Raw genomic sequence first — 57,259 nt, 5'->3', positions numbered from 1 at the left:
CGAAGGCGACGGTGCCGGCGGGAACGGGCCTGGACAGAGCGGACGAGACCAGGGCGGCGGCGACCGCGAGGTCTGCCGCCGGTTCGGTCACGCGCAGTCCGCCGGCGACGTTCAGGTAGACATCGCGCATGCCGAGTTCCAGCCCGCAGCGCGACTCCAGCACCGCCATCACCATGGCGAGCCGGGAGGAGTCCCAGCCGACCACGGCGCGCCGCGGCGTCGCCAGCGACGACGGCGCCACCAGCGCCTGGATCTCGACCAGCAGCGGGCGCGTGCCCTCCATGCCGGCGAGCACCGACGAACCGCTGACCGGGTTCGCCTCGTCGCGGTCGCCGAGGAACAGCGCCGACGGGTTCGTGACCTCGGCGAGGCCGGCGCCGGTCATCTCGAACACGCCGATCTCGTCGGTGGCGCCGAACCGGTTCTTCACGCCGCGCAGGATGCGGAATTCGTGGCCGCGGTCGCCTTCGAAATAGAGGACCGCGTCGACCATGTGCTCCAGCACGCGCGGCCCGGCGATCGTGCCTTCCTTGGTCACGTGGCCGACGAGCAGCAGCGTGATGCCCAGGCGCTTGGTGAAGCGGATCAGCTCCTGGGCGCTGGCGCGCACCTGGGCGACCGTGCCGGGGGCCGAGTCGAACGTGTCGACGTACATCGTCTGGATCGAATCGATCACCAGCACGTCGGGCGGCGGTCCCGCCTCCAGCGTCGTGACGATGTCGCGCACGTCGGTGGCCGCGGCGAGGTCGATCGGCGCCTTGTCCAGCCCCATGCGGCCGGCGCGCAGGCGCACCTGGTCGACCGCCTCCTCGCCGGAGATGTAGACGCAGCGCGCGCCGCCCATCGCCAGCGACGCCACCGCCTGGAGCAGCAGGGTCGACTTGCCGATGCCGGGGTCGCCGCCGATCAGCACGCAGGAGCCGGGGACGAGGCCGCCGCCGGCCACCCGGTCCAGTTCGCCGATGCCTGTGGAACGGCGCGGCGGCGGCTCCGCCGCGCCATGCAGCGCCACCAGCTCGATGCGCCGGCCGGAGCCCTTGCCGAGGCCGCGCGGTGCCGCCTCGCGCGGCGTCTCCTCGACGATGCTGTTCCACTGGCCGCAGGCTTCGCATCGACCCGCCCACTTTCCGTAGACGGAGCCGCAGCTCTGACAGACGTAGCGGGCTGCGGCGCGCGCCATCAGTGCGGTCGCCCCCTCGTGGCCGGTTCGGTCCACGGCCTAGTCACGCCGCACCTGCATCTGGATGGGGCCTTCGGCGCGGCCGTGGATGAACTGGTCGACATAGGGGTCGCCGCTGGCGTCGATGTCGGCGACCGGGCCGGCCCAGACGATGCGGCCCTGGTGCAGCATGGCGATGCGATGCGCGATCTTGCGGGCGCTGGCCATGTCGTGGGTGATCGACAGCGCCGTGGCGCCCAGCTCGTGCACGCAGGCGACGATCAGGTCGTTGATGACGTCGCTCATGATCGGGTCGAGGCCGGTCGTCGGCTCGTCGAAGAAGATGATCTCCGGCCGGGTCGCGATGGCGCGGGCCAGCGACACGCGCTTCTGCATGCCGCCGGACAGTTCGGCGGGCGACAGGTCGGCGACCTCCGGTCCCAGGCCGACCGCGGCGAGATTCTCGATCGCCGCCTCGCGCGCCTGGCGGCGCGGCATCCGCTTGGCCTGGATCAGGCCGAAGGCGACGTTCTCCCAGACCGGCAGGCTGTCGAACAGGGCGCCGCCCTGGAACAGCATGCCGAACTTGGCGGCGATGGCCTCGCGGTCGCGGTGGCGCATGCCGACGACCTCGACGCCGTCGATCTTGATGCTGCCCCGGTCGGGCGTGAGGATGCCCAGGATGCACTTCAGCAGCACCGACTTGCCGGTACCTGAGCCGCCGATCACGACGACGGACTCGCCATCGGCGACGTCCAGGTCGACGCCGCGCAGCACCTGTTTCGCGCCGAACGCCTTGTGGAGGTCGCGCACGGCGATCTTCGGCGTTCCGCCCTGCGCGACGGGCATCGACGACATGATCGCGTCGTCCGGATCGTCCTGGGGGGGCGCAGGGGTGCGGCTGTTGGGGGCCGAGGGCGCGTCGGTCATCGGGCGAAGAACAGTTCGGTGATGATGTAGTTGGTCACCAGGATCAGGATCGCCGCCGAGACGACCGCGTTGGTCGTCGCGACGCCGACGCCCTGGGCGCCGCCGCGCGAATTGTAGCCGTGGTAGCAGCCCATCAGGGTGACGATGAAGCCGAAGGCCGCCGCCTTCACCAGCCCGGAGAAGACGTCGTTGAACTCGACGAATTCCAGCGTCTGGCGGACGTAGTTGTCCGGGTTGAAGCCCAGCTTGTAGACCGACACCAGATAGCCGCCGAGTACGCCGATGATGTCGCCGACGAACACCAGCACCGGCAGCATCGTGATGCCCGCCAGGATGCGCGGCGCCACCAGATACTTCATCGGGTTGGTGGAGAGGGTCGTGAGCGCGTCGATCTGCTCGGTCACCCGCATGGTGCCGATCTCAGCCGCCATCGAGGCGCCGATGCGGCCGGCGACCATCAGCCCCGCCAGCACCGGTGCCAACTCGCGGGTCATCGACAGGACGACGACGTTGGCGACGGCGCTCTCGGCCGAGAAGCGGGCGAAGCCGGTATAGCTCTGCAGCGCCAGCACCATGCCGCTGAACAGCGTCGTCAGCGCCACGACAGGCAGGGAGTAATAGCCGATGTCGACCAGCTGCCGCAGGATCAGGCGCGGGTACCAGGGCGGCCGGACGATGTGGCTGACGGCGTTCAGCGCGAACAGCGAGAGCCGCCCCGCCGCCTCCAGGAATGCCAGGAAGACGCTGCCGATCTGGGCGACGACGTTCATGCGCTCGGGGCCCCGCCGGTTCCGGTGTAGGTGCGGGCATAGCGGGCGCCCAGCGACGTGAGGATCTCGTATCCGATCGTGCCGGTGTCCGCCGCGACGGCGTCGATGTCGCGGTCCGGCCCGATCAGGGTCACCATGTCGCCCGGCGCCGCACCGCCCGGCACCTTCGTCACGTCGATCACGATCAGGTCCATGGATACGCGTCCCACCAGCGGTGCCGGGGTTCCGGAGACGTGGGCGACACCGCGCCCGCCGATCGAACGCAGCCAGCCGTCGGCGTAGCCCACGGCGACCGTGGCGAGCCGGCTGCCCGGTTCGACCGTGGCGGTCGCCCCGTAACCGACGCTCTCGCGCCTGTCAATGTCGCGGACCTGCAGGATGCGCCCATCGAGCCGCACGACGGGCCGCATCGGGTTCGGCAGGCCGGGCGTCGGGTTGCCGCCATAGAGGGCGTAGCCCGGCCGGCCCAGGTCGAAATGCCAGTCCGCGCCCAGGAATATGCCGGACGAGTTGGCGAAGGTGACCGGCGCGCCGGCGAAGGGTGCCGGCAGGCGCGGCAAAGCGGCGCGCATGCGGCGCAGCTGCTCCGCGTTCTGCGGATGCTCCGGTTCGTCGGCACAGGCGAGGTGGCTCATCACCCAGGCCGGCGCGATGCCGTTCAGGGCGGCGGGATGCGCCGCCAGGGCATCGACCTCGGCCGGCGACAGGCCCAGTCGGCACATACCGGTGTCGAGCTGCAGGATCGCCCGGGGCAGGTCCGCGCCGGCGCCGCCGCGGTTCTCCCGCGTGAAGGCGCCCCAGGCGTCGATGTCGTGCCCGCTGTTCAGCACCGGCATCAGGCGGTGGCGCGCATAGACCGCCTCGCAGGGGTGAACCGGTGCCGCGAGCACGCCGATCGCCGCCTGCGGCAGCAGGACCCGCAGCGCGATCGCCTCCTCCAGCTGCGCCACGAAGAAAGTGTCGCAGCCGGCCGCCGCCAGCGCCGGCGCCACGCGCATCATGCCCAGCCCATAGGCGTCGGCCTTGACCACCGCAGCGCAGGCGGCGGTCCCCATGCGGGCGCGCAGCAGCCGCCAGTTGGCGCCGATGGCGTCGAGGTCGATGGTGAGGACGGCGCCGGGACAGGTCACGGACGCGGTACCCGCAACCACGGCACGGAAGGGGCATGCGGGCGGGACGCCCGCGCTCCGAGGGCGTCAGAAGGGGACATCGCCGCCCATGCCCGTCGGTGCGAGGTTGCCGAAGCGGGTGAGCTCGGCTTCGAACAGCAGGCGCACCTTGTCGGTCGGGCCGTGACGCTGCTTGGCGACGATGACCTCCGCCATGTTGTGCACCTTGTCCATCTCGGCCTGCCACTCGGCGTGTTCGGCGGTGCCCTCGGCAGGCTCCTTGCGGCCCAGATAATACTCCTCGCGATAGACGAACATCACGACGTCGGCATCCTGCTCGATCGAGCCCGATTCGCGCAGGTCGGAGAGCTGCGGCCGCTTGTCCTCGCGCTGCTCGACGGCGCGGCTCAGCTGCGAGAGGGCCAGCACGGGCACGTCCAGTTCCTTGGCCAGGCCCTTCAGGCCGCGGGTGATCTCGGAGATTTCCTGCACCCGGTTCTCCGGCCGGCCGTTCGGCGAGCCGCGCATCAGCTGGATATAGTCGACGACGATCATGTCGAGCCGCCCTTGCGTGCGCAGCAGCCGCCGGCACCGGGTGCGCAGCGCCGACACCGACAGGGCCGGCGTGTCGTCGATGAAGATGCGCGACTTGGAGATTTCCTGCGAGGCGACGAAGACCTTCTGGAACTCGTCGTTGGTGATGGCGCCGCGCCGCACCCGGTCCGAGGACACGCCGGAATGCTCGGCGAGGATACGCAGGACGAGCTGCTCGGCCGACATTTCCAGCGAGAAGAGCGCCACGACGTGGCCGTCGACCCGCGTCCGCGTGCCGTTCTCGGCCAGTTCCTCGAACGAGGCGCGGGCCGCGTTGAAGGCGATGTTGGTGGCCAGCGCCGTCTTGCCCATGCCCGGCCGGCCGGCGAGGATCAGCAGGTCGGAGCGCTGCAGGCCGCCCAGCAGCTTGTCGAGCCCCTCCAGGCCGGTCGTCACGCCGGTCAGCATGCCCTCGCGGCGGAAGGCCGACTCGGCCATCTGCAGCGCCTTGACCAGCGTCCGATCGAAGGCTTGGAAGCCGCCCTCGATCTGGCCGGTCGAGGCCAGTTCGAACAGGCGGTGCTCCGCCTTCTCGATCTGCTGGACGGCGTTGATGTCCAGGTCGGCGCCGTAGGCCTCGTTGACCACGTCCTCGCCCAGTTCGATCAGGCTGCGGCGCAGGTGCAGGTCGTACAGCGTGCGGCCGTAGTCCTCGGCGTCGATGATGTTGAAGGCGCTGGCCGCCATCTCGGCCAGGTACCGCGCGCCGCCGACATCGGCCAGGTCGGCGTCGTTCTCGAAATAGCGCCGCAGGGTGGCCGGCGTCGCCTGCTGGCCGCGTTCGATCAGCTTGCCGCAGGCCTCGAAGATGCGGCCGTGCACGCCGTCGGCGAAATGCTCCGGCAGCAGGAATTCCGACACCTTCTCGTAGGCGCGGTTGTTGACCAGGATCGCGCCCAGCAGCGCGATCTCGATCTCGATGTTGGCGGGCGGCGAGCGGTAGGACGGCTCGCCGCCGCTCCGCTCGGTGAGGGAGGTGACGGTGGCGGGGCTGCTGTTCATCGCCGGACCTTACAGCAAACGCGGCGTCTGCGGTGGGGCGCGGTGGCCCCGACCTGTGACGGGGTTATCCCCAGGTCGGGACAACCGCCCCTGCGCCTTGCGGGCGGCGGGGGAAGCCTGTGGACAAACCTGTGCCCGCCTCTACGCCGCCATCCGCTCGCGCTCCCGGTCGACCATGTAGTCGCGGGTCAGCGGCACGGCGTTCAGCTTCTTCGAGAGCTGCAGCTGAAAGACCATCTGGCGCCAGTAGAGGAACGAGGATTCGCAGGCGAGCAGGTAGAATTCCCACATGCGCACGAAGCGCTCGTCGTAGAGGCGCAGGATCTCCTCGCGATTCTGGTCGAAGCGGCGCTTCCACTCGGCCAGGGTCTTGGCGTAGTGCAGCCGCAGGATCTCCATGTCGGTCACCCACAGGCCGGTGCGCTCGACGGCGGCGAGGGTTTCCGACAAGGCGGGGCTGTAGCCGCCGGGGAAGATGTACTTGCGGATCCAGGCGTTCGTGCTGCCCGGCGGCTCCATGCGGCCGATCGAGTGGAGCAGGGCGACGCCGTCGTCGGCCAGCAGCTCCTTCACCTTGGCGAAGAACTGCCGGTGGTGGAGCGCGCCGACATGCTCGAACATGCCGACCGAGACGATGCGGTCGTAGCGCTCGGTCTCCTCGCGATAGTCGCGCAGGTGGAAGCGCACGCGGTGCGACAGCCCGGCCTCCTCGGCGCGCCGCGTCGCCACGGCGTGCTGGCGCTCCGACAGGGTGATGCCGGTGACGTCGCAGTCGGCCTCCTTCGCCAGGTGCAGCGCCATGCCGCCCCAGCCGCAGCCGATGTCGAGCACGCGCTGGCCGGGTTCCAGCAGCAGCTTGGCGGCGATGTGCCGTTTCTTGTTCTCCTGCGCAACCTCCAGACTCTCGTTGTCGCTGCGGAAATAGGCGCAAGAATATTGCTGGTCCTTGTCGAGGAAGAGCTCGTAGAGCCTGTCCGACAGGTCGTAGTGGTGCGCGACGTTGCGGCGGGAGCGGGGCAGCGGATTGAACTGCTGCAGCGGCCGGCCGAGCTGGACCATGCGGTCGAAGAAGGCCTGCCACGGACTGCCCTCGAAGGCCTCGGCATTGACGCCGACCAGGTCGAAGAAATCTCGCAGCGTCCCTTCCTCGATGGTCAGGGTGCCGTCCATGTAGGCTTCGCCGATATAGAGGCGGGGGTTCAGGGCGAGCCGGCTGTGCAGGCGGCGGTCGTGCAGCCGGATGGCGCTGACCGGCCCGGGTTCGACCCCGCCAAACCGGTGCACGTGCCCGTCGGCGTCGGTCAGGCGCAGGGCGCCCTTGCGGATGATCCGCTTCAAGAGCTTGGCGAAGAGCATGGTCCCCGATCCCCCCTGAGGTTGCGGAACGATCTCGACGTGGCCGAAGTCTAGCCAGCGATACTGCGGGTGGGTACCCCCAAAACGAAGGACGGGGCGGATCGAAAGATCCGCCCCGTCAAACATTTGGCTACCCGCCGCGGCCGCCGTGCGGCCATGTCGCCCCGTGCGGGCGACCGCGCCGGTCAGGCGTTGTCGTCGTCGCGCTCGGGCGCACCGCCGAGGAACTCCTCGAGGCCGGCGCCGAGCTCGAAGTCGCGCTCTTCCTCGACCGGGGCGTTCACGTTCTCGCCGCGCGCCTGGCGTGCCGCCTCGTCCTCGGTCCGCGCCACGTTGGCGACGACGCTGATCGCGACTTCCGGGTGCAGGTTCACGGTGACCGTGTGCAGCCCCAGCATCTTGATCGGCTGGCCGAGCTGGACCTGACGGCGGTCGACCGACACGCCGCCCGCCTGCATCGCCTCGGCGAGATCGCGTACCGAGACCGAGCCGTAGAGCTGGCCGCTGTCGCCGGCCTGACGGATCAGAGTGACGGTCATGCCGTCGATCTTGCTCGCGACCGATTCGGCCTCGCGGCGACGCTCGAGGTTCATCGCCTCCAGCTGCGCGCGCTGCTTCTCGAACTGGGCGAGATTGGCCTTGTTGGCGCGAAGGGCCTTCTTCTGCGGCAGAAGGTAGTTCCGGGCATAGCCCGGCTTCACCTTCACCACGTCCCCCATCTGCCCCAGGCTCGGGACACGCTCCAGAAGGACGATGTCCATCAACATGCTCATTCCTCCTCGGGTCCCCGCGGCCGCCCGTAGCGGAGCCGCAGTTTTGCGAACGGCTCCAACAGGCCAGCCACGGTAACGACCAGGGCCGGCCACCCGGAAACGATCAGGACCAGGTAAAAAATCGACAGCGACAGTGTCCGGGCCGAAACACGGTTCGCCAGGGCATGGACGACGCCCAGGCCCTGTAAGAAGAACGGCACGGCGAACACGATCGCCAGATTGCCCGCGATATAGCCCACCGTGCCGCTCGCCACAATGGCAAAGAGCAGGCAGGCACCGAGGGCGTAGTACGGCCATACAGGCAGGACGAGTTCCGCGAGCGGCGGCGAGGGGCGGATGTTGCGGCCGAAGCCGGACAGCACGCCCTGGGCGAGGCTGCCGTTCACCGTCATCATCACGATCCAGGAAACGCCGATGGCTCCCGGGAAAAAGCCGGCCAGGCTGTCGGCGAAGGCGCGGCGCTCGGCCTCGTCCATGCCGGCCTGCATCATCCCCTGAAGCGCACTGTCCAGCGTGTCGCGCACGCCGGCGCGCAGCCCATCCTCGCCGCCGCCGAAAGCGAGCGCTGCAGCCAGGATGCCGGCCGCCGCCATGCCGGAGAGCAGGGCGATCAGATGACCTGGCGGATACCAGACGATGGTGCCGTCGGGTGCCGGCCGGTTGAGCAGCGCCTGACGCACGATCACGAGCAGCGGCGCCACGCTGGTGGCGACGAACAGCAGGCCGGCATAGACGCTGCCGGCCGCCGCCACGACGACGGTCGCGAGCACGCCCGCGGTGACCGCGGGCGATAGGCCGAGGCCGAAGCCGATGAGGAAGAGCGGGACCTGGGACAGATAGGCGAAGAGCGTGCCCCCCATCGTCCCCGTCATGAGGGCGAGGTAGAGGAGGCCGCTCGCTGCCCCGCCTGCCAGGGCGAGAAGGACCGATCTCGGCATCCCGTCTGCTCCGCTCGCGGTCCCGGCCGCCGCCCCCGAAAGAAAGAACGGGGGGAGGCCGCCGTCAGCCGTTACTGGAGGATGTAGGGCAGAAGGCCGAGGAAGCGGGCGCGCTTGATCGCCTGGGCGAGTTCGCGCTGCTTCTTCGCGGACACCGCGGTGATGCGGCTCGGCACGATCTTGCCGCGCTCCGAGACGAAGCGCTGCAGGAGCCGGATGTCCTTATAATCGATGGTCGGCGCGTTCGGCCCGGCGAACGGGCAGGACTTGCGGCGGCGGAAGAAGGGGCGGCGCGGACCGCCGCCACCGCCACCGGAGCGCTGTGCGGAAGCGTTCATTCCGATGCTCCTTCGCTGGTGGTTTCGTTACGGTCGCTCCGCTCCGGGCGGTCGCCGCGGTCACGGTCGCCGCGCTCCGGTCGGTCGCCACGCTCGGGCCGGTCGCCGCGCTCGCCACGGCGGCGATCGTCGCGGGACGACCGCGCCTGCATCATCGCCGACGGGCCTTCCTCGATCGCATCGATGCGGATCGTCACGTAGCGCAGCACGTCCTCGCTGAGGCGCATCTGCCGCTCCATCTCCTGGATGGCGTCGGACGGGGCGTCCAGGTCGAACATCACATAGTGCCCCTTCCGGTTCTTCTTCATCCGGAAGGCCAGGTTCTTCAGGCCCCAGTGCTCGCGCTTGGCGATCGAGCCGCCGCGCTCCTCGACGACGGCAGCCAACTGATCGGCCAGCGCCTCGACCTGGGTCCCCGACATGTCCTGGCGGGCGATGATCACGCTCTCGTAATAAGGCATAGGTTCCTTGATCTCCCGCGTCAGGCCGGTCCCGTATCGCCGACCGACCTGCATTGAACCCGCGTCAGATAGTACTTAAAGCGGGCCTGCAAACCCTTGCATTCCGCCCATGACGAATTCTCCGCAAAAACCGAGTGGTTCTGCGGCGGCTCCGTCCGGAAAGAGCCGCGCTTATACACGATTCCCGGGACCGTGCAAGCAGAGGCGGCACGACGCCGCAACATAACCGACACGCGGCTTGACAGGGCCGCACGGCGCCCTTCATTGAACCGCAACTTGCAGGGAGGAAGAGAGAATATGGAGCGCGCCTTCGTCTTTCCGGGGCAGGGGTCCCAGGCCGTGGGGATGGGCAAGGCCCTGGCCGAGGCCTATCCCGCCGCGCGCGAGGTGTTCCAGGAGATCGACGACGCGCTGTCGCAGCGCCTGTCGAAGCTGATGTTCGAGGGGCCGGCGGAGGAGCTGACCCTGACCGAGAACGCGCAGCCGGCGCTGATGGCGGTCAGCATGGCGCTGGTCCGCGTCCTCCAGGCCGAGGCGGGCGTCAACCTGCAGCGCAGGGGCCGCTTCGTCGCCGGCCACTCGCTGGGCGAATATTCGGCGCTGGCCGCGGCCGGTGCCCTGCCGGTGGCCGAGGCGGCGCGGCTGCTGAAGCGGCGCGGGCAGGCGATGCAGGGCGCCGTGCCGGTCGGCGTCGGCGCCATGGCGGCGATCCTCGGCCTCGAACTCGACGCGGTGCGCGCCGTCGCCGACGAGGCGGCCGAGGGGGAGGTCTGCGGCCTCGCCAACGACAACGCCCCCGGCCAGATCGTGCTGAGCGGCGACAAGGCCGCCGTCGAGCGCGCCGTGGCGCTGGCCAAGGGGCGCGGCGGCAAGGCGATCATGCTGCCCGTCAGCGCGCCGTTCCACTGCACCTTGCTGCAGCCGGCCGCCGACGCGATGGCCGCGGCGCTCGCCGGCGCCTCGCTCGCCGAGCCGCACCTGCCGCTCGTCTCCAACGTGACCGCCGCGGCCGTCACCGACCCCGGCGACATCCGCGACCTGCTGGTCCGGCAGGTGACGGCGATGGTGCGCTGGCGCGAGAGCGTGCTCTACATGAAGGCGGAGGGGGTCGAGCAGCTGGTCGAACTCGGCGCCGGCAAGGTGCTGACCGGCATGGTGCGCCGCATCGATCCCGACTTGACCGGCCTGTCGGTGCAGACCCCGGCCGACCTGGACGGGTTCGTGAAGCAGCTCTGACCCCGGCTCCGGCCGACCGCACGACTGGCCGACACTCACTATATGAGAGGACTGATGTTCGATCTGACCGGCCGCAAGGCGCTCGTCACCGGGGCATCCGGCGGCATCGGCGGCGCCATCGCCCGCGCGCTGCACGCCCGGGGCGCCACCGTGGCGCTGTCGGGCACCCGGCTCGAGCCACTCGAGGCGCTCGCCGCCGAACTGGGCGAGCGCACCCACGTCCTGCCCTGCGACCTGCGCGACGCCGCGGCGACCGACGCGCTCGTCGGCCAGGCCGAGGCGGCGATGGGCCAGCTCGACATCCTGGTCAACAATGCCGGCCTCACCCGCGACGGCCTCGCCATGCGCATGCGCGACGAGGACTGGCAGGCGGTGCTGGACGTCAACCTGACGTCGGCCTTCCGCCTGTCGCGCGCCGCGCTGAAGGGCATGATGAAGCGCCGCCACGGCCGCATCGTCGGCATCACCTCGGTGGTGGGCGTCACCGGCAACCCCGGCCAAGCGAACTATGCGGCGTCGAAGGCGGGCATGATCGGCATGACCAAGTCGCTGGCGGCCGAGGTCGGCAGCCGCGGCATCACCGTGAACTGCGTCGCCCCCGGCTTCATCGCGACCGCGATGACCGACGTGCTGAAGGACGAGCAGCGCACGGCCCTGCTGGGCCGTATTCCGGCCGGGCGCCTGGGCGACGTGGCCGACATCGGCGCCTCGGTGGTGTATCTCGCGAGCGACGAGGCGTCTTATGTGACGGGCCAGACCTTGCACGTAAATGGCGGCATGGCCATGATTTGACGGCATCACCGCTTGGGTTTGACCGCCGGGGCGGGCACGTGCATAACGTCCTGCGGAACGCTGGCCACGCTGCGGCTTTCATGTTAGGTACCCGGCCCTTGCCGCCGGTTTTCGGGATCGGCCTGCGGCAATCGCCTCATCCGATCAAGCACACTAGAGAAATTCTCGAGGTAGCCTCTCCATGAGCGACATTGCCGAGCGCGTTAAGAAGATCGTTGTGGAGCACCTTGGCGTCGATGAGGCCAAGGTCACCGAAGGCGCCAGCTTCATCGACGATCTCGGGGCCGACAGCCTCGACACCGTCGAGTTGGTGATGGCCTTCGAGGAAGAGTTCGGGGTCGAGATCCCGGACGACGCGGCGGAAAAGATCATCACGGTCAAGGACGCCGTCGACTTCATCAAGGAACACGCTGCCTGACTTGCCTGCGGGCATTGGAGCGCATGGACGCGGCGCCGGGCCAATACCGGGGCCGCGTCGCGCGACTAGGCCGGAGACAGAGATGAGACGCGTTGTGGTGACCGGCATGGGCGTCGTCTCGCCGCTCGGATGCGGTGCGGATGCCTGTTGGAACCGGCTCGTCGAGGGTGAATCGGGCATAACTGCCATTCAGTCCTTCGACGTGTCCGATCTTCCGGCGAAGATCGCGGGACAGGTGCCGCGGGGGGAGACCGCCGAAGGTCGTTGGAATCCCGACGACTGGATGGAGCCGCGCGAGCAGCGGAAGGTCGACCGTTTCATCGTGTACGGCGTCGGTGCCGCGGCGATGGCGATCGAGGATTCCGGCTGGAAGCCGACCGACGAGGAGTCGTGCGAGCGCACCGGCGTCATGATCGGCTCCGGCATCGGCGGCCTGCAGGCGATCGAGGAAGCCGCCGTCCTGCTGAAGGACCGCGGGCCGCGCCGCATCAGCCCGTTCTTCATTCCCTCCGCGCTGATCAACCTCGCCTCCGGGCACGTGTCGATCAAGCACGGGTTCAAGGGACCGAACCACTCGGTCGTGACCGCCTGTGCCACGGGTGCGCACGCCATCGGCGATGCCGCCCGGCTGATCGCCTTCGACGACGCCGACGTCATGGTGGCCGGTGGCGCCGAGGCCGCGGTCTGCCGCCTCGGCATCGCGGGCTTCTCCGCCTCGCGTGCCCTGTCGACCCACTTCAACGACACGCCGGAGCGCGCATCGCGTCCCTGGGACCGTGAACGCGACGGCTTCGTCATGGGCGAAGGCGCCGGCATCGTCGTGCTCGAGGAGTACGAGCACGCGAAAAAGCGCGGCGCCAAGATCTATGCCGAGGTCGTCGGCTACGGCATGTCGGGCGACGCCCACCACATCACGGCCCCCGCCGAGGACGGCAGCGGCGGCTTCCGCGCGATGCGCATGGCGCTGAAGCGGGCCGGGCTCAACCCCGAGGACATCGACTACGTCAACGCGCACGGCACCTCGACGCCGCTCGGCGACGAGATCGAACTGGGTGCGGTGAAGCGCCTGTTCGGCGACCACGCCTACAAGATCTCGATGTCGTCGACGAAGTCGGCCGTCGGGCATCTGCTGGGCGCCGCCGGCAGCGTCGAGGCGATCTTCTCGATCCTGGCGATGCGCGACGGCGTGGTCCCGCCGACGCTGAACCTCGACAATCCGTCCGAGGGCTGCGACATCGACCTGGTGCCGAAACAGGCGAAGCAGCGCAAGGTGCGGCACGCCCTCTCCAACTCCTTCGGCTTCGGCGGGACCAACGCCTCGCTGATCTTCGCGCCGGCGCCCTGACCCCCGGGTCGTGACTTCCGGGGCCCGCTTCACCGCCGTCTCGTCCGCCCCCGTGGCGACCGCCGTCGTCGCGACCGCCGTCGTCGCGATATCCGGGCCGTGAAACGGCTTCTCCTCGTCCTCTTCGTGCTCCTGGCCGGCGCCGGCGTCGGTGCCGGCATCTGGGGCTGGCGCGAATACACCGCTCCGGGTCCCCTGCCGACCGAGCGGCACATCGTCGTCGAGCGGGGCGAGGGGACGCGGTCGATCGCGCGCGACCTCGTCGATGCGGGCGTCATCCGCCATGACTGGACCTTCCTCGCGGCGCTGCGCCTGCGCGACGTGCACGGCCAGCTGAAGGCCGGCGAGTACGCCTTCCCCCCCGGCATCAGCCTGCGCGGCGCGATCGACAAGATGATCGCGGGCGACACGGTCGTGCGGCGCATCACGCTGGCCGAAGGGCTGACCGTGGCCGAGGTACTGCGGCGGGTCGGCGAGGCTGAAGGCCTGACCGGCGACCCGCCGGCCGTCGCCGAGGGCCGCCTCCTGCCCGACACCTATCACTATGTCTGGGGCGAGAGCCGCGCCGCCGTGGTCGAACGGATGCGCAAGGCGATGGATACGGCGCTCGCCACGGTCTGGGAGAGCCGGCCCGAGGACACGCCGCTGGCGACCCCGGACGAACTGCTCACCCTCGCTTCCATCGTCGAGAAGGAGACCGGTGTCGCGTCGGAGCGGCCGCGCGTCGCCGCCGTCTTCCTCAACCGCCTGCGCCGCGGCATGAAGCTGCAGTCGGATCCCACCGTCATCTACGCGCAGACCCGCGGCGAGCGCCCGCAGGACGGGCCGATCACCCGCAGCGACCTGCAGGCGGAAGACCCCTACAACACCTATCACGTCGCGGGCCTTCCCCCGGGGCCGATCGCCAATCCCGGACTCGCGTCGCTGCAGGCGGTGGTGGCGCCGGCCGAGACGGACGATCTCTATTTCGTCGCCGACGGCACCGGTGGGCACGCCTTCGCCCGCACCCTGGCCGAGCACAACCGCAACGTCGTGCGCTGGCGCCGGCTGCAGCGCGCCGAGCGGGAGAAGACGAAGGACGCGTCGAACTAGCGACCTTCCGCGCCGTTGGACGTTGGTCGGCACAGGGCTTCCGCCCTGCCGCCTCGTCGAACCGCCTCCGGGAGTCCGCATGTCGCGTCGCACCGTCTCGCTCGTCGTCGTGGCGTTCCTGCTCGTCCTGCTCGTCCTCATCGCCCCGGACGTGCTGCTGCTCGTGTTCGCCGGCGTGCTGTTCGGCGTCATGCTGCAGGGCGGCGGCAGCTGGATCGCCGCCAAGACCGGGATCCACTATCGGTTCGGGCTGGCGATATTCGTGGTGCTGCTGGTGGGCACCGCGGTGGTGGCGGCGACCAGTGCGGCGCCGGCGCTCATCGATCAGTTCAACGAACTCTGGCGGCAGGTGCCCGACGCGGCGGGGAAGCTCGCGGCGCGGCTGGACGACTATTCCTGGGGCAAGTCCCTCCTCGATGCGATCCGGCCGCGCGAGCTGCTCTCCGCCCGGAGCGGCGGCATGGCCGCCTCGGCCCTGTTCTCGACCTTCGGCGCGCTCGGCAGCTTCGTCCTGATCCTGTTCATCGGCATCTATCTGGCCGTCGCTCCCGGCCTCTACGCCCAGGGCGCCACGGCGCTGTTCGCGCCCTCGGTGCGGCCGCGGGCTCACAAGGCCCTGCGGCTCGGCGTGCACACGCTGCGGCACTGGATCGGCGCGCAGCTGATCTCGATGACGGTGGTCGGCGTGCTGACCGGGCTGGGGCTGTGGCTGCTCGGCATCCCGCTCGCCTTCATCCTCGGCGCGCTGGCCGCGCTGCTCGCCTTCATCCCGAACATCGGGCCGATCCTGGCCGCCGTGCCGGCCGTGCTCCTCGCCTTCGCCGACGGCCCGACGACGGTGCTCTGGGTCGTCGGCATCTATGTCGCCGTTCAGACGGTGGAGAGCTACCTGATCACCCCGGTCGTCCAGCAGGAGAGCGTGTCGCTGCCGCCGGTGCTGACGATCTCGGTGCAGCTTTTGCTCGGCTCGCTCTACGGCATCCTCGGGCTCGCACTGGCGACGCCGCTCGCCGCCCTCGGGCTCGCCCTGATCGGCAGCTTCTATGTGGGCGACTATCTGAACGACGAGCCGGTCGCGGCGCCGGCACCGAATGAGACTGGCACCGACTGAGAGACGCCATGCCTCCCGACCATCGCGACCCTTCGCAGGCCCTTCTCGTCCCGGGCGGCAACTGCTGGCGGATCGAGCGGGCCGACCGCTTCGCGCTGATCGTCGACGCCGCCGACTATTTCAAGACGGTCAAGGCGGCGATCCTCAACGCACGTCATTCGGTCATGCTGATCGGCTGGGACTTCGACACCCGGATCCGCCTGGAGCCGGGTGTCGACGACCAGACGGGGCCGGAAAAACTGGGCCGCTTCCTGAACTGGGTCGCGAAGCGGCGGCCGGAGCTGAAGATCCGGATCCTCAAATGGCGGCTCGGCACACTCCAGTCGCTCGGCCGTGGCGCCACGCCGCTGTTCATCCTGAACTGGATCACCCTGCGCCGCATCCGGCTCAAGCTGGACGGCGTGCATCCGCCGGGTGCCGCGCACCATCAGAAGCTGGTGGTGATCGACGACGCCCTCGCCTTCTGCGGCGGCATCGACATGACGACCGACCGATGGGACACCCGCGCCCACCCCGACCACGACCCTCTCCGCACCAACCCCGGCGGCCACGAGCACGCGCCCTGGCACGACGCCACCACGGCGGTCGACGGCGCCCTGGCGCGGGCGCTGGGCGACCTCGCGCGCATGCGCTGGGAGTGGGCGACGGGTGAGCGGCTGGAGCCGCCGTCGCCCGATGCCGACCCGTGGCCGGACCGGCTGGAGCCGACCCTGACCGACGTCGATGTCGGCATCGCCCGGACGCTTCCGGCGATCGACGGACGCGAGCAGGTGGCCGAGATCGAGCGGCTCTATCTCGACGCCATCGCCGCGGCGAAGCGGTCGATCTACGTCGAGAGCCAGTATTTCGCCTCGCGCATGCTGGCCGAGGCGCTGATCGCCCGGTTGAGGGAGCCGGACGGGCCGGAGATCCTGCTGGTCAATCCGGAGTCGGCCGACGGCTGGCTGGAACAGACGGCGATGGATTCGGCCCGGTCGCGCCTGCTGCACCTGATCGCGCGGAACGACCCGCACGGCCGCTTCGCCATCTTCCACCCCGTGACCGAGGGCGGCCGGCCGATCTACGTCCACGCCAAGGTGATGGTCGTCGACGACCGGCTGCTGAAGGTCGGCTCCTCAAACCTGAACAACCGGTCCCAGGGGTTCGACAGCGAGTGCGACCTGGTGGTCGAGGCGGCGCCCGGCAGCCTCGCCGAGGCCGGCCTGCGCGCCCGCATCGCCGGCGTTCGGGATGACCTGCTCGCCGAACATCTCGGCACGACGCCCGCGGCGGTCGCGGCGGCGGTGGCCGAGCATCACGGCTCGCTGCTCGGTGCCGTGGCGGCACTCAACCCGAAGACCGGCCGCCGCCTGGCCCCGCTGCGCCCGCGGCCGCTGACCGCGGTCGAGGAGGCGGTCGCCGAGACAGACCTCGTCGACCCCGAGCCGCCGAAAGGCCCCTGGCGCCGCTTCCGCCGCAGGCTGCGCCGCCGCTGAATTGTTGTACCGATCACGTACGGTTCAGGCATGCGCACGACATCGTACAGCGACCTGCGCCGCAATCTCGCGGCGATGCTCGCCAGCGTGTTGGACGACCACACGCCGGTGATCATCACCCGCGACCGCGGCAATCCGGCGGCGGTTCTGATCTCGCTCGGGATTTCGCCTCCTAGGAGGAGACGCTGCATCTCCTGCGCAGTCCGCGCAATGCCGACCGCCCGCTCGAAGCGGTGGAAGCGCTGGAGGGCGGCGGCGGGACCGAGCGCGAGATCGACCCGTGCGGGCCGATCCCTGAGGGCCGGTCGTTGAAGATCGTCCTCCACGAAAAGGCGTGGGAAGACGAGCTGCACTGGCAGGCGAGCGATGCGAAGCTCCTCCTGCGGCTGAACGGCCTGATCCGCGAATGCTGCCGCACGCCGTTCGCCGGTACCGGCAAACCGGAGCCGCTGCGCGGTCCGCTCTCCGGCTGGTGGTCGCGCCGGCTGACCAAGGAGCATCGTCTGGTCTATCGGCCGAGCGAGGACGCACTGCCCATCGTGCAGTGCCGGTATCGCTACTGATCCTCTCAGTCGAAATGCCTCTCCGCCCGGATTCCTTGACGGTCCCGCGGCCCGCCCCTAGGTTCCGCGGCTTCGGAGGGTCTCCAGACATGAGTCGCGACTACAAGTCGACCGTATTCCTGCCGCGCACCGACTTTCCCATGCGCGGCAACCTGCCGGTGCGGGAGCCGGACCTGCTGGCGCGGTGGGCGCGCGACGATCTCTATCGTCTGCAGCGCGAGGCGTCGAAGGGCCGCGAGAAGTTCGTCCTGCACGACGGGCCGCCCTATGCGAATGGCCACCTGCACATCGGCCATGCCCTCAACAAGATCCTGAAGGACGTGATCAACCGCGCCCAGCAGATGCTGGGCAAGGACGCGAACTACGTCCCCGGCTGGGACTGCCACGGCCTGCCGATCGAGTGGAAGGTCGAGGAGGAGTATCGCGCCGCCGGCAAGAACAAGGACGAGGTGCCGATCCTGGAGTTCCGGCAGGAGTGCCGCGACTTCGCCGCCAAGTGGATCGCCATCCAGTCGGAGGAGTTCCAGCGCCTGGGCGTGATCGGCGACTGGAAGGACCCCTACAAGACCATGGCGCTGAAGGCCGAGGCGCAGATCGCGCGCGAGATCGGCAAGTTCGCCATGAACGGCAGCCTGTATCGCGGCGCCCGGCCCGTGCTGTGGTCGGTGGTCGAGAAGACGGCACTCGCCGACGCCGAGGTGGAGTATCACGACCACACCTCGCACACGATCCACGTCGCATTTCCGGTCGTCTCCGGCAAGGGCGTGCCCGAGGGCGCGTCGGTCGTCATCTGGACGACGACGCCCTGGACCATCCCCGGCAACCGCGCCATCGCGGTGGCGGCCGAGGAGCCGTACGTCGCGCTGCGCGTGACCGAGGCGGGCGAGGGGTCGATGGTGGCCGTCGGCGCCGTCTATCTGGTCGCCGAACCGCTGATCGAGAATTTCTGCCGCGACGCGAAGATCGCCGCCCACGAGGTGGTCGCGACTTTCCGCGGTGAGGACTTGGTGGGCACGGTCTGCCGGCATCCGCTGCACGGCCAGGGCTACGATTTCGAGGTTCGCGTCTTCGCCGGCGAGTTCGTGACGATGGACGCGGGCACGGGCTTCGTGCACATCGCACCGGGCCACGGCGCCGACGACTTCGTGCTGGGCAAGGCGAACGGTGTCGAGGTGCCGGAGACGGTCGGGCCGGACGGCGCCTATTTCCGCCACGTGCCGCTGTTCGCCGGAAAGCGGGTCTATTCCGACCAGGGCAAGGAAGGCGACGCCAACAAGGCCGTCATCGCCGCGCTGCGCGATGCCGGGCGGCTGCTGTCGGCCGGCCGCATCCGCCATTCCTACCCGCATTCCTGGCGCTCGAAGGCGCCGCTGATCTTCCGCAACACGGCCCAGTGGTTCATCTCGATGGACGACACGGGGCTGCGCGACAAGGCGCTCGCCGCCATCGACGCGACGCGCTTCGTGCCGCAGGCGGGGCGCAACCGGCTCTATTCGATGATCGAGGGCCGGCCCGACTGGTGCATCTCGCGCCAGCGGGCCTGGGGCGTGCCAATCCCGGTCTTCGTGCATCGTGAGACCGGCAAGATCCTGTGCGACCAGGCGGTGTTCGACCGGGTCGGGCAGGCGTTCGAGGAGGAGGGCGGCGACGCCTGGTTCTCGTCCGACCCGTCGCGCTTCCTCGGCAACGCCTACGACCCCGAGGATTACGAGCAGGTCCGCGACATCGTCGAGGTCTGGTTCGAATCCGGCTCGACCCACGCCTTCGTGCTGGAGCAGCGCCCCGACCTGCAATGGCCGGCCTCGCTCTACCTGGAAGGCTCGGACCAGCATCGCGGCTGGTTCCATTCCTCGCTGCTGGAATCCTGCGGCACGCGCGGCCGCGCGCCCTACGACGCGGTGCTGACCCACGGCTTCGTCCTCGACCAGAACGGCGAGAAGATGTCGAAGTCGAAGGGCAACGTGACGGCGCCGCAGGAGGTCGTCGGCCAGTACGGCGCCGACATCCTGCGCATCTGGGTGGTCGGCTCGGACTATTCCGAGGACCTGCGCATCGGCCCGGCGATCCTGAAGCACCAGGCCGATCTCTACCGCCGGGTGCGCAACACGCTGCGCTATCTGCTGGGCGCCCTCGACGGCTTCACGCCCGCCGAGACGCTGCCGGTCGCCCAGATGCCCGAGCTGGAGCGCTGGGCGCTGCACCGGCTGTGGGAGATGGATCGGCTCGTGCGGCGCTGCATCGCCGACTACGACTTCCATACGCTGTGGACGGCGCTGCACACCTTCTGCGCGGTCGACCTGTCGGCCTTCTATCTCGATATCCGCAAGGATTCGCTCTACTGCGACCGGCCGGACAGCGTCCGCCGGCGCGCCTGCCGCACCGTGCTCGACAGGCTGTTCGAATGCCTGACGATCTGGCTGGGACCGATCGTCTGCTTCACGGCGGAGGAGGCGTGGCTGGCGCGCACCGGCGACGCGCCCGGCAACAGCGTCCACCTTCAGACTTGCCCGGAGATCCCCGAAGCGTGGCGCGACGATGCGCTCGCCGAGCGCTGGGCCAAGGTGCGGGCGGTGCGGCGCGTCGTCACCGGCGCGCTGGAGCTGGAGCGGGCCGAGAAGCGGATGGGATCGAGCCTGCAGGGCGCGCCGCTGATCTGGGCGTCGCCCGCGCACGTCGCGGCCCTCGAGGGGCTCGACCTCGCCGAACTGGCGATCACGTCCCAGGCGGAGTTGCAGACCGGCGTGCCGCCCGAGGGCAGCTTCACCCTGCCCGACGTGCCGGGCGTCGGCGTCCAGGCGCGCCTGTCGCCGCACGCGCGCTGCGAGCGCTGCTGGCAGCACCTGCCGGACGTGGGCGCCGTGGCGGCCCATCCCGACCTGTGCGGGCGCTGCGCCGACGCGGTGATCGCGATCGACGCGGCGGCGGCGGAATAGCATGCGCCTGGGCATCGGACTCGCCGCGGCCATCCTGGTCCTCGACCAGGTCACGAAGTGGCTGGTGCTCTACTGGGTCATGGACCCGCCGCGGGTCATCCCGCTGCTGCCCTTCTTCAACCTCGTCGTCGTCTGGAACGAGGGCGTCAGTTTCGGCATGTTCGGCGGCGGTACGGTGCCGCCGGCGGTGTTCGTCGGCCTGTCGGCCGCCATCTCCGTGGCGATGCTGATCTGGCTGCGCCGCGCCGACAGCCTCTGGACGCAGCTCGCCATCGGCCTCGTCGTCGGTGGCGCGATCGGCAATGCCCTGGACCGGCTCGTCTTCGGTGCGGTTTTCGACTTTCTCGACGTGCATGTCGCCGGCTGGCACTGGCCCGCCTTCAACGTGGCGGACTCCGCCATCTGCATCGGCGTCGTGCTCCTTCTCGTGGAATCCTTGCTTCCGGAGCGCAAGGCTTCCACATAGCGCCGGAAAAGCGGGAGGTCTGAAACGTGTCTGCTCTGCGCATATCCGTTCCGGTGGCGATCGCTGCGGCCGTGCTGGTCGCGGGCTGCGGCGGCAACGTCAAGCAGCAGCTCGGCATCGCCAAGCGTGCCCCTGACGAGTTCAGCGTCGTCACGCGTGCCCCTCTCAGCATGCCGCCGGACTACGGCCTGCGCCCGCCGCGACCCGGCGAGCGCCGTCCGCAGGAACCGACGATGCGTGCCCAGGCGCGCGGCGTCCTGGTGCCGAACGCGGCGGGCGACGATCTCGCCGCCGCGGTGCCCGGCGGGACGACCGGCATGACGGCGGGCGATTCGGCACTGCTCGCGCGGGTCGGCACCGAGCCCGTGTCCGAGGACATCCGCCGGCAGATCGACAGCGAGACGGCGCGTCTCGACGCGGACGAGCGGAACCTGATCGAGCGCATGATGTTCTGGCGCGAGCAGCCGCCGCCCGGCGATGTCGTCGACCCGCTCAAGGAGACCCAGCGGCTGCAGGAAAACGCGGCGCTCGGCAAGAGCACGACCGACGGCGATACCCCGCGGATCGAACGCAAGCCCGTCGTCCGCAACAGCATCTTCTGAACCGGAGCCCCGGAGCGGCCCATATGACCTCGCCCGTGCGCCCGCGCCGCCTCGCCCTAATCGCAGCGGCCATGGCCGCGCTGGTGCTGTGCGCGGCCCCTTTTGCGCCCCGATCGGCCGACGCCGCCGTCTTCGACCCGAAGACGTTCACCCTGGATAACGGGCTTCGGGTGGTGCTGGTCGAGAACCACCGCGTGCCGGCGGTGGTCCAGATGGTCTGGTACAAGGTCGGCGCCGCCGACGAGCCGCGCGGCAAGTCCGGCATCGCGCATTTCCTCGAGCATCTGATGTTCAAGGGCACGGCGACCATGCAGCCGGGCGAGTTCTCGAAGGTCGTCGCCCGGCACGGCGGCCGCGACAACGCCTTCACCTCCCAGGACTACACCGCCTATCACCAGACCGTGGCGAAGGATTATCTCGACCTCGTCATGAAGATGGAGGCGGACCGGATGAGCAATCTGGTCCTGACCGACGCGGTGGTCGATCCCGAGCGCGACGTCATCCTGGAGGAGCGCCGCGCGCGCATCGACAACCAGCCGCCGGCCCTGCTCGGCGAGGCGATGGACAGCGCGCTCTACCGCAACCATCCCTACCGGATCCCGGTGATCGGTTGGGCCTCCGAGATGGCCGGGCTGACGACCGCCGACGCGCTCAGCTTCTACAAGCGGCACTACGCGCCGAACAACGCGATCCTGGTGGTCGCCGGCGACGTCTCGCTGGAAGAGCTGAAGCGCCTCGCCCAGGAGCATTACGGCGACATCCCGCGCGGGCCGGACATCGAGCGCGAGCGGGTGACAGAGCCGCCGCAGCTGGCGGCGCGCCGGGTGACGCTGGAGAGTCCGCAGGTCCGCGAGCCGACGCTGCGCCGGAACTATTACGCGCCGAGCGCGACGGCGGGCGCCACCCAGCACGCCTATGCGCTGGAGGTGCTGAGCGAGATCCTCGGCGGCCCGACCGGCCGGCTCTACCGCGACCTGGTGATCGAGCGCGGGCTCGCCGCGGCGGCGGGTGCCTGGTATTCGCCGGACTCGCTCGACATGACGAAGTTCGGCTTCTACGCGGTGCCGCGCCAGGGGAAGAGCGTCGAGGCCGTCGAGGCGGCGCTGGACGAGGCAATCGCGAAGCTGCTGCGCGAGGGGGTCACGGTCGACGAGGTCGCCGACGCGACGAAGCGGCTGAAGGCTTCCGCCGTCTTCGCCCGCGACGACCTGGAGACGGCGGCACGGGTGCTCGGTGCCGCACTCGCAACGGGCCGGTCGATCGACGATGTCGAGCAGTGGCCGGCGCGGATCGGCGCGGTGACGGCGGAGCAGGTGAACATCGCGGCCCGCGCCGTGCTCAAGCCGGAAGGCTCCGTCACCGGCATCCTGCTGCCCAAGCCCGCCGAGGCCGCCTCCGCGGCACCCGCCCAGGCTCCGACGCCGACACCCGCGGACGCCCCTGCCGGAGCGCCGCAGCCCTCCCAGCCGGCGAGGAACCCGTCGTGAGCGGAGCGACCATGCGAAACGCCGCCTGCCGCCTCGTCCTCTTCATCGTCCTGCTGGTTGCGCCACACATTCCTCCCGCCCTCGCGGCGGAGGTGCAGCGCGTCGTCAGCCCGGGCGGCATCGAGGCGTGGCTCATCGAGGACCACATGGTGCCGGTCCTGTCGCTGCGGATGGCCTTCCGCGGCGGCGCCGCGCTGGATCCCGAGGGGAAGGCCGGCACCGCCAACATGGCGGCCTCCCTGCTCGACGAGGGGGCCGGCGATCTCGACAGCGAGGCCTTTCAGAAACGCCTCGCCGACCTGTCGATCTCGCTCGGCTTCAGTGCCGGGCGCGACAGCGTCGAGGGCAGCCTCGGCACGCTGACCGAGAATCGCGACGAGGCCTTCCGCCTGCTGTCGCTGGCGCTGACCGAGGCGCGCTTCGATCCCGAGCCGGTGCAGCGGGTGCGCGACCAGATCGCCAGCAGCCTCGCGCGGCGTGCCGTGGATCCCGGCTGGATCGCGTCGCGCACCTTCATGGAGCTGGTCTTCGCGGGGCATCCCTATGCGTCGCCGGTGGACGGCACCCTGGAGACGCTGCCGCGCATCGCGGTCGAGGACCTGCGGGCCTTCGTGAAGACGCGGCTCGCCCGCGACAATCTCATCGTCGGCGTCGCCGGCGACATCACGGCGGCCGAACTGGGACCGTTGCTCGACAAGGCGTTCGCCGGCCTGCCGAAGACGGCGGGTGCGGTCGACGTGCCGGCGGCGACGCTGCGCAACGGCGGTGAGACCGTGGTGATCGAGCGTCCGGTGCCGCAGAGCGTCGCCCTGTTCGGCGAGAGCGGCATCCCGCGGAAGGATCCCGACTGGTATGCCGGACAGGTGGTCAACTACGTCCTCGGCGGCGGTGGCTTCAACTCCCGCCTGATGGAGGAGATCCGCGAGAAGCGCGGCCTCGCCTACGGCGTTTCCACCGGCATCAGCCCCTACGACGAGGCAAGCGTCCTGATCGGCCAGGTGGCGACCCAGAACGCCCGCGTCGCCGAGTCCCTCGACCTCGTCCGCCAGGAATGGAAGCGGATGGCCGAGGAGGGGCCGACCCAGGAGGAACTCGACAACGCGAAGACCTACCTGATCGGCTCCTTCCCGATCGGCTTGGACAGCACGGGGAGCATCGCCGCCACCCTGGTCGCGATGCAACGCTACGACCTGGGCATCGACCATCTCGACCGGCGCAGCGCGCTGATCGAGGCGGTGACGCTGGAGGATGCCCGCCGGGTGGCCAAGCGCCTCCTCGACCCCGCCGCCCTCACCTTCGTCGTCGTCGGCCAGCCCGAAGGCGTGAAGCCGACGCGGCAGCCGCCGGACAAGAGCTGAAGCCCGCGGGGCGATAGACGAACGCGGGAGAACACTCCTGCGCGCGGTGCGTTCCCATTGATCCGCCGCGGCGCGGGTGCGAGGCTTTCGCCGGGTTGCGGCACGAGGGTTCAGCAGGGAGCGACAGAAGATGCCCGAAGGGTATCCGTATCAGCAGATCATCGGCAGCTGTCTGGCCGACGGCATCGGCGAGCACGGCCTGAGCCGCGCCGCCTACGAGGCGGCGCTGGCCGAGACGGCGGGGGCGCTGCAGGGGCTGCGCGCCCGGCACGACGACGGCGGCCTGCCGCTGCTCCGCCTGCCGGAGACGCGCGACGACCTGCCGGGCATCGAGGCGCGCGCCGAATATCACCGCGAGCGCGCCGACGACGTCGTCATCCTCGGCACCGGCGGCTCGAGCCTGGGCGGGCAGGCGCTCTACGCGCTGACCGACGCCGGCTTCGGGCCCAGCGGCCACGCGCCGCGCCTGCACTTTCTCGACAATGTCGACCCGCACACCTTCGACCACCTGTTCCGGGCGGTCGACCTCGCCAAGACCGACTTCATCGCGATCTCCAAGTCGGGCTCGACCGCCGAGACGATGACGCAGTTCCTGATCTGCCTCGCGGCGGTGGTGGAGACGGTGGGGCGGGAGCGCGCGGCCGACCATTTCACGGTGATCACCGAGCCGAAGGACAGCGTCCTGCGCCGCATCGCCGAGGAATGGGGGATGCTGGTGCTCGACCACGATCCGGGCATCGGCGGGCGCTATGCGGCGCTGTCGCTGGTCGGCCTGCTGCCCGCGGCGATCGCCGGGCTCGACGTGGCCCACATCCGCGACGGCGCGCACCAGGTGCTGCACCAGACCCTGTCGGCGCGGCGGCCGGAGGCGTCGGATCCGGCGGTGGGTGCCGCGGTCGGCATCGGCCTGTGGCGGGAGAAGGGCATCGGCACCAGCGTGCTCATGCCCTATTCCGATCGGCTCGGCTGGTTCGGCATGTGGTACCGCCAGCTCTGGGCGGAGAGCCTGGGCAAGGACGGCAAGGGTACGCTGCCGGTCCGCGCGCTCGGCACCACCGATCAGCACAGCCAGGTCCAGCTCTATCTCGCCGGGCCGCGCGACAAGATGTTCACGGTGGTCCTGACCGACTGCGCCGGCCGCGGCCGGATGGTGCCGCCGGAACTGGCGAGCGATCCGTCGCTGGCCTATCTCGCCGGGCGGCAGATGGGCGACCTGTTCGACGCCGAGGGCCGGGCGACCGCCGAGACCCTGGTGCGCCACGGCCGGCCGACGCGCCTGATCCATGTCGACCGGGTCGACGAGGCGGTGATGGGCGGCCTGATGATGCACTGGTTCCTGGAGACCATCATCGCCGCCCACCTGCTGAAGGTCGACCCGTTCGATCAGCCGGCGGTCGAGGAGGGCAAGATCCTGACCCGCGAGCATCTGGGGAAGATGCCGCGGCGGGCGTAGGACGGGCGCAGTGTCCCACCGGTCGCCCTTCGAGACGCTGCGCTCCGCGCCGCTCCTCGGGACGAGGGTGCTCTGGAACTGTGCTAGGATTGCGTAGCCCCTCGTGCTGGGGAGGCCGCGGAAGCGGCCGTCTCTAAGCATGAGGGGCGGGCCATGAGCCCCGCCACCCGAACGCAGCCGGAACCCGCATTTCCATGACCATCCGCCGCCTCCCGCAGACGCTGGTCAACCGCATCGCCGCCGGCGAGGTGGTCGAGCGGCCGGCGTCGGTGGTGAAGGAACTGGTCGAGAACGCCCTCGACGCCGGCGCCCGGCGGATCGACGTCACCCTGCGCGACGGCGGCCGCGCGCTGATCGCGGTGGTCGACGACGGCCGCGGCATGTCGCCGGCGGAACTCGAACTGGCGGTCGAGCGCCACGCCACCTCCAAGCTGCCCGACGACGATCTGGTGCGCATCCGTTTCCTGGGCTTCCGCGGCGAGGCGCTGCCGTCGATCGGCGCCGTCGCCCGCCTGTCGCTGACCAGCAGGCCGCCGGGCGCCGATTCGGCCTGGACGCTGCTGGTCGAGGGCGGCGAGGTGCACGCGCCGGCCCCGGCCGCCGCGGCGCAGGGGACGCGGGTCGAGGTGCGCGACCTGTTCTACGCCACGCCGGCGCGGCTGAAGTTCCTGAAGTCGCCGCGCGCCGAGTTCGCCCAGGCGGTCGACACGATGAAGCGCCTGGCTATGGCGCATCCGCACGTCGCCTTCGGCCTCGCCGACGACGGGCGCAGCGCCTTCCGCGTCGGCCCGGCGCAGGGCGAGCTGTTCGCCGCCCGGCTCGACCGGCTCGGCGCCGTGCTTGGGCGCGACTTCGCGGACAATGCGGTCGCCGTCGAGGCCGAGCGCGAGGGGTTCCGCCTGACCGGCCATGCCGGCCTGCCGACCTACAATCGCGGCACGGCGCAGCAGCAGTTCCTGTTCGTCAACGGCCGGCCGGTGCGCGACCGCCTGCTGCAGGGTGCCGTGCGCGCCGCCTACGACGATTTCCTGTCGCGCGACCGGCACGCCGTGGCCGCCCTGTTCCTGGATGCGCCGCCCGACTTGGTCGACGTGAACGTCCACCCCGCCAAGGCCGAGGTGCGCTTCCGCGACGCGGCGCTGGTCCGCGGCCTGATTGTCTCGGCCCTTCGCCACGCGCTCGCCGGCGCCGGCCACCGCGCCGCGACGACGAACGCGGCGGTGGCGCTGGGTTACGCCCAGGGCGGGAGCGGTGGGGGCGGCGGTGGGGCGATGCGGCCGAGCTGGACGCCCGCCCCCGACTATCGCCGCGAGGCGGTCCTGTCCGAGGCGGCGACACCCTATCACGCGCCGATCCCCGGCCTCGCCGCGCTCTCGGCGCCGCCGGGTGCAGCGTCGGGCTCGCCGACCGCGCCGTCCGCCGCGAACCTCGGGGCGGAGGAGGGGACGCATCCGCTGGGTGCCGCGCGCGCCCAGCTGCACGAGAACTACATCGTCGCCCAGACCCGCGACGGCGTCGTCATCGTCGACCAGCATGCGGCGCACGAGCGGCTGGTCTACGAGCGCATGAAGGCGGCGCTGGCCAACGGTGGCGTGGCGCGCCAGGCGCTGCTGCTGCCCGAGGTGGTCGAACTGGACGAGGTTGCCGCCGAACGGCTGGGCGAGGCGGCCGAGGCGCTGGCCGAGGCGGGACTGGTGCTGGAGCCGTTCGGCCGCGGTGCGGTGGTGGTGCGCGAGGTGCCGGCGCTGCTCGGCCATGCCGACGTCGGCGGCATCGTCCGCGACCTCGCCGACGAACTCGCCGACCAGGGGACGACCGACGGCCTGCGCGACCGGCTCGACGCCCTGCTCGCCACCATGGCCTGCCACGGCAGCGTCAGGTCGGGCCGCCGGCTCGGCGAGGCCGAGATGAACGCCCTGCTGCGCGAAATGGAGGTCACCCCGCACTCCGGCCAATGCAACCACGGCCGCCCCACCTGGGTGGAGCTGAAGCTGGCGGACATCGAACGGCTGTTCGGACGGCGGTGAAGGCTCCAGCCCGATGTAACGACATCCTCGCGGGATATGCCGCTGCCGCGACGCCGGAGTTGATCGCGCGATACGAGGCGGTCGACTGCCGGACGCTCTATGCGGCGGTGCTCGACCTCCTGCCCGAGATGCCGGTTCGCGTCGCCGACATCGGCGCCGGGACGGGGAGGGATGCGGCCTGGTTCGCACGGCAAGGGCATCAGGTGCTGGCCGTCGAGCCCGTCAGGGAACTGCGCGAAGCGGGGATGGCGCTGCACCGCGCGAGCGATGTCGCATGGCTGGACGACGCGCTTCCGGCGCTCGAGAGGACGCAGCGTCGCGGCCCCTTCGGCTTGGTGACGCTGTGCGGCGTGTGGCAGCACATCGACGACGCGGCGCGCGGCGTCGCCACGACCGCTCTCGGACGGATGGTGGCGGACGGTGGTCTCCTGGTTCTGTCGCTGCGCCACGGACCGGGAGCGCCCGGGCGCCCCGTCTTCCCCATATCGCCGCGCTACACCGTCGAGGCCGCCGTCCGATCCGGCTTTGCGCCGCTGCGTGAGGTGGAGGTCGGATCGCTCCAGCCGGGCAACCGAGCGGCGGAGGTGCGCTGGACTTGGCTCGCGTTGAGGAAGGCGGCGTGAACCGCGACGAACGGCTGCCGCCTCCACCAACCAGACCGCCGGCAGCCTCCACGGCACCTTCCCGGCCGAGCGCGCAGCGCGATGCGCCGGGACCCGGTACCGGCGCCGTTGCATCGCGAACGCCTGCACCCGGCGGCGCGCTCGCCCTGGGTCCCGGCGTTCCGGTTCGCTCCAGCCGGGAAGGTGGGGAGACGGTTGCGAAGTCGCTGCATCCGTCCACGCTCCCTTGCCGGGACCTTTCCGGCGGCCGGCACGTTGATGTCCTCCGCGAGAGTTGCCGCATCCGACGAATTTCTGGCAATGTGAATCCGGATCGCCGCGCGCCGGCGCAGCGGGCGACCGGGGGAGAGACGATGGACGACCGATCGGCCATTCGCGATGCCGCCGTGCCGCTGGAGCGCGACGTCTTCCTGCGCACGCTGCTGCGTGAACTGGCGGGAACGCTGCAGGACGTCGTCGGCATGGACGAGGCGGCCGGCTATATCAGCGTCGTCGGCGGCGCCATCGGCGAGCGGATCGATGCCGACTATCGGCGCGCCATCGCCGTCGACCGGCTCGACCGGGATCAGGTCGCGGCCGTGCTCGTCGACCTCAAGCGGCGCATCCAGGGCGACTTCTACGTCATCGCGGAGGACGAGGACCGGATCGTCCTCGGCAACCGGGCCTGCCCGTTCGGCGAGCTCGTCGCCGGCCGGCCGTCGCTCTGCATGATGACCTCGAACGTGTTCGGTTCGATCGCCGCGCAGAATCTCGGCTATGCACGGGTCGACATCGAGGAATCCATCGCCCGCGGCGACGCGGGCTGCCGCGTCGTGGTGTACCTTCGGCCCAGCGCTTCGCCCGAGCCGGACGCACGCGAGTATTTCAGGCGGGCGCGCTGATGCCACCCGGCGAGATCGAGGCGTTTCTCGACTTTCTCCAGGAGCCGACGTTCATCCTGACGGGAGCGGGCGAGGTGGTCGCCGCGAATCATGCGGCGCGCCGGATCGCCGGGGGTGACGCCGTCGGACGGCAGCTGACGGATCTCGCGGCGTCCCCGGGCGAGGAGGTGCGCACCTATCTCGGGCGCTGCTCGGGCAGCGCGCAGCCGTCGGTCGGCGCGCTCGTGCTGCGCGACGCCCAGGGCGGCACGCCGCGATACCGGGTGTACGGGGCGCGGCTGCGCGGCGACGCGCTTCGCCTCGCCATCCGCTGCGTTCCGGCCGAGAGCGGCGAGTTCTCGATCCTCGCCCGCAAGGTGCAGGAGCTGAACGCCGAGATCCATGCGCGCCGGCGAACCCAGGCCGGTCTCGAGGAGGCGCTGCGGCGCAACGAGACGCTGCTTCGCGAACTGCATCACCGCGTCAAGAACAACATCCAGCTGATACTGGGCCTCTTCTCCGCCGCCGAGCGCGAAACGAACTCGCAGGAGGTGAAGACCTTTCTGTCGGATGCGAAGCGGCGCCTGATCGCGATCGGCACCGCCCAGAACCTGATGTACCAATCGCAGCAGATGCGCACGCTCAGCCTGGGCCCACTGCTGCGCGCTTTGTGCGAGGCGATCGGGGTCGCCTTCCGCACCGCCGGGCGGATCGAGGTTCGTACGGTCGACGCCGACGTGTCGAACGAAACCGCCTTCCCGCTGGCACTGATCGTGAACGAACTCGTCACGAACGCCTTCAAGCACGGCTGTCCGTCGGCCGAGTCTGTCGTCGAAATCGTGATGGACCGTGACGGCGCCGACTTCGTTCTGAGCGTTCGGGACGGTGGGCCGGGCATAGCGGCCGACGCGCCGGGCCGCCGGTCGTCGGGCCTGGGTCTCGTCCAGGGTCTCTGCCGCCAGATCGGCGGATCCTTCACCGTCGAGAATGCCGGCGGCGCCCGCTGCATCGTGCGCTTTCCGGCCCGGACCATCGAGGAGGTCGGCGCATGACGATGCCGACGCTGATACCGCATTCCGGCGCGAACGGCTCCATGAACGGCGCCGTCGTCTCCGCCGAGGACGGCTCTGGCCAGGACGCGGCGCTCGAATCGATCCGGATCCTGATCGTCGAGGACGACTGGTTCGTCTCCATGGAGATGGAGCACGTCGTCGAGACGGAGGGCTACGACGTCGTCGGCGTGGCGACCTCCGCCGAGGAAGCCGTGTCGCTCGCGGGGCAGCGGCAGCCGGACCTCATCCTCATGGACATCAGGCTGCGCGGCGGCAGCGACGGTGTCGAGGCGGCGATCGAGATCAACCGACGCCACGGCATCCGTTGCCTGTTCTGTTCGGCCCACACCGATCCCGGCACGCTCGAACGCGCCCAGGCGGCGACGCCGGCCGGGTGGCTGGCCAAGCCGTTCTCGGGCCCGCAACTCCTCGAAGCCATCGCGGTGGCTCTGGACGGCCTCGGCCTGCTCGACTGAGCGTCGGTCCCGCCGCCGTCCGTCGCCGGCCCTCATTCGGCGGGTGATCGACCCGAAGCGAGCGCGCTGCCCGATCCCGTCCGGTGGGCCGCCCACTTCGACCGCCGCCGGGCCGCGGTGCCGCGGGCGCTGCGCTTGCGGTACCAGATCACGGCGCCGGTGACCGACAGCGCCGCGATCACGATCCCCATCACCGATACGATGATGCGTCCGGGCACCCCCAGGATCCGCCCCGAGTGCAGCGGGAACTGCAGCTGCACGAAGGTGTCGGCGGCCGTCCCGGTGCCCGGCACATAGTCGCCGACGACCGCGCCCGTCATGTCGTCGATATACAGGCGCGGCGGCCCCAGCCCCGGTCCGTGGTCGCCGCCGGCTTCGTAGAAGCGCGGATTGTAGAGGCCGTAGGCGGTCGAATAGGAGATGGCGCCCAGCGGCGCCTCCCAGCCGCGCCGCTGGCCCTCGGCGCGGGCGAGTGCGGCGACCGCCGCCATGTCGAGCGCGCCGTCGCCGCCCTTCCGCGGCGTCCGGCTGTCATAGGCCGACGGCGTCGTCTCCGCGAAGCTGGTCAGCAGCGGATAGAAGATCTCCCGATGCAGGTTCAGCGTGAACGAGGTGAAGGCCAGGATGAACAGCAGCCCCCACGTCCACAGGCTGAAGGCGCGGTGGATGTCGAAGTTGAGGCGATAGGCGCTGGCGCCGGCCTTGATCTTCCAGGCGGGCGCCCAGCGCCGCCACCGGACGCCGAGGCTCCGGCCGCGACTCTGCCGCGGCTTCGGCGGCAGCGTCAGGTAGAAGCCCACGAAACAGTCGAGCGCCCAGAGGATGGCGATGCCGCCCATCAGCCAGTCGCCCCAATGGTCGATGCCCCCCATCTCCGGGATGTGCAGGCTGTAGTGCAGCTTGTAGAGGAACGGGACCACCGTCTCGCGCGTCACCGGCCAGATGCGCCCCCACTCGCGCCGTCCGATCTCCTCGCCGGTCGCCGGATCGAGGAACAGCTGGTTCCAGCCGAGCTCGTACCGCCGGCCGGTCGCCGGGTCGACCTTCGGGGTCACGAAGACCGGCTGCGCCTGCCCCGGCGGGACGTGCATCGGCAGGTAGGTCACCCGCACCTGCTTGTGTGCCGCCTCGACCCGGCGCGCCAACTCCTCCGGCGGGATCGCCGGGCCGGTGCCCGACGCCCGGAACAGATGCGGGTTCAGCAGGCGGTCGAGCTCGCCGTCCCATGCGATGATCGTGCCGGTCACGGCCGCCACGAACAGGAAGGCCGCGATGAACAGGCCGACCCAGCGGTGCAGCAGCGTGGACAGGGCGCGCATTTCGGTCTCCGCGGCCCGGCGTCGTCAGAAGGCGACCCCGGCGGTGAGAAGGAACATGCGTCCCGGCTGGTACAGCGGCGTCACGGTACCGAATTCCTGCCCGTATGTCGCGCGGTCCGAGGGGTCGAAAAAAGCCCATTTCCGCGCCCGTCTTGCCTACGGGCCGCGCCGCCCGCAATCTCTTCGGTGGAAACGCTCACAAGCAAGAAGCCCGCATGACATCCTCCACCGCTTCGGCCTCCCCTTCGGCCACCCATCCCGCCATCCGTACCGACCCGGCCACCGGCCGCAAGCTCTTCGCCACGCGTGCCGCCAAGGCCACCGAACGCATCGCCGGCAAGGGCTATTCGGCCGTGTCCGACGAGGCGCTGAAGACGCTGCCGCCGCCGCCGCCGGGGGCGAAGTTCGATGCCGAGGAGCAGGCGCGCTACCGCGAATTCAAGGAATCGCGGCGGGGTGCCGCCGACTACATGGCGATGGAGGGCGAGTTCGCCCGCTATCTCGACGACGTCTATTCCGCGCCGCCGGTGGAGCGCGAGGCACTGTCGGACGACTGCGAGGTGCTGGTCATCGGCGCCGGCTTCGGCGCGCTGCTGCTCTGGTACAAGCTGCGCGCCGCCGGCTTCACCGACGTGCGCTTCTGCGAGAAGGGCGGCGACGTCGGCGGCACCTGGTACTGGAACCGCTATCCCGGCATCGCCTGCGACGTCGAGGCCTACTCCTACCTGCCGCTGCTGGAGGAGATGGGCTACTTCCCGTCGATGAAGTTCGCCTCGGGCTTCGAGATCCTGGAATACTGCCAGGCGATGGCCGAGCGCTACGGCTTCTACGACCGCTGCCTGTTCCACACCACGGTCGAGCGCACCGAATGGGACGAGGGCGAGAGCCGCTGGACCGTGCACACCGACCGCGGCGACGCGATGAAGGCGCGCTTCGTCGTGCTGGCCAACGGCATCCTGACCACGCCCAAGCTGGCGCGCATCGAGGGCATGGAGAGCTTCGCCGGCCAGTCCTTCCACACCTCGCGCTGGGACTACACCGTCGACCTGGAGGGCAAGCGCGTCGGCATCATCGGCACCGGCGCCACCGCCGTGCAGGTGGTGCCCGAACTCGCCAAGATCGTGCGCGAGCTCTACGTCTTCCAGCGCACGCCCTCGACCATCGACGTGCGCGACCAGCGCGCGACGACCGAGGCCGAGATCGAGCAGTGGAAACAGGAGCCCGGCTGGGCGCTGGCGCGGCGCGAGCGGCTCGCCACCATCTCCTCGGGCCGCACCGCGCTCCAGGGCAACGACGACTTCCTCTCCGGCAAGGTCGAGGCGGTGAAGCCGAAGCGGAAATACGAGCGCGAGCTGACCCCGGAGGAGCGCATCCAGGCGCAGCTCAACACCAATTTCCGCATCATGGAGCAGATCCGCGCCCGCGTGGACGCCGTGGTGAAGGACCCGAAGACGGCCGCCGCGCTCAAGCCCTACTATCCCTACGGCTGCAAGCGGCCGACCTTCCACGACGAGTTCCTGCCGTCCTTCAACCTGCCCCACGTCACCCTGGTCGACACGGCCCCGCTCGGCGTGAAGAAGATCACGCCGGCCGGCGTGGTGCATGACGGCGTCGAATATCCGCTCGACGTCCTGGTCTACGCCACCGGCTTCGAGTGGATGGCGACCGGCAGCTTCAACATGATCGTCGGCCGCGACGGCCGCACCCTGCGCGAGAAGTGGCGCGAGGGCGGCGTGCGCACCTTCCTCGGGCTGCACAGCCACGGCTTCCCCAACCTCTTCATCATGTCGGGGCCCCAGGGCGGCGGCGGCCAGTTCAACTTCACCCGCGGCCTGGAAGGCCACACCGACTATGTTGTGTGGATGCTGAAGACCCTGCGCGCCCAGGGTGCGGCCACCGTCGATGTGACGCGGGAGGCCGAGGAGGACTATGCCGCCCACTGCCGCGACGCCGACATCCTCACCCGGCCGCTGCGCGACTGCCTGTCCTACTACAACGGCGACGGCAACGCCGAGCCGGGCAGCCTCGCCTATTACGGCGGCCCGGCGAAATGGCACGAACGCCGCATCGCCGCGCAGTCGTCGCTGGAGCCATACGTGTTCGAGGGCGCGGCGGCGCCGGTCGCGGCGGCGGGGGAGTGACGGGCGGCCCCGTGCTTCGAGACGGCCCTGCGGGCCTCCTCGGCACGAGGCCTACTGGTAAATCGGTCCAGTAGGGAAACCTCATCCTGGGGAGGCCCGAAGGGCCGTCTCGAAGGACGAGGTTTCCCGGTCCCTCGTACAAGCACCCGTCCATCCTCTCCCCCGTCCTTGCGAGGCGCGCAGCGCCGAAGCAACCCAGGGCGAGCGCTCAGGCGGCGGCCCTGGGTTGCTTCGCCTTCGGCGCGCAATGACGGCTGGTCGACCACGCCGCCGCCCCTATCTGCTATCGTCAGCAGGACGAACCTCAGGGAGGCCACCATGGCGACCGGCTGGGCACGGGACGGTGCGGTTCAGGACCAGATCGACGACAGCATCCGCGACGCCGTCGACGGCGCCCGCGCCCGCCTGCCGCACGGCCCCGGCGCCACGCACTGCGAGGAATGCGGCGACCCCATCCCCGAACCCCGCCGCCGCGCCCTGCCGGGTGTGCGCACCTGCGTCGCCTGCCAGTCCGAGACCGACCGCCGCGTCCAGCACTCGACGATCAACCGCCGGGGGAGCAAGGACAGTCAGTTGCGGTAGGGAGGCGGGCGGTGGGGCCCGCGGCCTAGGAAGCACCCGCTTCTCCGGAATCGAAGGGGCCGAATGAACTGTGCGTCGAGCGCAAACTGCGGGAGGCTGTCCGTCCGCACACGGAGAGTGACGCGAAGGCGCTTCCAATGGCCAGCGCATACAATGCCATCGTTGCCGCGCTGGTAGGTGGCGACAGTATGACGCCGCTCGCGATCCATCTGAAGATCATCCAGTATATAGATGAAGGCGCCCTGCGTCGGCTCGCGGCTCCGCCACCTATGGTCAATCTATAACGTTCGAGTCACAGCACCATGAGCGGAGATCAACAGGGCGGAACACATGCGGCAGACGGCGCTGCGCTAGGATTCTGGTACCAGTCGCTTTATGCGTTGCTGACCCTGGTCGTGCAAACCACCGACGACGCCGCCATCGGCATCGAGCAATTAGACGATGTTGAGCTGACGGCCGATGGTCAGACACTGCTGTACCAGCTCAAGCACTCGATCAGCGAAGTCCCCCCTCCCATCAGCATCAAGTCCAGGTCGGTCTGGCGGACAATTAAGGTGTGGATCGATGCGCTCCCTTCGCTGACGTTAGCGGAAACTACACTCCATCTCGTGACAGTGGGCGGCATCGTGGCTGACGATCCGCTGGGCGTTCTCACCAGTTTGACCGACGACCGAAGCGGTCTGGTCGAGGCGATGGTCGGTGAGGCTGAACGGGTAAGGGAGGCCCGCGCGGCCGCCAAGAAGAGCGGCAAGACCCTTCCCTACGCTGATCGCGTCGATGGCTGTGAGGCTTTTCTGGCGCTGAGTGACACCATTCGCCTGAACCTGCTGCGACGCGCGCTAGTCAAGCCGGACAGCCCAACTGTGTCCGAGGTGGAGGAAAAAATTGCCGTGCGTCTTCATATCCTGCCTGCCGATCAGCGCGGCCCATTAGTCCAGCGGCTGGTCGGGTGGTGGGACCGCCAAGTGGTCTACTCGCTGTGTGGAAAGCGCGAGCGGATTATCACCCGGGTGGAGTTGCAGGCCCAGGTCAGCGCGATCGTGGCGGATCTCGACCAGGGTAAGCTCCTGCCCGACTTCGAGACGGTAAGCCAACCTGAGGACTACCAGCCAGACGGCATGCTCGCCCGCCAGATCGAGCTGGTGAAGGGTCGGAGGTCGGATCTTGAGAAGGCTATCCGCGAAGAATGGAAAGCGCGTGAGCAGCGGGCTCGCTGGATGGGCTCGAACCCCGGCATGGCCTCAAAGATCAATGACTATGACCTGGTGCTGCAGGAGCACTGGTCCGACCGGCACACGCAGTTGGCCGAGGACTGTGCGGAGTTAGATGATGACGGGAAGTGCGGCGCGGGACTTCGGCTTCTACGCTGGTCCCATAATGACGCACCGACAACTGTTCGTCCAATCGCTGACGGATGGGGTGCGGCTTATTATGTCCGTGGAAGCTACCAAGTACTCGCGGTCAACATGCGCGTTGGCTGGCACCCGGAATATAAATTACTGCTCCGTGGCCACGAATGAAAGTCGCTCACGATGTCTACGCAGAGACGAATCCAGCGTTTTGCACCTTCGTCCTGAGGGAGTTCGTGAAGAGTTACGTGTCCGTAAACTCGGCGGGGCCGGAGGTGCCGGCCGTCTATTTGTCTTTGCCCGTCGCGCTCTCCGGGGATCTTGCCGCCACGTTCGGAGGGACGAACAAGAACACCGGTTTGCTCGAATGGCTGGGGCGAAGTCCACAAGTTCAGATCGGGCTGGCTGACAGGCTGAACGCGTCCTTGAACATGGTCACCGATGCCGTTCGGTTCGGGTGCTTCACTGGGACAATCGCACTCAAGCCTGATGCACGTCTTCAGCTGGGCGGCGCGAAGTTCAAAAAGAGCGCGATCGGCATGCTCGACGACGCGGCTGCTCAGGCACTGAAGCGAAGCGAGCGTCTCGGCTACTGGTTCGCGATGGCCGGGTCGACGCGCAACGTTTTTGACATAATGGGATTGGCAGTATGATCCGCTGGAACATCGCCAGCATTTTCTTTCTCGGCACATCTGGCCAACGCCGGGAGATCACGCTCGAACCTAGCTCAATGAACATCATCACCGGCGCTTCCGGTACGGGCAAGTCGACTCTAATCAAGGCGATCGATTACTGCCTGGGGTCGAGCAAATGCGAACTCCCAGTCCATGTGCGCCGGCGCAGTTTGGCCGTCGGTGTGAAGTGGGTCGCCGGCGAGCAGGAGATGATCGTTGGCCGCCTGATGCCACCTGACGGGCAAGCGACGAGTACCCGGATGTTCGTCACGGCCGGCCGGAACCTCTCACTACCTGTCGTGGTCGATGATTTTGATGGAGCGACCACGGTGGAGGCAGCCAAAGCGTTCATCGAGCGGTCGTTCGGCATTGGCGATTTGGCGGGCGAGCCGGACGCCGCGGGCAGCGGACGAGGCCGCGCGACCGTGCGGCATGTGACGCCGTATCTCTTCGTCACAAAGGAAGTGATCTATAGCGAGTCCGTGCTGCTGCACGGTCTCGAGAAGCCGGACAAGGCGCGAGATATTGTCGCCAGCATGCCGTACTTCCTGCGCGCCACTGACGAAGCCAGTGCGATGGATGAGCGCCGACTGCGTCAGCTCCAGCGCTTGCTGGACAAGGAAGAGGCGCGAGGGCGCTCTCTTGCGGCGGCGGAGACTGCCTTGAAGCAGCGTGCGCTCAGTCTCCTCACCGAAGCCCATCGGATCGGAATCACGACGCCGCCCTCGCTCGAAGCCTCGGAGAGCGATCTGATGGCCGAGTTGAAGGCGGTTTCCAAGACACAGCTGGACGCCAACGCCTATCCGTCCGAAGGTGAACTTGGTGCCTTGCACGCGCGGCGCCGGGAGACGCTGTCCGAACTTGCCGCAGCAAGGCGGCGGTCGCAGGTGACACGGACGGCCCTTCAGGAAGCGACTGGGTTTGAAGGGGCGGTCACGCGTCAGCGCGGCAAGCTGATGCTTGCGGAGCACCTGCATCTGGGCGATCCAGCCAATGTTTGCCCAGTTTGCGACGCTCCGTCGGAGCGGGGTAGGCAAACTGCTCAAGCGCTTAAGGACACATTGGCCCAGGTCCGCGCGGAAAGCGTTGCGGTAGAACGCGTAAAGCCAAAGCTGGTTGAGCACGACCGAGTGCTCGGTGAGGAGACCGAACGCCTGAACGTCGAACTCCGGCGGATCGATGATCAGATTCAAACTTGGCTTCGTCAGACGGAGGAGACCCGTCGGCTTGCCGACCTCGCGCAGCTTCGTGCGCATCTGCTTGGCCGGATTTCATTCTTTCTTGAGGCAAGCGCTGACGAGCCGCGTCTGGCTTCCCGGGACTTGAGTGTGTTGCGCGCGGACATCGCGGAACTCGAAGGCCGGGTCGACCGTGAAGCAAAAGAAATCAAGCTGCGACGTGCGGAGGCAAAAATATCCCAGTTTGCATCGGACGCCTTTGCTGAATTGCCCACTGTGGCTCCTTGCATTGGATCAGAGCTCGATTTCTCTTCCCGGCAGCCGGAGGTCACGGTTATTGAGGCCGACAGTGGCACTATCTTGCGACTGCCAGATATCGGGTCAGATCAAAATTACCTGGCGATTCACATCGCCCTATCCTTTGCGCTTCAGCGCTATTTTGAAGTCGTCGCTGCCCCCGTGCCTGGTGTTCTGGTTCTCGACCAAATCAGCCGTCCCTATTTCCCCACAAGAGGCGAGGATGAAGACGAGGCAGAGATTGCTGGTGGGGAGGAGGACGAAGATGTTCAAGCAATGCGTAAGCACATCGCGTTTCTCTTCGCCGAAGTCGAGCGCTGCAGCGGGCTGCAAGTACTTCTAATTGAGCACGCCTATTTCGCGGATGACCCGCTTTATGTAGGCGCCACCCGCGAACGTTGGACCCGCGCCTCAGGGAAAGCCTTGATTCCGCTAGACTGGCCAACCCGCTATGGCGCTTAACCAACCAGCAACCCATCCGCTTCGGCCGGGCATGTTATCTTTCGCTAATTAAGCACGGTCTTGGGGTGGAGACCGTAGCGGACGGTGAGGAGCCGCCCTCCCGGACGGCCCCCGTCGCATCCTACCCCTTTATCCTCACTTCGCCGGCAGGCGGTGCAGCGCACACAGCTTGTTGCCGTCGGGGTCGCGGAGATAGGCCAGGTACATGGTGCCGCCGCGCACGCCCGGCGGGTCTTCGATGGACTTCCCGCCGGCGGCCACGCCGGCCTTGTGCCAGGCGTCCACCTGTTCGGGGCTGTCCATGGCGATGCCGATGGTGCCGCCGTTGGCGTGGCAGGCGGGCTGGCCGTCGATCGGCTTGGTGACGATGTAGCGGCCGCCATTGTGGCTGTAGATCAGCCGGCCCTTGGCGGTGTCCTCGGTCCCCGGCTTGGCGCCGAGCGCGCCGAAGGTGGCGTCGTAGAATTTCTTCGACCGGGCGAGGTCGTTCGTCCCGACCATGATGTGACTGAACATCGCGTCTTCTCTCCCTGTGGAGCGATACCCGCCGGCGCGGCGCGCGCGGGTGCCCCGAACGTTAATGCGGGGAGGGGTGGGTGCGCCAGGGGGGCTATAGGTTCGCACCTTCCCGGCTGGAGCGCAGCGGAACGCCGGGACCCAGAGCGGGCGCACCGACGCTTGCAGCCGCTCGCGATGCCACGGCGCGGGCTCTGGGTCCCGGCGCATCGCGCTGCGCGCTCGACCGGGAAGGTGGCGTGGGGGTGCTCCCCCACCTCCCGCGCCCCCTACATCCCCCGGAACTGCCCCTTCCGCTTCTCCATGAACGCCCGCCGGGCCTCCTTCGCGTCTTCGGACTGCTGCAGGATGCCGCCGGCGTTCGAGGTCATCACCATGGTGGTCTCCAGGCTGGTGTCGAGCGCGGCGCGCATGATGCGTTTGGAGATCCACTGCACCATCGGCGGGATCGCCATCATCCGTTCGCACAGGTCGCGGGTGAACGGCTCCAGCTCCTCGGACGCGACGAGGTGGTTCAGCATGCCCCATTCGTAGGCGCGCTCGGCCTTCAGCTCGCCGGTATAGGCGAACTCCAGCGCCCGGCCCAATCCCACCATCTTGGGCAGGTAGTAGGAGCCGCCGTTCTCGATGATCTGCCCGGCATTGTGATAGCCGATGAAGCGCGTCCGCTCGCAGCCGATGCGGATGTCGCAGTGCAGCGCCATGTCCATGCCGGAGCCGACGGCCGGCCCGTTGATCATGGCGACGGTCGGCTTGCGGATCAGCGAGATGTCGCGGTGCAGGTCGGTGAAGCCGTGGAAGAAATGCTGCCGCGCCGCATCCGGCCCCTCGTGGGCGCCGCGGGCGCCGGGGAAGTTCTCGCCGGTCACCTCGGGCGGCGCCTTCTGGCCCAAATTGGCGCCGGAGCAGAAGCCCTTGCCGACGCCGGTCAGCACGATGACCCGCACGTTCGGGTCGTCGTCGCCGGCGCGCATGTATTCGCCCACCTTGGCGACGGTGCCGTTCTCCTCGGCCGTGCCGACCAGGGCGTTCATCTTGTCCGGCCGGTTGAACTTGATCCACAGGATGCCCGACGGCTCGGGCTCGTACAGCAGATAGTCGACCAGTCTTGGTCCCATGGGCGTTTCTCCTCCCGCGACGATCGCGTGGGCGAAGTGTAGGCCGGGGAACGCGGCGGCGTCGAAGGGGGGCCGCCCGAGAGCGGTGCGATTGCATTTTTAGGACAAAAAGCACACATGCCGAATGCCCCCTCGGGAGACCCGCCATGCCGACCGCCGAATCCGCGCTTCACCCCCGCCGCCCAACGAAAAGGAACAAAAGGGAATGAACGGTAACCCCCGACCACGGCCTCCCGCCGGCCGCACCCACGAAACGGAAGGAAAGGGAATGAAAGGTAATCCTCCGCGACCGCCCCGACCGTGACGGCGGGCCTCGGACGGCGCCATCGCGCGCAATGGCCTTGGCGCCCGGTTTCCGCGTAGGATGGGCGACGGATCCGCAGAGAGATCAGGAGCTTGGCTTGCCCCAGGGAGACGCCGCCAGAGCCGCCGCCGCCCGACGCCGCGCCGTGAAGCCCGGCGACAGCCGACTGGCCCAGCGCCTGGCCGGCGCGGTGGAGGGGGAGGTGCTGTTCGACGCCTTCACCCGCGGCCGCTACAGCACCGACGCGTCGATCTATCAGGTCGAGCCGATCGGCGTGGTGCGGCCGAAGTCGGTGGCCGACATCGAGGCGGCGCTCGCCATCGCGCGGGAGGAGGGGTTCCCGGTCACGGCGCGCGGCGGCGGCACGAGCCAGGCCGGGCAGACGATCAACGAGGCGCTGGTCGTCGACACCTCGGCGCACCTGAACCGCATCCTCGAGATCGACCTGGAGGGGATGCGGGCCAGGGTCGAGCCGGGGGTCGTGCTCGACCAGCTGAACAAGGTGCTGCGGCCGCACGGGGTGTGGTTCCCGATCGACATCTCGACCGCCAGCCGCTGCACCATCGGCGGCATGGCGGCCAACAATTCCTGCGGCGCGCGCTCCATCCGCTACGGCAACATGGTGCACAACACGCGCGGCATCCGGGCGATCCTGGCGGACGGCGGCACCTACGACTTCGGGCCGGTGCCGGGGGTGCTGACCGGCGCCGACCTGCCGCCGCGCTACGCCGACCTGGTGCAGCGGGTGCGGGCCATCGCCGGGCGCGAGCGCGACGAGATCCGCCGCCGGTGGCCGCAGCTGCTGCGCAACGTCGCCGGCTACAACCTGAACACGGTCGACCCGGTCGGCCACAACATGGCCAGCCTTCTGGTGGGCTCCGAGGGGACGCTGGGTTTCTTCACCGAGGTCGAGGTCGACCTCGCACCGCTGCCGCCGCGCCGGGTGCTCGGGATCTGCCACTTCCCGAACTTCCGCGATGCGATGGCGGCCACACAATATCTGGTGACGCTCGACCCCGAGGCGGTGGAGCTGGTCGACCGCGGCATCATCGAGCTGTCGCGCGAGATGCCGCAGTTTCGCGCGACGGTCGAGCGCATGGTGCGCGGCGAGCCGGACGCGCTCCTGCTGGTCGAGTTCGCGGGCACCGAGGAGGCGCCGCTGCTGCGCCGGCTGCGCGACCTGGACCGCATGATGGGCGACCTGGGCTTTCCCTTCTCGGTGGTCGAGGCGGTGGAGCCGGGGTTCCAGGCGGCGGTCTGGCGGGTGCGCGAGGCGGGGCTCAACATCGTCATGTCGATGAAGGGCGACGGCAAGCCGGTCTCCTTCATCGAGGACTGCGCCGTGCCGCTCGCCGACCTCGCGGACTTCACCGACCGGCTGACGGCGGTCTTCGACAAGCACGGCACGCGCGGCACCTGGTACGCGCACGCCTCGGTCGGCCTGCTGCACGTGCGGCCGATCATCAACCTGAAGACCGACGACGGCACGCGCAAGCTGCGCGCCATCGCCGAGGAGGCGTTCGAACTCGTCCGCGAATACAAGGGCTCGCACTCGGGCGAGCACGGCGACGGCATCGTCCGCGCCGAGTTCCACGACCGGATCTACGGGTCGCGCATCGTCCAGGCCTTCGAGGAGGTGAAGGGCGCCTTCGACCCGACGAACCTGTTCAACCCGGGCCGCGTGGTGAAGGCGCCGCGCATGGACGACCGGCGCCTCTTCCGCTACGGGCCGAACTACAAGCCGCTGCCGCACGTGCCGGTGCTCGACTGGGGGGAGTTCGGCTCGTTCCTGGGGGCGGCCGAGATGTGCAACAACAACGGCACCTGCCGGAAGCGCGACGCCGGCGTGATGTGCCCGTCCTTCCGCGCCACCGAGGACGAGCAGCACCTGACCCGCGGCCGTGCCAACACGCTGCGCCTGGCGCTCTCGGGCCAGCTCGGCGCCGACGCGCTGACGTCAGACGCGATGTACGACACGCTCGACCTCTGCGTCGGCTGCAAGGGCTGCCGCCGCGAGTGCCCGACCGGCGTCGACATGGCGAAGATGAAGGTCGAGTTCCTGTTCCACTACCGCGCCCGGCACGGGCTGGAGCTCAAGGACCGGCTGGTCGCCTTCATGCCGCGCTATGCCGGCAAGGTGGGGCGGGTCGCGGCGCTGCTGAACGGTGCCGCGCACCTGCCCGGCGCACGGGCCATCGGCGAGAAGCTGTTCGGCTTCGCCGCCCGGCGCTCGCTGCCGCACTGGAGCGGGCGGCCGTTCCGCGCCGGTTCCGACCCGGCGGCGATCGTCGGCGACGGCCGCGACGTGGCGCTGCTGGTCGACACGTTCAACCGCGCCTTCGAGCCGGACAATGCGCGCGCCGCGGCCCGCGTGCTGGAGGCCGCCGGCTATCACGTCCACTATCCGAGCGTCGCCGGGGAGAGCCGGCCGCCCTGCTGCGGGCGCACCTTCCTGTCGGCCGGTCTGGTGGACGAGGCGCGGGTCGAGGTGCGCCGCACGCTGGACGCGCTGCGGCCCTATGTCGAGGCGGGGGTGCCGGTGGTCGGGCTGGAACCGGCCTGCCTGCTGTCGCTGCGCGACGAGTTCCTCTACCTGACGCCCGGCGACGAGGCCGCGGCACTCTCCGCGCAGGCTTTTCTGTTCGAGGAGTTCCTGCTGGCCGAGCGCGCCGCCGGCCGGTTCGACCCGGACCTGCGGCCGCTGAAGGCGACGCGCGCCCTGATGCACGGCCACTGTCACCAGAAGAGCTTCGGCCTGTTCGAGGGTGCTGCCGACCTGCTGCGCATCGTCCCCGGCCTGACGGTCGAGACCGTAGAGTCGAGTTGCTGCGGCATGGCCGGCTCCTTCGGCTTCGATGCCGGGCACTACGACGTGTCGATGAAGATGGCCGAACTCAGCCTGCTGCCGGCGGTGCGTGCGGCGGACGAGGACACCATCCTGGTCGCAGACGGCACCAGCTGCCGCCACCAGATCCTCGACGGCAGCGGCCGCGAGGCGGTGCACGTCGCCCGCGTGCTCGAAAGCGCGCTCGCGCGCTGAGGCCGCGGTGGTCTGCGCCTGTTCTTTGACCGCGCCCGAAAAATGAGCAAAGCGCCGTCGCGGGGCAGGTCGAAACACGTTGCGGATGCACGGGAAGCGATTCTTCAACTCGCTGAATTCTCAGCTATCCGATGTGTCCGAAAGCGATGCATGCACGGTCGATATTTCTGTTGCACGCGCCTTGCGCTTCATGATCTCTTTTTGCCCAGCCGTGGGGGCCGATAATAAAAAAGTAATCCCTCGGTCATAACGTGAAGGGTGTCGACGGCCGAGGGGGTCTAACGGAATTCAAGTCCGGGGAACTACGGACGGCGCGCGCGAAGCAGCCCCTGCAAGGCGCGCCCCCATTGTCTCGGTGGGTACCGACTATGCCGGCAACGTCCGCCGGCGGTGACGAGGCGAAAGTGACGTGACTTCCCGGTGGAGAGAAACCGGACGCTCTTCGGAGCAAACTAAATCCCCGGGTGGCCGCCCGGGGATTTCTGTTTTGTGGCGTCCGGCTTTCCGATAGCCTTTCGTCTGTGCCCGACAAGGCGCCAACGAGACAGCAACTTTGGGAGGGCCGGCGTGCGGGTGCTCGTCGGATTTGTCCGTGCGGTCGACGGACTGAATGAATGGGCCGGGCGGATCATGGCGTGGCTGACGCTGGTCACCGTGCTGGTCTGCGCAACCGTCGTCCTGCTGCGCTACGCCTTCTCGATGGGCTTCGTCTGGCTGCAGGAACTGTACGTCTGGACCTACGCGCTGGTCTTCATGCTGGGTGCCGGCTACACGCTCAAGCGGGGCGGGCACGTCCGGGTCGACATCGTCTACGCCAACATGTCCAGGCGGGCGCGCGCGCTGGTCGACCTGATCGGCACGCTGCTCTTCCTGCTCCCCTGGCTGGCCGTCGTCGCCTTCGTGTCCTGGCCCTATATCGGTGCCTCCTGGGACATCTTCGAGGCGTCGGCGCAGACAGGCGGCATGCCCGGCCTGTTCCTCCTGAAGACCGCTTTGCTCGGTTTCTGCGCCCTCCTCGGCCTGCAGGGGCTGGCCGTCGCGGCGCGGAGCCTGCTGGTCCTGAAGGGCCGCGAAGACCTTCTGCCGCCTGCCGACGAAGCCAGGGCGTGACCGCAGCATGAGCAGCGCCCTTATCGGCGAGATTCTCGCCGTCGCTCTCTTCGTGTTCACGGTTCTCGGCGTTCTCATCGGCTATCCGGTGGCGTTCACGCTGGCCGGGATATCGTTGATCTTCGCCGTCCTCGGCAACGCGCTCGGCGTGTTCGACTTCTATTTCCTGAGCGGACTGGCCTCACGCTATTTCGGCGTAATGACGAACGAGGTGCTCGTCGCGGTGCCGCTGTTCGTCTTCATGGGCAACGTGCTCGAGCGGTCGAAGATCGCCGAGGAACTGCTCGAGACCATGGGCCAACTCTTCGGGAGTCTGCGTGGCGGCCTCGGCATTTCCGTCGTCGTCGTCGGTGCCCTGCTCGCGGCGTCCACGGGCATCGTTGGCGCCACCGTCGTTACGATGGGCCTGCTCAGCCTGCCCGCGATGATGCGTGCCGGCTACGATCCCAAGCTGGCGACCGGCATCATCTGCGCCTCCGGGACGCTCGGGCAGATCATCCCGCCGTCGATCGTGCTGATCTTCCTGGGCGACCTGCTGTCCGGTGCGAACACGCTGGCCCAGATGTCCAAGGGCAACTACAGCGGTGAGCCGGTGTCGGTGGGCGATCTGTTCGCCGGCGCCTTTATTCCCGGCTTCATGCTGGTCGGCATGTACATTCTCTACGTCGTCGCCATGGCGGTCCTGCGGCCCTCCAGCTGCCCGCCGCTGGTGATGAGCGTGGAGGAGAAGCGCACGCTGAAGTTCCGCGTCTTCTCAACGCTCTTTCCCCCGCTCCTGTTGATCGTCGCCGTCCTCGGCTCGATCCTTGCCGGCATCGCCACGCCGACGGAGTCGGCGTCGATCGGCGCCCTGGGCGCCATGGTCCTGGCGCTGGCGAAGCGCCAGTTCGGACTGCGGGCGCTGTTCGAGGTGATGCGTTCCACGCTGATGATCACGGCGCTGGTGTTTGTGATCGTCCTTGGGGCGTCGCTCTTCTCGCTGGTCTTCCGTGGCCTCGGCGGCGAGGAACTGGTCCACGACGTGCTGAGCCGCATGCCGGGCGGTGCCTTCGGCGCCGTGCTGGCCGTGATGTTCCTGATGTTCATCCTCGGCTTCTTCATGGACACGTTCGAGATCATCCTGATCGTCGTGCCGATCACGGCGCCGGCAATCCTGATGCTCGACGTGAACCCCATCTGGCTGGGCGTGATGATCGGCGTCAACCTGCAGACCAGCTTCCTGACGCCGCCCGTCGGGTTCGCGCTCTTCTATTTGCGCGGGGTGGCGCCCGCGAGCATCACGACCGGCGACATCTATCGCGGCATCATTCCTTTCGTGGCATTGCAGATCGTGGCACTCGGACTGCTCTGGACGTTCCCGCAACTGACCACTTGGCTGCCGAGCAAGGTGTTCGGCCAGCCGGCAGCCGCGGTCGGCGACGGGACCGGGCAGGGTGCGCCGGGGCCGCTCGACGGGCTCATGCATCAGGGCACCCCGACCCTACCCCCGGGACGGTCGCCCCTGGACGATCTGCTGAAACCGATGCCGGATCCGTCCGGGCAGGGCTCGGGGAGCGTGCTCGACAATCTGCTCAGGGCGCCGGCCACGATGCCTGGCGCGCCGTCCCCGGCCTCCCCACCGGCTCCGCCTGCGGCACCCGCGGAGCGAGGCGGCAGTGTTCTGGACCAGCTCATGCGCCAGGGCGGCGCGTCGCTGCCGTCCGGAAACGACCAGGTACTCGATCGGCTGTCGCCGGCGCCGGAGGCCGCTCCGGCGCGGTGACGCGCCGCCTCGCCGGCCCAAGCCTAGGCCAGCAGCTTCCGCAGGTCGGCGACGCCGATCGGCTTCACGACCGACGTTACCTCCATCAAGCCGTGCGCCTCGGCAAGAACCGCTCCCATGGTCGCGTACATCGGATTGAAGCCGGTCATGACGATCAGCTTGATGTGCGCTTCCCGGGCTATGAGCCAGCGTATCAGCTCGATGCCGTCGATTTCCGGCATGACCACATCGAGAATCACCACGTTCGGGTCGAAACGCTCGAACGTTTCCGCAAACTCGCGCGGCAGGGTGAGAACCTCCACCTCGTAGCCTTCACCCTCGGCAATACGCCGGACGAAACGCGCGAAAGCGGCTTCGTCGTCCATGACGAGCAGGCGTCTTGCGGTCGGTTCGGGTGTCGGCGCTGCGCCCCCGGCGGCCGGATCCGGTGCGTCGCCCATCATTTCGTCTCCCCTTCGGCGAGCAGGCCGTGGACCTGCTGAAGCAGTTCTGCCCGGCGGAACGGCTTGTTCAGCAGCCGCGCATCGGGCGGCAGCGCTTCACCCCTGGCGACGGCATCACGCGAATAGCCGGACATGAAAAGCACTTTGGCGTGGCAGCCGCGCGCCGCCAGCCCGGCAGCGAGTTTCACTCCGGTGGTGCCGCCCGGCAGCACCACATCCGTGAGCAGCAAGTCGGGTTTCAAGCCGTCGGTGATCCGGCGCATTGCCTCTGCGGCGTCGCCAACCTTGACGACCCGGAACTCCGCACCTTCGAGGGCCCGCACGATCCATCGCGACACTTGTTCGTCGTCTTCCACGACCAGGATGGTGCGTCCGCCTCCCTTCATCCCGAGCGCCTCGTCCTTCCCGCGTGGACTCGATCGAAATCCACCGCAGGGCAAATAGAGCCGTACTATGGTGCCGCGGTCAATCTCGCTATAGATGCGCACATGCCCGCCGGACTGCTTGGCGAAGCCATACACCATGCTCAGTCCAAGGCCGGTGCCGCTGCCGGGCTCCTTGGTCGTGAAGAAGGGGTCGAAGGCCTTGGCCAACACGTCCGGGGGCATGCCCCGGCCCGTATCGGTGACCGCGATCATCACATAGTCGCCGGGGACGACCTCCTGGTTCACTGCGGCGTAGTCGGCATCGAGTTGCGCATTCGCCGTCTCGATGAGGAGAGCGCCACCCTCGGGCATCGCCTCGCGCGCATTGAGCCCGATGTTGAAGAGCGCTGTTTCCAGCTGCCCCTTGTCGACGAAGGCATGCCAGAGGCCCGGGCCGTGTGACACCGTGATCTGGGTCGCCTCCGTGAGGGCGGGTCGGAGGAGGTCGACGACACGGTCGGTCAGCGTTGCGATGTCGACCGGCTGTGGCTGCTGCGGGTGCAGTCGCGCGAAAGCCAGCAGCCGCTTGGTCAGCTCGGCGCCGCGCATCGTCGCGGTCAGCGGATCCGCGATCAGTTCCCGAAGGTCGAGGTCGGTGATCTGCTCGTCGAGCAGCTCCAGGTTGCCGAGGACAACCGCGAGGATGTTGTTGAAATCGTGAGCGATGCCCCCGGTCAGCTGGCCCACGGCCTGCAGCCGCTGGGCATGTCGCAACTGTTCCTCGGCTTCGTGCAGAGCGGTCGTGTCCTCCTGGATCGCGACGAAGTGCGTGATCCGGTCGTGGCGGTCGTGGATCGGTGCGATCACTTGGCCAGCACGGTAGAGCGTACCGTCCTTGCGCCGGTTGACGATAGGGCTGCGCCACACGCGGCCGCTCGTGATCGTATCCCAGAGGTCCTGGAAGAAAGCGTCGTCGTGCTGTTCTGACCTAAGAACGCTCAGCGTCTCTCCCACCACCTCTTCACTGGTGTAGCCGGTGATCCGCTGGAACGCCGAATTCACGTACTCCACCTTCCCCTGGGCATCGGTGACGACAATCGCGCTGGCCGCTGCTTCGACAGCGGACTCCAGCAGGCGGATTCTCTCCTGAGCCTTGTATCTGGCGGTTGCGTCCCGCATTACCCCGACAAAATGGCTAACGCGACCTGTTTCGTCATGAATCGGCGAGATAAGGAGGTCGTTCCAGTAGCACTGGCCGTTCTTTCGATAGTTGAGGATCTCGCCGGAGAATGTCTGGCCGCCGGCGAGCGACGCGCGGATCGCCGCGACTGTCGCCGGATCCGTCTCCGGTCCCTGAAGGAAGCGGCAGTCGCGGCCGACGATTTCCTCTTCGCCATATCCGCTGATCCGCAGGAAGGCCGGATTGACGAAGATGATGGGGCTGTCGGTCTCGCCCCTGGCTGCGATGCAGATTCCGGTCGGTGCCGCCGCCAGTCCGCGGTCGCGTAAGTGGAGCATCTCGCCGATCCGTCGGCGCGCGAGCGTCTGCCGCACTTCCGTGGCGACGACCTCGACGAGCGCCTTTTCTTCTTCGAGAAACGGCTCGCCGGTCGGGCCGCCGATCGGCGGCTTGTATCCGAGTTCGAGAAAGCCCGACTGGTCGGCACCGCCGATCGGCTCCCGGAGTACCGGTCCGGCGGCGGGATGCGGAGGGGCATCCTGGGATGGCTCCGACCCATAGGTCCGCCCGTCCAGTGTGAGGCGAACGGCAGCAGCGTCGGGATAGCGGAGTCCGCTGGCCAGTGCCGCCACCACGCCGTCCAGAAGAGCCTCGAGCGGCATGTCGGGCTGGTTGCACAGCCGGAGGATCCGGTCGAGGCTCTGCATCTCCTTGACCCGCTCTCGGAGGTCGGCCGCCGTTTCCTGTAACTGGGCCTCACGCGTTCGAAGAGCCTGCTCGGCGGCGTCGAGATCGGTCATGTCGCGGGCGACGACGAGGATCGCACGGCGGCCGGACAGTGTGATGCAGTGGCTTGTGAGGCTCACGCGCATCGAACGGCCGTGCCGCGTGCGGTGGCGTGCGTGCGTCTCCCGCTGCAATCCCTGGCCGCGGCTTCGCAGTGCGATGCGAAGTTCTGCCCGGTCTTCCTCGGGATGGAGGTCCGGCACCGTCATGCGCAGGAATTCGTCGCGTGACCAGCCGTAGCGCTCCGTCGCCGCCTCGTTGACGTCGCGATAGGCGAGTGTGTCCGGGTCGTAGACCCACATCGCCTCGGGGTTCTGCAGGAACAGTTCGCGCGCCGCGTGCCGGCTCTGCTTTAGCCCCGCGGTGTAGTCCTCCGCCTGCTCGTTCATCCGGCGCAGCAGGGCGTACAGAACCGTGCCGGAGAGGATGATGAAGACGATCCCCTTCCACGTTCCGACCGTTCCCGCCACCTCGCCGAAGGCGTCTGCGACGAAGGCGTCGGAGACTAGGATATAGGCGGTCCCGGCGACCAGGTAGCCGAGCGTGATCGCGGCCGGGCCGATCCGGCGGCCATCCTCGTTTAAGCGCTCATCCGTCGGCATGCGCGACGCTGTCCCCCTTCGCCGGCGATCTGCAAGTATGGCGCGAATACCTGCACTGTTGGAACGCAAACCTTTTTCGCAAAAGGCGCCGCGGTTTACCGTCTGGTAACCGTGCCCCCTCACTCTCAGGGACCGACGTGGATAGGGGTAAGAGACGAGATGCCGGTGGTCTCAGCCGAAAGTGCAGCGCGGCCGACACTCGTCGTCCTGGACGACGACCCGACGGTCGCGCGCTTCGTGGGCCGAGTGGCCGAGGCCCAGGGTTTCGACATCGTCGCGCACACATGCGCGGCAGCGTTCGCCCGCGACGACCGCGTTGCGGGCGCATCCCTGCTGCTGCTCGATCTCGACCTCGGCCACACCGATGGTGTTCGCGTGCTGCGCGATCTTGCGAGCAGCGCCTCGACCGTTCCTGTTGCGGTCATGAGCGGCAGCGACGACAGGCTCGTCGGGATCGTCGAGCAGATCGGCCGCTCCTACGGGTTGCGCATGGCGCCCCGCCTGCCGAAGCCGATGCGCCCAAAGCAGATTCGCAACGTTCTCGCCCATGCACGCGCGGCGTGCGACAGGCCCGCAGGCTGCCTGTCCACCTATGAGGAACTCCACAGGGCCCTGATCTCCGGTGAGATCGTCCTGCACTATCAGCCGAAGATCGACCTGCGCACCGGTATGCTAGCCGGTTGCGAAGCGCTCGCGCGGTGGATGCATCCCGAGCGCGGCATGATCTCGCCGGGCGAGTTCATTCCGATCGCCGAACAGACCGGGCTCATCGTGCCGCTCACCCGCGTCGTGCTCGATGTCGCGGCGCGGCAGGCGGCAGAGTGGCGAGCCGCGGGCTGGCAGGCACGTGTCGCGGTCAACGTACCTGCCGACATGCTGACGGACCTCGAGCTGCCGGACCGCATCAGGGCCCTGCTGGCACGTTACGGATTGCCGGGGGAGGCGCTGTCGATCGAAGTCACCGAGTCGGAGGCGGCGCGCGACCTACTGAACGCGATGGATGTGCTGGCGCGGCTGCGCCTGATGGGGCTCGGCCTGTCGGTCGACGACTTCGGCACCGGCCACTCGTCGCTGGTCAAGCTCCGCGACCTGCCGTTCGACGAGGTGAAGATCGATCGCTCTTTCACCGCCAGGATCGAGGAGGATCCGCATACCCGGGCACTGACCCGGGCGACCATCCAACTCGGGCACTCGCTCGGCATGCGGGTCGTCGCGGAGGGCGTCGAGACCCAGGCGGCGTCGGACTGGCTGAAGCGCAGCGGCTGCGACGTGGGGCAGGGCTATCTCTACGGTCGGCCGGTCGCCCCCGCCGCGTTCGACTGGAAAGGCGGGCGCATCCCGGCTGCGAGCCCGGATGCCCCGGTGTCGACGCGACCGGCGGCCTGACCGGCCGGTCAGAACAGCTTCATCAGCTCCACGCGGTCTTCGAGCGGCGCCGGCGGCCCGTCATAGACCTTCTGCCCGGTCTTCAGCACGACGACCCGGTGCGCCACCGGCAGGCTGTACTTCACGTTCTGCTCGACCATCAGGATGGCGGTGCCGAACTCGCGGTTGACCGTGGCGATGCTCTCCATCACCCGCCCGACCAGGTTCGGCGCGAGGCCGATCGACGGTTCGTCCAGGACGATGACCTTCGGCTCGTGCATCAGCGCCATGCCGATCGCCAGCATCTGCTGCTGGCCGCCCGACATGGTGCCGCCGATCTGCGCCGCGCGCTCCTTCAGGATCGGGAAGAGCTGGAACACCGTGTCCAGCGTCTTGCGCACGCGCGCCTTGTCGGTCACCGCGAAGGCGCCGAGTTCCAGGTTCTCGCGGACCGACAGTGAGCGGAAGATGCCGTGCCCCTGGGGCACGTAGGCGATGCCGGCGGCCACGTTCTCGGCCGGCTTGCGACCCGTGATGTCGCGCCCCTGGAACAGCACGCGGCCGGCGGAGGGCTTGATCATGCCGAAGGCGGTGGCGACCAGCGTCGTCTTGCCGGCGCCGTTGTGGCCCAGCATCAGCAGGATCTCCCGGTCCTGCAGGGCCAGGTCCACGCCGTGCACGACCGCCTTCTTGCCGTAGCCGGTATGCAGGCCTTCGACGGCGAGGACGGCGGTTCCGGTCGGTCCCGGCGCCGCTGCGCGTGCCGGGTCTGCGGAGGATTGGTGGGCGGCGGTCATCCGAAATACCTCTGCGCCAGCTCCGGGTTGCGGGTCAGCTCGTCCGGCGTCCCCGTCGCGATCGTCCGGCCTTCGTCGAGGAAGACGGCGACGTCGCACAGGGTTTTGATCACGTCGAGATTGTGCTCGATGATGCAGACCGTCTTTCCGTTCTCGGCGAGGCGGCGGAAGATCGGGAAGATCTCCTGCAGCGTCGTCGGGTCGAGGCCGGAGAGCGGCTCGTCGAACAGCAGCACCTCGGCGCCGGTCGCCAGCAGACGGGCGACGACGAGCAGCTTCTCCTCCGCATAGGACAGGTCCTCGGCGCTCTCGTGCGCCTTGTCACGCAGGCGGACGAACGCGAGGATCTCCATCGCGCGGTGGTAGTTCTCCTCCTCCTGCCGCTTGATGCGGGCGGGGCCGAGGAACACCGCGGCGATGGAATCGCCGGACTGGTGCGGCAGCGCCACCAGTACGTTCTCCAGGACCGTCATTTTCGTGAACAGCTTGAGGTCCTGGAACGAGCGGGCCACCCCGGCCTGCACCAGCTGATGCGGCTTCAGGCCGCTCACCGGCCGGCCGCGCAACTCGATGGTGCCGGCATTCGGCTGAAGGAACCCGGTCAGCATGTTGAAGGCGGTGGTCTTCCCGGCGCCGTTCGGGCCAATCAGGCCGGTGATGACGCCGCGCTTCAGGTCGATGTCGAAGTTCCGCACCGCCACGATGCCGCCGAAATTCTTGGCGAGCCCGCGGGCGCGGATGGTCACGTCGTCGCCGGGCGCAGCTGCGACCGGACCCAGTTCCTCCGTCGCATGCGCATCCGTCCGCTCCCGCCGGGCGACCCGGGGGGCGGTGCGGTGTTCGCCCAGGATGCCCTGCGGGCGCACCAGCAGGATGCCGATCAGGATCAGGCCGTAGATGACTTGGCGCATCTTGTCAGCGACGTCCGGCGACATGTCGACGAACTTCAGCGCCTCGGGCAGGAACACCAGCACGATGGCACCGATGATCGATCCCCAGAGGTTGCCCGTGCCGCCGAGGATGACCATCGCGAGGATGTAGATCGTCTCCTCGATGGTGAAGCTCTCGGTGCCGACGAAGCTGATGTAGCGGGCCAGCAGAGAGCCGGCGACGGCGGCGAGGCCGGCCGCGATCGCGAAGACCGCGACCTTCATGTAGACGACGTTCTTGCCGATCGCTGCGGCTGCGGCCTCGTTCTCGCGCATCGCCTTCAGGGCGCGGCCGAACGGCGAGCGTGCGATGCGGAAGGTGATCGCGGCGCAGACCACGGCGGCGACCGCTGCCAGCGGCAGGAACGTCTGTGGGCTGTTGAGGGCCACCCCGAACAGCTCGATCTTCGGAATGCCGGCGATGCCGTCCGGTCCGCCGGTGAAGTGGCCGCCGTTGAGCAGCACCGCCAGCACGATCACCTGCAGCGCCAGCGTGACGATGACCAGATAGTGGCCTCCGATACGCATCGCCGGTATCGCCACCAGGGCACCGACGCCGGCCGTCATCGCGACGCCGATCAGCAGCGGCAGCGGGAAGGGAAGGCCGTACTGGGTCGTCAGGATGGCGGTGGCGTAGGCGCCGAAGGCATAGAAGGCGGCGTGGCTGAGGGCGAACAGGCCGGCGAAGCCGATCAGCAGGTTGAAGGACGTGGTGAGAATGACGTAGAGGCACGCCATCACCAGGACGTGGATAAGGTATTCCATGGTGCGTGTGCCTCAGGTGCCCTTGAAGAGGCCTTGCGGCCGAAACAGCAGAACCAGGAACAGGACGAAGAAGGCGATCGTCGACTGCCACTCCGTCGGGATCTGCCACATGCCGACATTCTCGACGAGGCCCAGCAGGAAGCCGCCGATCACGGCGCCGATCAGCGATCCGACACCGCCCACGACGACCGCCAGGAAGGCGACGAACACGGCGATGAAGCCCATGTTCGGCACCCCGCCGTCCTTCATCAGGATGAGGATGGCCGGTATGGCCGCGATGGCCGAGCCGAGCGCGAAGACCAGCATCGACACCTTGCCGGTATCGATCCCGATGACCCGCGCCATGTCGGCGTTGTCGGTCATGGCGCGGACAGCCTTGCCGTAGCTCGTCAGCCGCAGGAAGGCCGCCAGGGCGCCGCCGACGACGATCAGTGCCGCGATCTGCCAGAGCTGCAGCTCCGTGAAGACGACCGGGCCGAGCAGGAAGATGTCGGGGCTGACGTCGACGACCTTCTTGTCGGTACCAAAGGCGATCCCGACGGTGTTCTCCAGAACGATGAACAGACCGAGCGATGCGATGAGCACGACGAAGGTCGGCGCCTGCCTGTCGACGAACGGTTTGTACAGAAGCAGGTAGCTGGCGACGCCGATCCCGGCGGCGATCAGGATGCCGCCGCCCGCCGCGGCGATCAGCGGCAGGCCGAGCAGTGCCACCAGTGCCCAGGTGGCGTAGGCGGCCAGCGTGTAGACCGGCCCGTAGGCGAAGTGGACGATCCCGGTCGTGCCGAAGATCAGCCCGAAGCCCAGGCCGAGCAGGGCGTAGTGGCTGCCGTTGACGACGCCGTTGACGAGGAGCTGGAGGAAGAGGTCCATGCGCGCGGGTCTCCGGCGGACGAGCCCCGTCTATGGATTGGGGGCCGCCGCCGTGAAGGGATGGGGCGGGACGGGTTCGTCCGTCCCGCCGGATACCGTGACCGCGTACGGCGGTCGGGTACCGTGAGGATCAGTTCTTGACCTGGGTCTCGACGAACTTGACGAAGGTCTTCTCGCCGTCCTTCACCTCGAACAGCCCGACGCGCTTCGCTGCGACGCCGTTCTCCTGGAAGGTCATCTTGCCGCCATAGATGCTGTCGAAGGTCGGGTCGGCCTTCAGTTCCGCCATCAGCTGCGCGCCGGTCGGGTTCTTGATGCCCTTGTCCTGGTTGCGCTTCAGCAGCTCGGCGATCACGTAGATCCCCTCGTAGTAGTTGGCGGCATAGAAGTCCGGCTCCTGGTCGAACTTTGCCTTGTAGTCGTCATAGAACTTCTTCGCTGCCGGATTGTCGTCTGTCGGCGCGAAGTAGTCGTTGGTGAACTCGAACCCGTCGGCGAGCGCGCCGGCGACCTTGGCATCGTCGGGCGTGAACTCGATGCCGACCGCCGGCATCTTCATGCCGAACTCGCGGATGCGCTTGATCACCGTGCCCGCCTCGGGCCGGAAGACGCCCAGCATGATGACGTCGGGGTTGCTCGCCCGGATCTTGGCGATCTGCGTATCGACGTTCGCGGCGCCCGGAACGACGACTTCCTCGGCGACAACGGTGTTGCCGAGTTCGGCCCAAACCTTCTTGGAGATCTCGCGCACGCTGTCGCCGGCGTCGGTCTTCCAGGCGATGATCGCCATCTTCTTGAGGCCGCGCTCGTGCGCCCGGAGGGTCATGCCGCGCGCCAGGTCGCTGGCGAGCGAGCGGTTGTGCACGAGATACTTGGACGCGCCGATCAGCGAGGCGGAGACGCCGCCGCCGTTGATCAGGAATATCTCCTTCTCGTCGGCGATGGGCGCGATCGCCAGGGTCGGCGGCGAGAAGGAGGTCTGCACCGCGCGGACGTTGTGGATGTTCAGGAGCCGGTTCATCGCGGCAACCGCGGCCTGGGCGTTGCCACTCTTGTGGTCCTCGATGAACAGTTCCAGCTTGGTGCCGTCGACGCCGCCGGCGGCGTTGATCTCCTCGACGGCGAGCTGCGCGCCACGGCTCATCACCGTGCCGTAATAGTTGCCGGACCCGGTCATCGCCAGGATCGAGCCAATCTTGTAGCTCTCCTGCGCCGATGCGGGCGTGCTGGCGCCGGACGTGACGGCGAACGCCGCGGCCACCGCCGCGACAGTCAGAAACCTTCTCATATTGGTCCTCCCGGAGTCGGCGGCTGCGCACGTTCGTCGAGGGCCGCGCTCGTTGCGGCAATGCTTAACCCAGCCGCGGCGGGCGTGGCAATGTCCGTGCAAAGCTGCTACCGCTTGCCGCCGGAAGGGCCGGCATCGGCGCCGTCCCGATCAGTGCGGGAGGACAAAGATGGACAATCCCTACAGCCTCGAGGGCCGGCGCGTCCTGGTGACGGGCGCGGCGCAGGGGATCGGACGCGAGGTGGCACTGCTGGTGACGCGCCTCGGCGGCAAGGTGGGGGCGATCGACCTCAACGGCGATGCGCTGAAGTCGCTGGCCGAGGAGACCGGCGGTGCCCTGCGGACCTTCACCGGCAGCGTGACCGACCAGTCCTTCATCGACGCGGCGGTCGAGGACATGGTCAAGGAATGGGGCGGGGTCGACGGCCTGTTCAACAATGCGGGCATCGTCCGCGCCGCCATGATCCACAAGATGACGCGGGCCCAGTGGGACGAGGTCATCGGCGTCAACCTCACCGGCGTGTTCCTGGCGCTGCAGTCGGTCGGCCGGCACATGATTCAGCGCGCCGAGAGCGGCGAGAGCGGCGTGTGCAACGGCCAGATCGTCAACGTCTCGTCGATCGCCGGCACGCGCGGCACGATCGGGCAGATCAACTACGGCGCGGCGAAGGCCGGCGTCCTCGGCATCACCATGAGCGCGGCGCGCGAATGGGCGCGCTACGGCATCTGCGTGAACGCCGTCTCGTTCGGCACCGTGGTGACGCCGATGACCGAGGTCGTCCGCGGTCCGAAGTTCGCGGCGCAGACGCTCGCCTCCATCCCGCTCGGCCGCTATGCCGAGACCAGCGACGTGGCGCCGGGCATCTGTTTCCTCATGGCGCCGGGCTCGACCTACATCACGGGCAAGAACCTCGTGATCGACGGCGGCATAACCGCGATGTGAACTTTTTCGAAAAGAGTGCTGGACAGGGAAGGGGCCCACGTCTACATACGCGGCTCCCGACGACGGGGCGCCACCGAGCGGCGCCGCAGACACCGGGAAAGAAAAAAGCCTCTTGACGGGGCGGCGGCAAACCCCTAAGTTTGCTGCCCGCTCACGAAGCGGACCGCCGGTGAAAATCGGCTTTGCTGTTGAAAAAGTTGATAGAATGGAAGGGATGCGCGGGCGGCGCTGCGTCGAGCGATCGGCGTAACGGTTCGTCATGCGTATCCTGG

49 protein-coding genes (1 of these 49 cut by a window edge) are annotated in these 57,259 nt (G+C 68.7%); 30 read left to right on the top strand and 19 right to left on the bottom strand.

The features are described 5' to 3' along the window. From radA to rpsF, 10 genes are all read right to left on the bottom strand, one after another. Positions 1-1,180, bottom strand: the 5' portion of a protein-coding gene (gene radA / locus ABIE65_RS19810) for a DNA repair protein RadA (RefSeq protein ID WP_354080314.1). Its footprint begins 326 nt before the window's first position; the window shows 1,180 of its 1,506 coding nt (coding positions 1-1,180); the start codon lies at positions 1,178-1,180; the stop codon falls past the left edge of the window. Positions 1,181-1,219: 39 nt separating this feature from the next. After that, positions 1,220-2,008 (bottom strand): ABC transporter ATP-binding protein, encoded by a 789-nt coding sequence (locus ABIE65_RS19805; protein ID WP_502918557.1) that lies wholly within the window; start codon positions 2,006-2,008, stop codon positions 1,220-1,222. 77 nt (positions 2,009-2,085) lie between these two features. Further along, positions 2,086-2,859, bottom strand: a complete 774-nt coding sequence (locus ABIE65_RS19800; RefSeq protein WP_354080145.1) for an MlaE family ABC transporter permease — start codon at positions 2,857-2,859, stop codon at positions 2,086-2,088. Then, complete coding sequence (alr, locus tag ABIE65_RS19795) at positions 2,856-3,989, bottom strand: alanine racemase (RefSeq protein ID WP_354080143.1); 1,134 nt, start codon at positions 3,987-3,989, stop codon at positions 2,856-2,858. The genes ABIE65_RS19800 and alr overlap by 4 nt, the downstream gene beginning before the upstream one ends. A gap of 66 nt (positions 3,990-4,055) precedes the next feature. After that, complete coding sequence (locus ABIE65_RS19790; RefSeq protein WP_354080142.1) at positions 4,056-5,564, bottom strand: replicative DNA helicase; 1,509 nt, start codon at positions 5,562-5,564, stop codon at positions 4,056-4,058. Between the two features lie 141 nt (positions 5,565-5,705). Continuing rightward, entirely contained in the window at positions 5,706-6,920 is a 1,215-nt protein-coding gene (locus ABIE65_RS19785; protein WP_354080141.1) for a class I SAM-dependent methyltransferase, read from the bottom strand. Between the two features lie 185 nt (positions 6,921-7,105). Continuing rightward, complete coding sequence (gene rplI / locus ABIE65_RS19780) at positions 7,106-7,681, bottom strand: 50S ribosomal protein L9 (protein WP_502918556.1); 576 nt, start codon at positions 7,679-7,681, stop codon at positions 7,106-7,108. Positions 7,682-7,689: 8 nt separating this feature from the next. Continuing rightward, a complete protein-coding gene (locus ABIE65_RS19775; protein ID WP_354080140.1) occupies positions 7,690-8,631 on the bottom strand; it encodes a DUF2232 domain-containing protein in 942 nt (313 codons plus the stop codon). Between the two features lie 71 nt (positions 8,632-8,702). After that, positions 8,703-8,969, bottom strand: coding sequence for a 30S ribosomal protein S18 (gene rpsR / locus ABIE65_RS19770; RefSeq protein ID WP_354080139.1), 267 nt, complete (start codon positions 8,967-8,969; stop codon positions 8,703-8,705). After that, entirely contained in the window at positions 8,966-9,430 is a 465-nt protein-coding gene (gene rpsF / locus ABIE65_RS19765) for a 30S ribosomal protein S6 (RefSeq protein WP_354080137.1), read from the bottom strand. Before rpsF ends, rpsR begins: the two co-directional genes overlap by 4 nt. 297 nt (positions 9,431-9,727) lie before the next feature. Between rpsF and fabD the strand changes: the two genes are divergently transcribed. The 20 genes from fabD to ABIE65_RS19665 all read left to right on the top strand — a co-directional run bounded on the left by fabD (position 9,728) and on the right by ABIE65_RS19665 (position 30,799). Further along, entirely contained in the window at positions 9,728-10,666 is a 939-nt protein-coding gene (fabD, locus tag ABIE65_RS19760; RefSeq protein WP_354080136.1) for an ACP S-malonyltransferase, read from the top strand. A gap of 54 nt (positions 10,667-10,720) precedes the next feature. Further along, complete coding sequence (fabG, locus tag ABIE65_RS19755; RefSeq protein ID WP_354080134.1) at positions 10,721-11,458, top strand: 3-oxoacyl-[acyl-carrier-protein] reductase; 738 nt, start codon at positions 10,721-10,723, stop codon at positions 11,456-11,458. 181 nt (positions 11,459-11,639) lie between these two features. Continuing rightward, positions 11,640-11,876 (top strand): acyl carrier protein, encoded by a 237-nt coding sequence (locus tag ABIE65_RS19750; RefSeq protein ID WP_354080132.1) that lies wholly within the window; start codon positions 11,640-11,642, stop codon positions 11,874-11,876. Between the two features lie 82 nt (positions 11,877-11,958). Continuing rightward, complete coding sequence (gene fabF, locus ABIE65_RS19745) at positions 11,959-13,221, top strand: beta-ketoacyl-ACP synthase II (RefSeq protein WP_354080131.1); 1,263 nt, start codon at positions 11,959-11,961, stop codon at positions 13,219-13,221. A gap of 99 nt (positions 13,222-13,320) precedes the next feature. Next, positions 13,321-14,313 (top strand): endolytic transglycosylase MltG, encoded by a 993-nt coding sequence (mltG, locus tag ABIE65_RS19740; protein WP_354080130.1) that lies wholly within the window; start codon positions 13,321-13,323, stop codon positions 14,311-14,313. Between the two features lie 79 nt (positions 14,314-14,392). After that, entirely contained in the window at positions 14,393-15,424 is a 1,032-nt protein-coding gene (locus tag ABIE65_RS19735) for an AI-2E family transporter (RefSeq protein ID WP_354080129.1), read from the top strand. Between the two features lie 8 nt (positions 15,425-15,432). Continuing rightward, entirely contained in the window at positions 15,433-16,899 is a 1,467-nt protein-coding gene (locus ABIE65_RS19730) for a phospholipase D-like domain-containing protein (protein ID WP_354080127.1), read from the top strand. A gap of 30 nt (positions 16,900-16,929) precedes the next feature. Continuing rightward, complete coding sequence (locus ABIE65_RS19725; RefSeq protein ID WP_354080125.1) at positions 16,930-17,211, top strand: type II toxin-antitoxin system Phd/YefM family antitoxin; 282 nt, start codon at positions 16,930-16,932, stop codon at positions 17,209-17,211. Continuing rightward, complete coding sequence (locus ABIE65_RS19720; protein WP_502918555.1) at positions 17,133-17,462, top strand: Txe/YoeB family addiction module toxin; 330 nt, start codon at positions 17,133-17,135, stop codon at positions 17,460-17,462. The genes ABIE65_RS19725 and ABIE65_RS19720 overlap by 79 nt, the downstream gene beginning before the upstream one ends. Before the next feature lie 89 nt (positions 17,463-17,551). Further along, positions 17,552-20,395 (top strand): isoleucine--tRNA ligase, encoded by a 2,844-nt coding sequence (gene ileS / locus ABIE65_RS19715; RefSeq protein WP_354080122.1) that lies wholly within the window; start codon positions 17,552-17,554, stop codon positions 20,393-20,395. 1 nt (position 20,396) lies between these two features. Further along, complete coding sequence (gene lspA, locus ABIE65_RS19710) at positions 20,397-20,861, top strand: signal peptidase II (RefSeq protein ID WP_354080121.1); 465 nt, start codon at positions 20,397-20,399, stop codon at positions 20,859-20,861. 26 nt (positions 20,862-20,887) lie between these two features. Then, positions 20,888-21,463 (top strand): DUF3035 domain-containing protein, encoded by a 576-nt coding sequence (locus ABIE65_RS19705; RefSeq protein ID WP_354080119.1) that lies wholly within the window; start codon positions 20,888-20,890, stop codon positions 21,461-21,463. Positions 21,464-21,486: 23 nt separating this feature from the next. Then, positions 21,487-22,950 carry a M16 family metallopeptidase gene (locus tag ABIE65_RS19700; protein ID WP_354080118.1) on the top strand — a complete coding sequence of 488 codons (1,464 nt, stop codon included), beginning with the start codon at positions 21,487-21,489 and terminating at the stop codon, positions 22,948-22,950. Further along, positions 22,947-24,308, top strand: a complete 1,362-nt coding sequence (locus tag ABIE65_RS19695) for a M16 family metallopeptidase (protein WP_354080117.1) — start codon at positions 22,947-22,949, stop codon at positions 24,306-24,308. The genes ABIE65_RS19700 and ABIE65_RS19695 overlap by 4 nt, the downstream gene beginning before the upstream one ends. A 130-nt stretch (positions 24,309-24,438) precedes the next feature. Further along, positions 24,439-25,761 carry a phosphoglucose isomerase-related protein gene (locus ABIE65_RS19690; RefSeq protein WP_354080115.1) on the top strand — a complete coding sequence of 441 codons (1,323 nt, stop codon included), beginning with the start codon at positions 24,439-24,441 and terminating at the stop codon, positions 25,759-25,761. Between the two features lie 194 nt (positions 25,762-25,955). After that, positions 25,956-27,788 carry a DNA mismatch repair endonuclease MutL gene (gene mutL, locus ABIE65_RS19685; RefSeq protein WP_354080114.1) on the top strand — a complete coding sequence of 611 codons (1,833 nt, stop codon included), beginning with the start codon at positions 25,956-25,958 and terminating at the stop codon, positions 27,786-27,788. Continuing rightward, positions 27,785-28,411 carry a class I SAM-dependent methyltransferase gene (locus ABIE65_RS19680; RefSeq protein ID WP_354080113.1) on the top strand — a complete coding sequence of 209 codons (627 nt, stop codon included), beginning with the start codon at positions 27,785-27,787 and terminating at the stop codon, positions 28,409-28,411. The genes mutL and ABIE65_RS19680 overlap by 4 nt, the downstream gene beginning before the upstream one ends. Before the next feature lie 353 nt (positions 28,412-28,764). Then, complete coding sequence (locus tag ABIE65_RS19675; protein ID WP_354080111.1) at positions 28,765-29,292, top strand: methanogen output domain 1-containing protein; 528 nt, start codon at positions 28,765-28,767, stop codon at positions 29,290-29,292. Continuing rightward, positions 29,292-30,323, top strand: a complete 1,032-nt coding sequence (locus ABIE65_RS19670; RefSeq protein ID WP_354080110.1) for a sensor histidine kinase — start codon at positions 29,292-29,294, stop codon at positions 30,321-30,323. Before ABIE65_RS19675 ends, ABIE65_RS19670 begins: the two co-directional genes overlap by 1 nt. Further along, on the top strand, positions 30,320-30,799 hold the full coding sequence (locus tag ABIE65_RS19665) for a response regulator (protein WP_354080109.1): 480 nt from the start codon (positions 30,320-30,322) through the stop codon (positions 30,797-30,799). Before ABIE65_RS19670 ends, ABIE65_RS19665 begins: the two co-directional genes overlap by 4 nt. Before the next feature lie 32 nt (positions 30,800-30,831). On the opposite strand, the gene ABIE65_RS19660 is transcribed toward ABIE65_RS19665, so the two are convergent. Continuing rightward, positions 30,832-32,118 carry a PepSY-associated TM helix domain-containing protein gene (locus ABIE65_RS19660; protein WP_354080108.1) on the bottom strand — a complete coding sequence of 429 codons (1,287 nt, stop codon included), beginning with the start codon at positions 32,116-32,118 and terminating at the stop codon, positions 30,832-30,834. Between the two features lie 215 nt (positions 32,119-32,333). Here ABIE65_RS19660 and ABIE65_RS19655 point away from each other — a divergent pair, with 215 nt between their 5' ends. From ABIE65_RS19655 to ABIE65_RS19635, 5 genes are all read left to right on the top strand, one after another. Beyond that, positions 32,334-34,259, top strand: coding sequence for a flavin-containing monooxygenase (locus ABIE65_RS19655; protein ID WP_354080107.1), 1,926 nt, complete (start codon positions 32,334-32,336; stop codon positions 34,257-34,259). Between the two features lie 318 nt (positions 34,260-34,577). Continuing rightward, the gene (locus ABIE65_RS19650) at positions 34,578-34,841 is read left to right on the top strand and encodes a DksA/TraR family C4-type zinc finger protein (protein WP_354080105.1); all 264 of its coding nucleotides are present in this window, start codon (positions 34,578-34,580) and stop codon (positions 34,839-34,841) included. A 302-nt stretch (positions 34,842-35,143) separates the two neighbouring features. Then, a complete protein-coding gene (locus tag ABIE65_RS19645; RefSeq protein WP_354080104.1) occupies positions 35,144-36,361 on the top strand; it encodes an ABC-three component system protein in 1,218 nt (405 codons plus the stop codon). After that, positions 36,358-36,843: a three component ABC system middle component gene (locus ABIE65_RS19640; RefSeq protein WP_354080103.1), complete on the top strand. Its 486-nt coding sequence runs from the start codon at positions 36,358-36,360 to the stop codon at positions 36,841-36,843. Before ABIE65_RS19645 ends, ABIE65_RS19640 begins: the two co-directional genes overlap by 4 nt. Continuing rightward, positions 36,840-38,801: a DUF3732 domain-containing protein gene (locus ABIE65_RS19635; RefSeq protein WP_354080102.1), complete on the top strand. Its 1,962-nt coding sequence runs from the start codon at positions 36,840-36,842 to the stop codon at positions 38,799-38,801. The genes ABIE65_RS19640 and ABIE65_RS19635 overlap by 4 nt, the downstream gene beginning before the upstream one ends. Positions 38,802-38,936: 135 nt before the next feature. Here ABIE65_RS19635 and ABIE65_RS19630 read toward each other — a convergent pair whose 3' ends face one another. Together ABIE65_RS19630 and ABIE65_RS19625 are read right to left on the bottom strand one after the other, a co-directional pair. Then, positions 38,937-39,317: a VOC family protein gene (locus ABIE65_RS19630; protein ID WP_354080101.1), complete on the bottom strand. Its 381-nt coding sequence runs from the start codon at positions 39,315-39,317 to the stop codon at positions 38,937-38,939. Positions 39,318-39,586: 269 nt separating this feature from the next. Next, the gene (locus tag ABIE65_RS19625; RefSeq protein WP_354080100.1) at positions 39,587-40,435 is read right to left on the bottom strand and encodes an enoyl-CoA hydratase/isomerase family protein; all 849 of its coding nucleotides are present in this window, start codon (positions 40,433-40,435) and stop codon (positions 39,587-39,589) included. Positions 40,436-40,836: 401 nt separating this feature from the next. Here ABIE65_RS19625 and ABIE65_RS19620 point away from each other — a divergent pair, with 401 nt between their 5' ends. The 3 genes from ABIE65_RS19620 to ABIE65_RS19610 all read left to right on the top strand — a co-directional run bounded on the left by ABIE65_RS19620 (position 40,837) and on the right by ABIE65_RS19610 (position 46,651). After that, positions 40,837-43,779: an FAD-binding and (Fe-S)-binding domain-containing protein gene (locus ABIE65_RS19620; RefSeq protein WP_354080099.1), complete on the top strand. Its 2,943-nt coding sequence runs from the start codon at positions 40,837-40,839 to the stop codon at positions 43,777-43,779. Between the two features lie 567 nt (positions 43,780-44,346). Continuing rightward, positions 44,347-44,889: a TRAP transporter small permease subunit gene (locus ABIE65_RS19615; RefSeq protein WP_354080097.1), complete on the top strand. Its 543-nt coding sequence runs from the start codon at positions 44,347-44,349 to the stop codon at positions 44,887-44,889. Positions 44,890-44,896: 7 nt separating this feature from the next. Then, entirely contained in the window at positions 44,897-46,651 is a 1,755-nt protein-coding gene (locus ABIE65_RS19610; protein WP_354080095.1) for a TRAP transporter large permease, read from the top strand. Positions 46,652-46,674: 23 nt separating this feature from the next. On the opposite strand, the gene ABIE65_RS19605 is transcribed toward ABIE65_RS19610, so the two are convergent. Together ABIE65_RS19605 and ABIE65_RS19600 are read right to left on the bottom strand one after the other, a co-directional pair. Then, complete coding sequence (locus ABIE65_RS19605) at positions 46,675-47,091, bottom strand: response regulator (protein ID WP_354080094.1); 417 nt, start codon at positions 47,089-47,091, stop codon at positions 46,675-46,677. Further along, positions 47,091-50,027 carry a hybrid sensor histidine kinase/response regulator gene (locus ABIE65_RS19600; RefSeq protein WP_354080093.1) on the bottom strand — a complete coding sequence of 979 codons (2,937 nt, stop codon included), beginning with the start codon at positions 50,025-50,027 and terminating at the stop codon, positions 47,091-47,093. The genes ABIE65_RS19605 and ABIE65_RS19600 overlap by 1 nt, the downstream gene beginning before the upstream one ends. 159 nt (positions 50,028-50,186) lie before the next feature. On the opposite strand from ABIE65_RS19600, the gene ABIE65_RS19595 reads away from it, so the two are divergent. Next, entirely contained in the window at positions 50,187-51,413 is a 1,227-nt protein-coding gene (locus ABIE65_RS19595; RefSeq protein WP_354080091.1) for an EAL domain-containing protein, read from the top strand. 8 nt (positions 51,414-51,421) lie between these two features. Here the strand turns inward: ABIE65_RS19595 and ABIE65_RS19590 are convergent, their stop codons facing one another. The 4 genes from ABIE65_RS19590 to ABIE65_RS19575 form a co-directional block, all read right to left on the bottom strand. Next, positions 51,422-52,189 carry an ABC transporter ATP-binding protein gene (locus ABIE65_RS19590; protein WP_354080089.1) on the bottom strand — a complete coding sequence of 256 codons (768 nt, stop codon included), beginning with the start codon at positions 52,187-52,189 and terminating at the stop codon, positions 51,422-51,424. Continuing rightward, on the bottom strand, positions 52,186-53,883 hold the full coding sequence (locus ABIE65_RS19585) for a branched-chain amino acid ABC transporter ATP-binding protein/permease (protein ID WP_354080088.1): 1,698 nt from the start codon (positions 53,881-53,883) through the stop codon (positions 52,186-52,188). The genes ABIE65_RS19590 and ABIE65_RS19585 overlap by 4 nt, the downstream gene beginning before the upstream one ends. 12 nt (positions 53,884-53,895) lie before the next feature. Then, positions 53,896-54,756, bottom strand: a complete 861-nt coding sequence (locus ABIE65_RS19580; RefSeq protein WP_354080087.1) for a branched-chain amino acid ABC transporter permease — start codon at positions 54,754-54,756, stop codon at positions 53,896-53,898. Positions 54,757-54,886: 130 nt separating this feature from the next. Further along, a complete protein-coding gene (locus tag ABIE65_RS19575; RefSeq protein ID WP_354080086.1) occupies positions 54,887-56,044 on the bottom strand; it encodes an ABC transporter substrate-binding protein in 1,158 nt (385 codons plus the stop codon). 169 nt (positions 56,045-56,213) lie between these two features. On the opposite strand from ABIE65_RS19575, the gene ABIE65_RS19570 reads away from it, so the two are divergent. Then, the gene (locus tag ABIE65_RS19570; RefSeq protein ID WP_354080084.1) at positions 56,214-56,987 is read left to right on the top strand and encodes an SDR family NAD(P)-dependent oxidoreductase; all 774 of its coding nucleotides are present in this window, start codon (positions 56,214-56,216) and stop codon (positions 56,985-56,987) included. Positions 56,988-57,259: the final 272 nt, after the last annotated feature.

This window comes from Constrictibacter sp. MBR-5, assembly GCF_040549485.1.
GTDB lineage: Bacteria > Pseudomonadota > Alphaproteobacteria > JAJUGE01 > JAJUGE01 > Constrictibacter.
The sequence above is the reverse complement of the archived record's forward strand: the minus strand, read 5'-3'. Positions and strand labels throughout refer to the sequence as shown.

Bases quoted from the DNA above. Each gene is read 5' to 3' on its own strand.
- ABIE65_RS19805 (WP_502918557.1), bottom strand. From the start codon at position 2,008: ATGCCCGTCGCGCAGGGCGGAACGCCGAAGATCGCCGTGCGCGACCTC.
- ABIE65_RS19800 (WP_354080145.1), bottom strand. From the start codon at position 2,859: ATGAACGTCGTCGCCCAGATCGGCAGCGTCTTCCTGGCATTCCTGGAG.
- ABIE65_RS19790 (WP_354080142.1), bottom strand. From the start codon at position 5,564: ATGAACAGCAGCCCCGCCACCGTCACCTCCCTCACCGAGCGGAGCGGC.
- ABIE65_RS19785 (WP_354080141.1), bottom strand. From the start codon at position 6,920: ATGCTCTTCGCCAAGCTCTTGAAGCGGATCATCCGCAAGGGCGCCCTG.
- rplI (WP_502918556.1), bottom strand. From the start codon at position 7,681: ATGGACATCGTCCTTCTGGAGCGTGTCCCGAGCCTGGGGCAGATGGGG.
- ABIE65_RS19775 (WP_354080140.1), bottom strand. From the start codon at position 8,631: ATGCCGAGATCGGTCCTTCTCGCCCTGGCAGGCGGGGCAGCGAGCGGC.
- rpsR (WP_354080139.1), bottom strand. From the start codon at position 8,969: ATGAACGCTTCCGCACAGCGCTCCGGTGGCGGTGGCGGCGGTCCGCGC.
- rpsF (WP_354080137.1), bottom strand. From the start codon at position 9,430: ATGCCTTATTACGAGAGCGTGATCATCGCCCGCCAGGACATGTCGGGG.
- fabD (WP_354080136.1), top strand. From the start codon at position 9,728: ATGGAGCGCGCCTTCGTCTTTCCGGGGCAGGGGTCCCAGGCCGTGGGG.
- fabG (WP_354080134.1), top strand. From the start codon at position 10,721: ATGTTCGATCTGACCGGCCGCAAGGCGCTCGTCACCGGGGCATCCGGC.
- ABIE65_RS19750 (WP_354080132.1), top strand. From the start codon at position 11,640: ATGAGCGACATTGCCGAGCGCGTTAAGAAGATCGTTGTGGAGCACCTT.
- fabF (WP_354080131.1), top strand. From the start codon at position 11,959: ATGAGACGCGTTGTGGTGACCGGCATGGGCGTCGTCTCGCCGCTCGGA.
- ABIE65_RS19735 (WP_354080129.1), top strand. From the start codon at position 14,393: ATGTCGCGTCGCACCGTCTCGCTCGTCGTCGTGGCGTTCCTGCTCGTC.
- ABIE65_RS19730 (WP_354080127.1), top strand. From the start codon at position 15,433: ATGCCTCCCGACCATCGCGACCCTTCGCAGGCCCTTCTCGTCCCGGGC.
- ABIE65_RS19725 (WP_354080125.1), top strand. From the start codon at position 16,930: ATGCGCACGACATCGTACAGCGACCTGCGCCGCAATCTCGCGGCGATG.
- ileS (WP_354080122.1), top strand. From the start codon at position 17,552: ATGAGTCGCGACTACAAGTCGACCGTATTCCTGCCGCGCACCGACTTT.
- lspA (WP_354080121.1), top strand. From the start codon at position 20,397: ATGCGCCTGGGCATCGGACTCGCCGCGGCCATCCTGGTCCTCGACCAG.
- ABIE65_RS19700 (WP_354080118.1), top strand. From the start codon at position 21,487: ATGACCTCGCCCGTGCGCCCGCGCCGCCTCGCCCTAATCGCAGCGGCC.
- ABIE65_RS19690 (WP_354080115.1), top strand. From the start codon at position 24,439: ATGCCCGAAGGGTATCCGTATCAGCAGATCATCGGCAGCTGTCTGGCC.
- mutL (WP_354080114.1), top strand. From the start codon at position 25,956: ATGACCATCCGCCGCCTCCCGCAGACGCTGGTCAACCGCATCGCCGCC.
- ABIE65_RS19675 (WP_354080111.1), top strand. From the start codon at position 28,765: ATGGACGACCGATCGGCCATTCGCGATGCCGCCGTGCCGCTGGAGCGC.
- ABIE65_RS19670 (WP_354080110.1), top strand. From the start codon at position 29,292: ATGCCACCCGGCGAGATCGAGGCGTTTCTCGACTTTCTCCAGGAGCCG.
- ABIE65_RS19665 (WP_354080109.1), top strand. From the start codon at position 30,320: ATGACGATGCCGACGCTGATACCGCATTCCGGCGCGAACGGCTCCATG.
- ABIE65_RS19660 (WP_354080108.1), bottom strand. From the start codon at position 32,118: ATGCGCGCCCTGTCCACGCTGCTGCACCGCTGGGTCGGCCTGTTCATC.
- ABIE65_RS19655 (WP_354080107.1), top strand. From the start codon at position 32,334: ATGACATCCTCCACCGCTTCGGCCTCCCCTTCGGCCACCCATCCCGCC.
- ABIE65_RS19650 (WP_354080105.1), top strand. From the start codon at position 34,578: ATGGCGACCGGCTGGGCACGGGACGGTGCGGTTCAGGACCAGATCGAC.
- ABIE65_RS19645 (WP_354080104.1), top strand. From the start codon at position 35,144: ATGAGCGGAGATCAACAGGGCGGAACACATGCGGCAGACGGCGCTGCG.
- ABIE65_RS19640 (WP_354080103.1), top strand. From the start codon at position 36,358: ATGAAAGTCGCTCACGATGTCTACGCAGAGACGAATCCAGCGTTTTGC.
- ABIE65_RS19635 (WP_354080102.1), top strand. From the start codon at position 36,840: ATGATCCGCTGGAACATCGCCAGCATTTTCTTTCTCGGCACATCTGGC.
- ABIE65_RS19630 (WP_354080101.1), bottom strand. From the start codon at position 39,317: ATGTTCAGTCACATCATGGTCGGGACGAACGACCTCGCCCGGTCGAAG.
- ABIE65_RS19625 (WP_354080100.1), bottom strand. From the start codon at position 40,435: ATGGGACCAAGACTGGTCGACTATCTGCTGTACGAGCCCGAGCCGTCG.
- ABIE65_RS19610 (WP_354080095.1), top strand. From the start codon at position 44,897: ATGAGCAGCGCCCTTATCGGCGAGATTCTCGCCGTCGCTCTCTTCGTG.
- ABIE65_RS19605 (WP_354080094.1), bottom strand. From the start codon at position 47,091: ATGGGCGACGCACCGGATCCGGCCGCCGGGGGCGCAGCGCCGACACCC.
- ABIE65_RS19600 (WP_354080093.1), bottom strand. From the start codon at position 50,027: ATGCCGACGGATGAGCGCTTAAACGAGGATGGCCGCCGGATCGGCCCG.
- ABIE65_RS19595 (WP_354080091.1), top strand. From the start codon at position 50,187: ATGCCGGTGGTCTCAGCCGAAAGTGCAGCGCGGCCGACACTCGTCGTC.
- ABIE65_RS19590 (WP_354080089.1), bottom strand. From the start codon at position 52,189: ATGACCGCCGCCCACCAATCCTCCGCAGACCCGGCACGCGCAGCGGCG.
- ABIE65_RS19585 (WP_354080088.1), bottom strand. From the start codon at position 53,883: ATGGAATACCTTATCCACGTCCTGGTGATGGCGTGCCTCTACGTCATT.
- ABIE65_RS19580 (WP_354080087.1), bottom strand. From the start codon at position 54,756: ATGGACCTCTTCCTCCAGCTCCTCGTCAACGGCGTCGTCAACGGCAGC.
- ABIE65_RS19575 (WP_354080086.1), bottom strand. From the start codon at position 56,044: ATGAGAAGGTTTCTGACTGTCGCGGCGGTGGCCGCGGCGTTCGCCGTC.
- ABIE65_RS19570 (WP_354080084.1), top strand. From the start codon at position 56,214: ATGGACAATCCCTACAGCCTCGAGGGCCGGCGCGTCCTGGTGACGGGC.